Here is a 52,742-nt window from a genome sequence, read left to right as displayed (position 1 = left end):
CGTCGTGTCGATCATGGTGTGGCTGCAGGGCGCCTTCATCGGCATGCAACTGGCGTTCGGCGCGGCCGCCTGAGCGCCGGCCACGCAGCGCATCGATCGGGGCCGGCTGCTGCGGAGCCGGCCTACGAGGCGCCCTCCGCGCAGGTCGGCGAGGACCAGGCGCTGAAGGCGGCCAAGGTGTTGAGCCTCGCCCAGGACACCGCGGACCGGTTGACCAGCACCGCCAAGGCGGAGTCGGACAAACTGCTCGCCGATGCGCGCGCGCAGGCCGATGCGATGGTCAGCGAGGCGCGGCAGACGGCCGAGACCACCGTCGCCGAGGCGCGTCAGCGCGCCGATGCGATGCTGGCCGACGCCCAGACCCGATCCGAGGCCCAGCTGCGCCAGGCGCAAGAGAAGGCCGACGCCCTGCAGGCCGACGCGGAGCGCAAGCACTCCGAGATCATGGGCACCATCAACCAGCAGCGCACGGTGCTGGAGGGCCGCCTCGAACAGTTGCGCACGTTCGAACGCGAATACCGCACCCGGCTCAAGACGTATCTGGAGTCTCAACTCGAGGAGCTGGGACAGCGCGGCTCTGCCGCTCCAGTGGACTCCAGCGCCGGTAACGACGGCGGTGGGTTCAATCAGTTCAACCGGGGAAACAACTGAACGCACTGAAGACCTAGGGTTGATCGATGCTGATCGTTGCGCTCGTCCTCGCTGTCATCGGCCTCGCCGCGCTCGTGACGGCGGTCGTCACAAGCAATGAGCTGATCGCCTGGGTCTGTATCGCCGCCAGCGTCATCGGTGTCCTGCTCCTCATCGTCGACGCGGTCAGGGAACGCTCCCGCGGCCGAGCGGCCGGCGCCGACGGGGAGCAGGCCGACGCGGAGCCCGAGTACTACGAGGACTATCCGGACGACACCCCCGCTGAGGACGAACCCGAACACGCGGACGAACACGAGGCGGAGACCGAGACCACGGTCGTCGAACAGGCCGATTCCGGCGAAGACCGCCGCTAAGCCAGTCGAGTCGCTGAGTCGTCTAAGTCGTTGGCGCCGCGAGTAATTCGCGGACCTCATCATCGGTGACCTGGTGGAAGTCGGCGAACACCTGGCCGACCGCTTCGAATCCCGCCGGCATCGTCGCGCACACCACCTCGTCTGCTTCCTTTCCCAGCTCCCGGCACGCCGACGGCGGTCCGACCGGAACCGCGACGACGATCCGAGCCGGGTCCTGGGCGCGCACGGCACGCACCGCGGCGAGCATGCTGGCGCCGGTGGCGATCCCGTCGTCGACCAGGATCACCGTCTTGCCGGTGAGCTCGAGGGGTGGGCGGTCGCCGCGGTAGGCCCGCTCGCGGCGGTTCAGTTCCTCGGTTTCGCGCGCGATCGCGGCCTGCAGCGCCTCGTCGCCGATCCCGAGGTTGCGCACCAGATTGTCGTTGATGACGACGCCGCCGCCGCTGGCCAGCGCGCCCATGGCGAGCTCCTCCCACTGCGGCACCCCCAGCTTGCGGACGAGGAACACGTCGAGCGGGGCGTGTAGCGCGTGCGCAACCTGCCAACCGACCGGCACGCCGCCGCGCGCCAGCCCCAGCACCACCAGATCCTGATCGCGGTAGGACGTCAACTCGTTCGCCAAGACTTCGCCGGCGTCTCGGCGGTTCTGATACACACGTCTGGCACTTCGGCGGGCGAGCCCGCTCCATCCGCTCATCACAGTTCGTTTCGATGTCGGGACTTTGTCAGCCTATGTCCGTGGGTACCCCACCCGGGCGCAATCCACCGGCGCGACGGGAGCGAATATCAGTCATGGGCATCGAGTACGGCAGCGTCGTCGAACATCCACTGGACGAGGTGTTCGCGTGGCACGCGCGGCCCGGTGCGATGAGGCGGTTGGTTCCGCCGTGGCAGCCGATGAAGGTGGTGGCCGAGGCGGGCTCACTGGCCGACGGGCAGGCGGTGCTGGGGCTGCCCGGCGGTCTGCGCTGGATCGCACAACACGATCCGGCCCGCTACGACCCGCCGCGCCGCTTCGTCGATGTGCTGTCCTCGCAGGGACCGGCCTCGTGGCCGCCGCGCCTGGTCGGCCGGTGGACGCACACTCATGAGTTCGCCCCGGCGCCCGGAGGCACGACGGTCTACGACCACGTCGCCACCCCGGTGCCCGCGGCGGCGCTGCGGCCCATGTTCGTCTACCGCCATCGTCAACTGGCCGACGACCTCGCCGCGCACCGTAGCGGCGCCGCCGCCGGCCTGCGGCCGCTCACCGTCGCGGTCAGCGGGGCGTCCGGACTTGTCGGGTCGGCATTGTCGGCGTTTCTGAGCACCGGCGGCCACCGGGTGATCCGGCTGGTGCGACGGGCGGCGCACGGCGCCGACGAGCGGCAGTGGAATCCCGATCGGCCGCGTCGTGATCTGCTGAGCGGCGTGGACGCGGTCGTGCATCTGGCCGGATCGTCGATCGCCGGGCGTTTCACCGACGCGCACAAGGACGCCGTGCGTGCCAGCCGTATCGAACCGACCCGCCGGCTGGCCGAGGCCGCGGCGGACGCCTCCGACGGACCCGCGGTGTTCGTCAGCGCTTCGGCGGTCGGCATCTACGGCTTCGACCGTGGCGATGCGGTGTTGGCTGAGGAAAGTGTGCGCGGCGACGGCTTCCTCGCCGATGTGGTGGCGGACTGGGAGGCGGCGACCACACCCGCCGCCGATGCGGGACTGCGGGTCGTCACCGTGCGGACGGGAGTCGTGCAATCCGCGCGCGGAGGCACGCTGCGGCTGCTGCGGCCGTTGTTTGCCGCCGGCCTGGGCGGCCGGCTGGGCAGCGGCAGTCAGTGGTTGGCGTGGATCGCGCTCGACGACCTGCTGGACGTCTACCACCGCGCGCTCTACGACGCCCGGCTGACCGGTCCGGTCAACGCGGTTGCGCCCCACCCGGTGCGCAACGCCGACTACACCAGGACGCTGGCGCGGGTGTTGCGGCGACCGGCGATCGTGCCGGTGCCCTCACTGGGCCCGCGGTTGTTGCTGGGGGAGCAGGGGGCCCGTGAGCTCGCCGAGGCCGACCAACGGGTGGTGCCGGCCAAACTGCAGACGTTGGGCCACCGATTCCGTCATCCGTCCCTCGACGCCGCGCTCGCTCATGAGCTCGGGCAGGGCTGACGGATAAATTGACGCGCGAGTGGGCACTCCACGGGGTGTCTGTGCTGGCCGAGTGGTTCCTCACGTCAGGTGAGCGCGGGAACCCGAGTTGGGCGCTGCCGGCATGGAGCGAGGGCAACCAGGCCGAAGCGCTCATTCACGGCGCGACGTACTTCGATCGGCTCGTCACCGAGGTGGAGGCGCTCGGCGCCGGCGATCACCTGTTCTTCGCCGACTGGCGAGGCGACGCCGATGAGCGACTGCGCGAGGACGGGCCGACCGTCGCGGAACTGTTCCGCGCGGCGGCCGAACGCGGCGTGCTGGTGAAAGGGCTGATGTGGCGGTCGTATCCGAACCGCTTGCAGTTCAACGAGGAACAGAACCGCCATCTCGCCGAGACGATCGAGCGTGCCGGCGGCGAAGTGCTGCTCGACCAACGGGTGCTGGTCGGCGGGTCGCATCATCAGCGACTGGTTCTGCTCCGCCATCCCGACGAACCGCACCGCGACGTCGCGTTCATCGGCGGGATCGATCTGTGCCACTCCCGACGGGACGACGCGTCGCACCGAGGTGACCCGCAGGCGGTACAGATGTCGAGCCGGTACGGTGAGCGCCCACCGTGGCATGACGTGCAGCTGCAGGTGCGCGGTCCCGTCATCGGCGCGCTGGACACCACGTTCCGCGAGCGCTGGACGGCCAGGGCGCCGCTCGACCTGTTCAATCCGCTGGCCTGGCTACGCGACAGGTTTCTGGGCTCCGAGGCCGCGCGGCATCCGCTGCCCGAGCAGCCGCCCGACCCGCCGCGGTGCGGATCGCACGCGGTACAGGTGCTGCGAACCTACGGCGATGCGTTGATCCAGTACGAATTCGCCAAAGAGGGGGAGCGCAGCATCGCCCGCGGCTACACCAAGGCGGTCCGGCGCGCCCGGCGCCTGATCTATCTCGAAGACCAGTACCTGTGGTCAGAGGAGGTTGCGCGCCTACTGGTCGACGCGTTGAGTGCGAACGAGAATCTCCATCTGGTGGCGGTCGTGCCGCGCTATTTCGACCTCGAAGGCGGTCTGGGCCGGCCCCCGACGCTGGTCGGGCGCCAGCTGGCGCTCGACGCATGCCGCCGTGCCGCCCCCGAGCGAGTGCACGTGTTCGACGTCGAGAACCACGAGGGCACACCGGTTTACGTGCATTCCAAGGTTTGCGTCATCGACGACACCTGGGCCTGCATCGGTAGCGACAACTTCAACCGGCGGTCCTGGACGCACGACAGTGAGCTGTCGTGCGCGGTGCTCGACGCCGACGGTGCCTTCGCACGTGGCCTACGGCTGCAGCTGATGCGCGAACACCTCGACCGCGCCGACGACGGCAGCGAGGACGAGGGATTGGCCGAACCCGATGAGGCAGTACGCGAAATCGTTGCTGCCGCAGACGCTTTGGAGGCGTGGCACCAGTCGGGCTGCCGAGGGCCGCGGCCGCCGGGGCGATTGCGCCCGCACGAGAGTGAACGAGTCGACCCGTTGACGCGGCTGTGGGCCGAACCGGCGTATCGGATGATCTTCGACCCGGACGGCCGGTCCTATCGCGATCGACTGTTGAGGCGGCGGTGGCCGTGAACGTTCACGAGTGGTTCCTCACCGCGGAGGAACGCGGCAACACCGCCTCCGACCTGCCGGCGTGGTGCTCGGGCAACCGCGTCGAACCGCTCGTGCACGGCGCCACCTATTTCGAGCACCTCGCCACCGAGGTGGAGGCGCTGCAGGCAGGCGACTACGTGTTCTTCACCGACTGGCGTGGGGATCCGGACGAGAAGATGCGTGACGACGGCCCGACGGTGCGCGAATTGTTCTGCCGTGCAGCCGAACGCGGTGTGATCGTCAAGGGTCTGGTGTGGCGGTCGCATCTGGACAAGCTGGCCTACAGCGAGGAGGAGAACCGTCACCTCGGAGAGCACATCGAGGAGGCGGGCGGTGAGGTGCTGCTGGACCAGCGGGTACGAATCGGCGGTTCGCATCACCAGAAGCTGGTCGTGATCCGGCATCCCGGTGCGCCGCAGCGCGACGTGGTGTTTGCGGGCGGCATCGACCTGTGCCATTCGCGTCGAGACGACTCGTCGCACCGCGGGGATCCACAGGCGGTGCAGATGTCGAGTCGGTACGGTGAGCGCCCGCCGTGGCATGACGTCCAGCTGCGGCTGCAGGGACCTGTCGTCGGCGCACTCGACATGACGTTTCGTGAGCGGTGGAATGACCCCGCGTCGCTCGACATGCTGAACCCGCTGGCATGGCTTCGGGACAAGTTCGGCGGGGCCGACATGACCGCCGACACGCTGCCCGAACAGCCGCCGGATCCGCCGCCGTGTGGAACTCACGTTGTCCAGGTGCTGCGCACCTACCCGGACGCTCATTTCGCGTACGAATTCGCCCCACACGGCGAGCGCAGCATCGCCCGCGCCTACAGCAAGGCGGTGCCGCGCGCCCGCCGGCTGATCTACCTGGAGGACCAGTACCTGTGGTCGAAGCGGGTGGCCGAGCTGTTCGCGCGCGCCCTGCGCGAGAACCCCGACCTGCACCTGGTCGCGGTCGTACCGCGCTACCCCGACGTGGACGGTCGGCTGGCGTTGCCGCCCAACCAGGTGGGCCGCTGGCAGGCGATCGAGACCTGCCGTCAGGCAAGCCCCGATCGGCTGCACGTCTTCGATGTCGAGAACCACGAAGGCACACCGGTTTACGTGCATGCGAAGGTGTGCGTGATCGACGACGTGTGGGCCTGTTCGGGCAGCGACAACTTCAACCGGCGGTCCTGGACGCACGACAGCGAACTGTCCTGCGCGGTGCTGGACGAGGACGGTGTCTTCGCCCGTGACTTCAGGTTGCGATTGTTGCGCGAACACTTGGACCGAGCCGAGGACGGCAGCGAGGACGGGGGACTGGTCGATCCCGTCAGCGCGGTAGGCGAGATCGTCGCCGCCGCTGAGGCGTTGGAAGCGTGGCACGCGTCCGGCCGCAGGGGCCCGAGACCGCGGGGCCGGCTGCGTCCGAACAAAGCCGAACGGCTCGGGCTGCTGACGCGGCTGTGGGCAGAGCCTGCGTACCGGTTCATGTACGACCCGGACGGGCGGTCATACCGCGACCGGCTCAGGCGCCGGGTGTGAGCGTTGGGTCGTAGATGTACGCGCGTGCGCCCAAGGCTGACCGGACGTCATGTGATCTACCAGGACAGACCGGATTTGTCACCGGGCCGTGGCATACTCGCACATATGTTCGATACAGCGGAGCTTGTGGCAGTCGACCCGACCGCCGACGAGGCGGCGTTGGTCGAGCGGATCTCGTGGCTTGAGCGGGTGAAGTCGGCTGCGGCGGCCGGCCAAGCCCGGGCGGCGGCGTTGTTGGACGCCAAGCGCCGCGCCGCCGAATCCGCCGCCGGCGTGCCGGCCGCCAAACGGGGGCGCGGCCTGGCCGGCGAGATCGCCCTGGCCCGGCATGATTCGCCGACACGTGGGGGTCGGCATCTGGGGTTGGCCAAGGCGCTGGTGCATGAGATGCCCCATACGTTGGCGGCGTTGCAGTGCGGGGCGCTCTCGGAGTGGCGGGCCACGCTGATCGTGCGTGAGTCGGCCTGCCTCGACATCGAGGACCGCCGCACCCTGGACGCCGAGATGTGCGCCGATGTCGACGCTTTGGCGGGAAAGGGCGACGCGCGGATCGTTGCGCAGGCCAAGGAGATCGCCGCTCGGCTGGACGTTCAGGCGGTCGTCGATCGGGCGGCCAAGGCTGAGGCAGACCGCACTGTCACCATCCGGCCCGCCCCCGACACCATGACTTATGTGACTGTCCTGCTGCCGGTGCGACAGGGCGTTGCGGTTTACGCGGCGCTCAAACGCCAGGCCGACACGACGTTCGATGATCGCTCGCGCGGGCAGGTCATGGCCGACACTGCCTACGAGCGGATCACCGGCCGACCCGCCGAGGTCGCCGAACCCGTCGTGGTCAATCTCGTTATGTCGGATCAAACGCTGCTCGGCGACGATGACAGCCCCGCACTCCTCGACGGCTACGGCCCGATCCCGGCCGACGTGGCCCGCAGAATGGTCACCGCCGCCGGGTTGGACAAGCGGTCAGCAGTCATGCTGCGGCGGTTGTATCGGCGCCCGGCCAGCGGCGCGTTGGTCGCGATGGAGTCGCGTTCGCGGTGCTTCCCGAGGGGCTTGGCGCGCTTCATCGCGCTGCGCGACCAACGCTGTCGCACTCCGTACTGTGACGCCCCGATCCGCCATACCGACCATGCCGTGCCCCGAAGCCGGGGCGGCCCTACCCATCGGGTCAACGGGGTGGGCTTGTGCGAACGCTGCAACTACGAGAAGGAAGCACCCGGCTGGCAGGTCAGCCCCAGCGAGGTCGACGGCGTGCACCACGCCGAGTTCGTGACACCCACCGGTGCACATCACCACTCAATTGCACCGCCACCACCCGGACCACCGGTGGCGGAGATCAGCGAAGTCGAATCTCAAATCGCCATCGCACTGACCGACTTACACGCCGCGTAGGAAGTACCGGCGCTCAGGTCGACCGACGCCGTACTGCAACCGCAGCTCCAGCGCGCGGTACTCGAGTGGGCTCGAGATAGCGCCCGCACTGATCCGTGAGATGCCGACCAGATCCGCACACTCGGCGGCCGACACCTCGCCGGCGGTATGGACCGCGTCCAGCCCGAGCCGCCCGGTCTCAGCACCCGATCAGCGGCTGGTCGACCTCGCCGGCCTTCTTCAACGCATCGGCGCGCCGGCGTAGGAATTCAATTCGCCATCAGTCGGCTGAACTCGAATAGTTTGATCAGGTAGTCGGCTGCACCGCCGCCCACCGCCGCCCAAGGCGCCCTTCACCGTATCCAGTTCCCGTGCCGCCGTGATCATGATGGCCCCGACCCGGTCACCGTCGCTGTGCAGCCGCTGCAACACCTCGAGCCCGGGCATATCCGATAGGTACACGTCAAGCAGGAACAGTTGCGGCCGCGGGCTTTTCGCCGACGTGAGCTCCTCCGTTCCCGGCGGCCATGAAGTCGTCATCGATGATCAGCACATCACGCATGCGTGGCCTTTTTCACCGTCAGTCCCGTGATCAACTCGGCCTCCGGCGAGGCCTACGTCGATCCGCGCTTCGCCCAGCAGGACGAGGTGCATGACGTCGAGAAGCATCTGGAAGGGTGCGGGCGTCGAGTTCGAACTTCGGCAGCCCGAAGGTGTCGACGCCGCCGAGGAGCTGCTGGCCGCGATGATCCGCGACGACGCCGGACTGCTGGGCGTGCGGCACCGAAATCCGTGGTGAAGTTGCTCCTGGGCGGCGTGTCACAGCAGGTGCTGCTGGAATGCCGCAAGCCGGTCCGGGCGGTGAAACAGTCTTCTGAACTGGCGTAACCCACGCCACATTTGTTTCGACCGCGTTTCCGGCGACCGGACGGCCGCGCGAAGCCCATGTGAGCGGGTGTTGACGTTTCCGACACGGATGTGCAACCGATGCGGAATGGGTTCACGCGAATGTAGTTCCCGTGAAGACTCTGCGCCGCAGCCGCACGATCGAGAACTGGGACGCCGAAGACGTCGAGGCATGGGAATCCGGTGGCAAGCAGATCGCCAACCGCAACCTGATCTGGTCGATCTTCGCCGAGCACGTCGGCTTCTCGGTGTGGTCGATCTGGTCGGTGATGGTGCTGTTCATGCCGCAGGACGTCTACGGTATCGACGCGGCGGGCAAGTTCTATCTGGTCGCGCTGCCCACCCTGGTCGGCGCCGTCATGCGCATTCCCTACACCATCGCCCCGGCCAAGTTCGGCGGCCGCAATTGGACCATCGTCAGCGCCCTGCTGCTGCTCATTCCTGCGCTGCTGACGTTGTGGGCGATGAAGCGTCCCGACACCTCGTACACCACGTTCATGATCGTCGCGGCCTTCGCCGGTTTCGGCGGCGGCAACTTCGCCTCGTCGATGACCAACATCAACGCGTTCTACCCTCAGCGCCTCAAGGGCTGGGCGCTCGGCCTCAACGCAGGCGGCGGAAACATCGGCGTCCCGGTCATGCAGCTCGTCGGCCTGCTGGTGATCGCCACCGTCAGCAACACCGCCGCCGAAGTCGTCTGCGCCATCTACCTCGTGCTGATCGGCCTGGCCGCACTCGGCGCCGCGCTGTTCATGGACAACCTCGGGAACCAGCGGTCCAACATCAGCGCAATGGCAGAGGCGTTGCGGTTCAAGCACTCCTGGGTGATGAGCTTCCTCTACATCGGCACATTCGGCTCGTTCATCGGGTTCTCGTTCGCATTCGGTCAGGTACTGCAGATCAACTTCCTCGCCGGCGGCGACACCCCGGCTCAGGCGTCGCTGCATGCCGCGCAGATCGCGTTCATCGGCCCCCTGCTCGGCTCGATCTGCAGGCCGTTCGGCGGCAAGCTGGCCGATCGGATCGGCGGCGGCAAGATCACGCTCTACACGTTCGTGGCAATGATTTTCGCCGCCGGCGTCCTGGTGACAGCGGGGACCCTGGATGACGGCGCCACTGGAGCTCCGTCAAGCGGTCAGATGATCGCCTACGTCGTCGGATTCATCCTGCTGTTCATCCTCTCCGGACTCGGCAACGGCTCGACCTACAAGATGATCCCGTCGATCTTCGAGGCCAAGGCGCAAGGCCGCGACGACTGGAGCCGCGACGAAAAGGCCGCCTGGTCCCGCAGCATGTCCGGCGCGCTGATCGGTTTCGCCGGGGCCATCGGCGCCCTCGGCGGCGTGTTCATCAACGTCGTGCTGCGCGCGTCCTACGTCAGCGACGCCAAGTCCGCGACCAACGCCTTCTGGGTGTTCCTCGCCTTCTACGTGATCTGCGCGATCGTCACGTGGTTCGTGTTCCTACGCATGCAAACCCCGCGGGCCCGCGCCGGCGAGCAGTTCGACAGCGCGGCATCGCCGGTGCCGGCCTGACGCCCATGGTGACCCGCACGGCGTGCTCCTACTGCGGCGTTGGCTGCGGTATCGAGGTGCACACCACGACCGACCGCGAGACCGGCAGACCGGTCATCGCGCGAGTGGCCGGAGACAAGTTGCACCCGGCCAACTTCGGCAGATTGTGCACCAAGGGCGCCACCCACGCCGAGATGATGCGCGCCGACGACGGCAGGCTGACATCGGCGTTCCTACGGCCGGCCCGGGATGAGGAACTGGTTCCCACGCCCGTCGACGACGCGGTCGCAGAGGCGGGTCGGCGGTTGAGAGCCATCGTCGACGAGCACGGGCCGGACGCCGTCGCGCTGTACGTCTCGGGCCAGATGTCCATCGAGGCCCAGTATTTGGCGACCAAACTGGCCAAGGGCTACCTACGCACCGTCCATATCGAGTCGAACTCGCGGCTGTGCATGGCGAGCGCCGGCACCGGGTTCAAGCAGTCGCTGGGGGCTGACGGCCCGCCGGGGTCGTACAGCGACTTCGACTGCACCGACTTGTTTTTCGTCATCGGCTCCAACATGGCCGACTGCCACCCCATCCTTTACCTGCGGATGGCCGACCGGCTCAAGGCCGGAGCCAAGCTGATCGTCGTCGACCCGCGCCGGACCACCACAGCCGAACGCGCCGACCTGTTTCTCCAGATCAAACCCGGCACTGACCTGGCACTGCTCAACGGCCTGCTGCATCTGCTGGTCGACAACGGTGACATCGACCGGGATTTCATCGCCGAGCACACCGACGGCTGGGACGCGATGCCGGCCTTTCTCGCCGATTACACCCCCGAACGGGTCGCTGCCATCACCGGTCTCGCGGAGGCCGACATGCGGACCGCCGCACGCATGATCGCCGATGCGGGGGAGTGGCTGAGTTGCTGGACCATGGGACTCAACCAGAGCACCCACGGCACGTGGAACACCAACGCGATCTGCAACCTGCACCTGGCCACCGGCGCGATCTGCCGGCCTGGCAGTGGACCGATGTCGCTGACCGGGCAGCCCAACGCGATGGGCGGACGCGAAATGGGCTACATGGGACCGGGATTGCCCGGCCAGCGCTCGGTGACCTCGGCAGAGGACCGCGCGTTCGTCGAGGATCAGTGGAACCTGCCGTCCGGCACCATCCGTTCCGACGTCGGCCCCGGCACCATCGACATGTTCCGTCAGCTCGCCGACGGCGAAGTCAAGGCATGCTGGATCATCTGCACCAATCCCGTTGCCACGGTGGCCAACCGGTCGACCGTCATCGCCGGACTGGAGGCGGCCGATCTGGTCGTCACCCAGGACGCCTACCGCACCACGGCGACCAACACCTACGCCGACATTGTGCTGCCCGCGGCGCTGTGGGCGGAGTCCGACGCGGTGATGGTCAACTCCGAACGCAACCTGACGTTGCTGCAACAGTCGATTCCAGCGGTCGGACAGGCCCGCCCGGATTGGCAGTTGATCTGTCAGGTGGCCGCGCACATGGGGTTTGGCGAGCACTTCGCCTACACCTCCAGCGAGCAGATCTTCGACGAGATCCGGCGGTTCTGGAATCCGAAAACCGGCTACGACCTGCGCGGCGTCAGCTATGCCCGGCTACGGCAGACGTCGGTGCAGTGGCCCTGCCCGCCGGACGACACGGCGGACCGGCACCCCGTGCGCTACCTCAACGACGGCGTCAGCCAGGAGTACTTCGTCGACGAGCATGGACACGCTCCGCGCCTCGCGTTCCCGACGCCGTCGCGCCGCGCCGTGTTCCACGCCCGTCCGCACATGGACCCGCGGGAACTGCCCGACGACGACTATCCGTTGGTGCTCAACACCGGTCGGCTGCAACATCAATGGCACACCATGACCAAGACGGGTTTGGTCGATACCCTCAACAAGCTCGACGGCGGGCCGTTCGTCGAGATCCATCCCGACGATGCGCTGACGCTCGGCATCGACGACGGTCAGCGCGTCGAGCTCACGTCGCGGCGCGGCCGCGCAGTGCTGCCCGCAGTCGTCACGGACCGGGTGCGACCGGGGAGTTGTTTCGCGCCGTTCCACTGGAACGACGAGCACGGCGTGGATCTCACCGTCAACGCGTTGACCAACGACGCCGTCGACCCCGACTCGCTGCAGCCGGAGTTCAAGGCCTGCGCGGTCAGCCTGCGGCCGGTTGCGTCGCCGACGCTCACCGAACACGAATCGCTCTATGTCGCCGGCTTTTTCAGTGGTCTGACCGAGGCACAGTCCGATGTGCCTACGCTGCCCGATTCAGCGCCGCTGAGTACCGAGGCGCGGCAGTGGATCAATGGTCTGCTCGCCAAGCAGTCACGCCGGCCGTCCGAGGATCCGGGGCGGCCGCACGCGGGCGACGGGCCGCTCGTGCTGTGGGCTTCTCAGACCGGAACCGCGCAGGACTTCGCTGCGCGCCTGGCCGACCGGCTCGACGGGGCGCAGCTGGTGAACATGGACGACATGGCGCCCGCCGACCTGGCCGCGGCCCGCGACGTGGTGGTCGTCACCAGCACCTTCGGTGACGGTGAGCCGCCCGACAACGGCGCCGGCTTCTGGCACCGCCTGGAGAGGACGGAGGCACCCGCGCTGACGGGTGTGCGGTACGCGGTGCTCGGCATCGGGGACCGGTCGTACGACAACTTCTGCGGGCACGCCAAGGCGCTCGACGCCAAGCTGGCCGACCTCGGCGCCACCCGACTGCTCGATCGCGCGGAGTGTGAAGCCTACGACGACGAGCCCATGCAGCGATGGGCCGACGACCTGACCGCATTGCTCAATCCCGGAATCACACCCTCACCGAGCGCCGGAAGTGTCTCGACCCTCGCGCGGCCCGCCACTGTCGCGCAGCCCTTCACCCGCACGCAGCCCATCGTCGCCCCGCTGTCGAGGAACGCGGTCCTGACCGGATCGGCATCGCGCAAAGAAGTGCGGCAGTTGGGTTTCGACATCTCCCAGCACGAGATCAGCTATGCCGCGGGCGATTCGCTGGGAGTATGCCCCACCAACGACCCCCTGGTGGTCGACGCGTGGCTGGCGGCCACCGGGATGCCGGGCCAGCACACGGTCGAGGTGGACGGCACCGAGCAGTCGTTGCGCGATGCGTTGCTGTCGCACTACGACTTCTGCCGCGTCACACCGGACCTGCTGCGCTTCATCGCCGAACACAGCCGCGACGCCAAATCGTTGCTGGCGCCCAGAGCCAAGCTGGACAAGTGGCTGCGGGGCCGCAACGGGCTCGACCTCGTCCAGGAGTTCGTCGTGCACGCCGACCCGGACGAATGGCGCGAGGTGTTGGTCCGGCTGACCCCGCGCAGCTATTCGATCTCATCTAGCCCGCTGGTCAGCCCGCACGAAGTGCAGTTGACGGTGTCGGTGGTCCGCTACCGCAGTGTCCACGGTGGCCGGCGCGGTGGGGTCTGCTCGACGTTCCTCGCCGACCGCGCCTCGTCGGCACCGGTATTTCTGCAACGCTCACCGCACTTCCGCCCGCCGCAGGACGGCGCGGTCCCGATGATCATGGTCGGCCCGGGCACGGGGGTGGCGCCGTTCCGCGGGTTCCTGCAGGAACGACGCGCCCTCGGCCACCGCGGCCCCAACTGGTTGTTCTTCGGTGAGCAGCATCGCAGCCAGAATTACTACTACCGCGACGATTTCGAGGACATGGCCCGCGACGGCCTCCTGGACCGGCTGGATCTCGCGTTCTCGCGTGACCAGAAGTCGCGGGTGTACGTCCAGCACAGAATGCTCGACCGCGGCGCCGAGATCTGGCGCTGGCTCGACGACGGGGCGCATTTCTACGTCTGCGGCGACGCCACCCGCATGGCCCGCGACGTCGACGCGGCACTGACCAAGATCATCGAGAGACACGGCGGGATGTCGCACGAGCAGGCCCATGACTACAAGCGCGAACTGGTCGCCGAGAAGCGCTACGTCCGCGACGTGTACTGATCGCTCAGCGGCGGGCTGTCGAGGGCATCGACAGCGGCCGGTTCCCCGCCCCCCGACGCGGCGAAAGCCGCCAATGCGCGTACGAGGCCACGCCGCTGCGCCACGGGCATGTCCTGCACGATTCGGGCAATGTGTCCGCGCCTGCGGATGGTGACGCGGCGGACGAGGTTCCGCCCTCGATTCGTCAGGGAGACCACGATCTCCCGTCGTGAGGCGGGGTGAGGTCGGCGGTCGATCAAGCCCGTGGCGACCAGCCGATCCACCATCCGCCCGGTGCTCGATGGTTGAACATCGAGGTGACCTGCAAGTGTCGCGAGGTTCATCGGCCCGCGCGAGGACAGCAGCACCAGCGTCCGGAACTGGGTGATCGTGATCGACTCGTCAACGTCGGCGATGGAGCGCGCTGAGATGCCCAACAGCAACCGCGAAGCCGTGAGCAGGGCATCGGTGATTTCATCCACCGAGTCGTTGAGTTCTTGTTCGTCACGGGCGGTCATCGAGCCGTCCCAAGGCAGCCAGATTCGTGCACTATGCAATTCTTGCATAGTGCTACTATCGGCGACGTCCTGATTCCGGTCTCGGTGAAGGAGGTCTATAGCCGGCATGAGAGTGCTCAGGAAGCCATCGTTGCCACACGGATTGAGTCGCAAACTGTTTCGACTCCCAATTTGCTTTTACCGATTTGGCCTGGGATGGATCTTCGGTGGGCGTCTGCTGTTACTCACCCATACTGGGCGCGTCTCCGGACGGCCGCGACGTGCCGTACTCGAGATCATCGAGCACGACCGGACAGACGACAGCTATGTTGTCGCCTCAGGTTGGGGAAGCGATGCGGCGTGGTACCGCAACGTATTACGTACACCTGAAGTTGTCATTCAGGTCCGCAACCGCAAGATCCGGGCGACCGCAGTTCCGTTGACTATCGAGGACGGCGCCGACATATTCACGAATTACGCTGTCCGCCATCGCATTGCAGCCCAATTCATGCTGCCCCGCGTTCTCGGCTTCTCCGTCGACGGGTCGGAGGCGGATTTCCGGGCGGTGGGAGAGCAGATTCCCTTTATCCGCTTTGTTCCCCGGTCGTGAAGCGACAGCGAGGCTTTCGCTGGCCGACCTAACCGGGACGTCGTGGCTTGAGGTGTGCGACCATCGCCTCTATCTGACTGCGATCGAGCACTACGGTTGACCCGTCGGGCAATCCGAGGATCCGGTCCGTCGCGATGCCGTAGAGCTTAAGGCGTTTCGCGGAGTCATCGATGGACTTACGTCGCGCTTTCGCGTCGGGCGCATTAAGCACCCGAACCAACATCGATTGCATACTGGCCGCGAAACCCTGAATGATGTCACCTACTCCCTCGGGGTCAAAGGTGTCGAAAACACCCTCATCTACGCCCTGAGTGATCACTTCGGTGAGAACGGGCCGGAACATGTCCTCCCAGATGGTGATGATTCTCCCGAACAAGGCTTGGTTCTGCGGGTCCAGCAGTGATTTCATCGCCGCGATCTGTTCCGGGGCCCCCATGGCCATCTTGACCTGATAACTAGCGGCAAGGCCGGCATTGAGACGTTCCAGTGCATTCGTTCCGGTCTTCGTAAATACCGGTCGCAACGTTTCGAAGGCTTGTGCGGCGCTGCGTTGAGCTAGCGCGGTAACCAGTGCCTCCTTGGACGGGAAGTAGTGGTAGAAGGCACCTTTCGACGTACCCGATGCTGCCAGAAGATCGTTGAGACTGACATTCTCATAACCGCGTTCGAGAAAGAGCGCGAGTGCCTGATCGAGCACCTCGGCCCGCCGGACATCCTTCTGCTTCACCACTCGCGGCATGGATTTATTGAATCAGTCGGACTTCTTCAGCCATCCCACGTATGCGAGATAAAGACCACACAGTGCGAGCAGCCCGAAACCGATCCGGACAACGCCGATGGCAGAGTTCGTTTCGGTGGCGGTTTCGGCTCCGTCGACGATTAGCTGTGGGACCGCGAGAAGGATGAGTCCCCGTATCAATAGGAACCAGCCGAACAGCGAGATTATCACTGCGGCGAGCCCGCGCCAATACTGGTGGAACGCAATGATGAAGAGGCCACCGCCAAACAAGAGCGCGCCCAGCGTCCACGGCCACATGGGGTCCGCCGAGAAACTGGACAGCTGATTCCCGATACTTCCTGCCCTGATCGCGACGATCGCGGTTACCACGGCGATGAACGGTCCGAGCACGCGTGCGAATGAGCGGGTCCGCTGGGAGCGATCGATCGTGTTGGCGGGTGTATGCATGGGTACGCCTCCTGATTGACACGGCGGCGGGCGGTTATCCGCCCACCTTTAGACCACTGGTCTACAGTTTAGACCAGTGGTCTAAAAGGAAGTGCAATAACGTCGGCGAGCCGCCGAAATGACTGGGGAAGTCGTCAACAATCTCTAGATTGGACGGTTCATAATCCGCTTGGCATCTGGGGCCGGGCGGGATGGCTCCGGGTCGGCCATAGTAAGACGGCGCCGGCGCGGAGGACGGAAGCCCTCGCGCCGAACTCGAGATCACAGCGGTGTCCGAGGGGGGACTTGAACCCCCACGCCCGTTAATAGGGCACTAGCACCTCAAGCTAGCGCGTCTGCCATTCCGCCACTCGGACCTGTTGTGGGCAGCTAAGGCTATCGGATCACCGAGGCCGGACCCAAACCCAGCAGGCACGTCAATGGTACGAATGGTGGCGGACGAGAGGAGCACTACCCATTAGCACTGTGACTGGTCCTGTCAATGCCGAGGCTGAGGTCGTCGACCTCGTCAGCACGTTGATCCGGTTCGACACGTCCAACACCGGCGACCCCGCCACCACGAAGGGCGAGGCAGAATGCGCGCGCTGGGTCGCCGAGCAACTTGAGGAAGTCGGGTACACGACCGAGTACGTCGAGGCGGGAGCTCCGGGCCGCGGCAACCTGTTCGCCCGGCTGGAGGGCGCCGACCGTTCGCGCGGCGCGTTGTTGCTGCACGGGCACCTCGACGTGGTGCCCGCCGAGGCGTCCGACTGGAGTGTGCACCCGTTCTCCGGCGCGGTCACCGACGGTTACGTATGGGGCCGCGGCGCCGTCGACATGAAGGACATGTGCGGCATGCTGATCGCGATCGCACGGCACTTCAAGCGCTCCGGAATCACCCCGCCACGCGACCTGATCTTCGCCTTTTTGTCCGACGAGGAGGCCGGGGGCAAGTTCGGTTCGCACTGGCTGGTCAACAACCGGCCCGATCTCTTCGAAGGCGTCACCGAGGCGGTCGGCGAGGTCGGCGGCTTCTCGTTGACCGTGCCGCGCAAAGACGGCGGTGAGCGGCGCCTCTACCTGGTCGAGACGGCCGAGAAGTCGATGATGTGGATGAAATTGACCGCGCGCAGCCACGCGGGGCACGGCTCGATGATCCACGACAGCAACTCCGTCACCGCGGTCGCGGAGGCCGTCGCCAAGCTGGGCCGCCACGAGTTCCCCCTGGTGATGACCGACGCCGTCGGCCAGTTCCTGCAGGCCGTCACCGAGGAGACCGGGTACTCGTTCGACATCGACTCCCCGGATCTGCCCGGCGCGATCGCCAAGCTGGGCCCGATCGCCCGCGTCGTAGGCGCCACATTGCGCGACACCGCCAACCCGACGATGCTCAAGGCCGGATACAAAGCCAACGTCATCCCGGCGTCCGCGGAAGCGGTGGTGGACTGCCGCATCCTGCCGGGCCGCCAGGCCGCCTTCGAGCGGGAGGTCGACGAGCTGATCGGGCCCCACGTCACCCGCGAATGGATCACCGAGCTGCCGTCCTATGAGACCACTTTCGACGGCGACCTGGTCGACGCGATGAACGGCGCGATCCTGTCGGTGGATCCCGAGGCCCGCATCGTGCCGTACATGCTCTCCGGTGGCACGGACGCAAAAGCGTTCGCGCAGTTGGGAATCCGTTGCTTTGGGTTCGCGCCGCTGCAACTGCCGCCGGACTTGGACTTCACCGCGTTGTTCCACGGCGTCGACGAACGGGTACCCGTTGACGCGTTGAAGTTCGGTACCCAGGTCCTCGAACACTTCCTGTTGCACTGCTGACCCAGAAAGGACGAGTCATGGCATTTGACTACAACCCGTATGACTTCCTCCCGAAGCTGCCCTCGTTCACGGTGTCGTCGGACACGTTCACCGACGGCCAGGCGTGGGGCAACGACCAGGTCAGCGGCATCATGGGCGCCGGCGGCAGCGACGTCTCGCCGCACCTGACGTGGTCAGGCTTCCCCGAGCAGACCCGCAGCTTCGCCGTCACCGTGTACGACCCCGACGCCCCGACCGCCTCCGGCTTCTGGCACTGGGCGGTGGCGAACCTGCCCGCCACCGTGACCGAACTGCCCGCGGGCGTCGGCGACGGCAGCGGGTTGCCCGGCGACGCGCTCACGCTGCGCAACGACGCCGGGCTCAAGCGCTTCATCGGCGCCGCCCCGCCGCCGGGGCATGGTGCGCACCGCTACTTTGTCGCCGTACATGCCGTCGACGTCGAAAAGCTCGATCTGCCCGAGGATGCGACGCCGGCGTATCTCGGTTTCAACCTTTTCCAACACGCGATCGCGCGGGCGCTGATCCACGGCACTTACGAACAGAAGTAGCGCAGAAGTAGCGAAATCCGCTCTGCGCGCTTCGATTACCTGCATGACTGGCTTTTCCCGGGAACTGACGTATGGTCGCGGTTGAGTGATTGCCACTTCTGCTTAAGGAGCGACAATGGCTGACAAGAAACCGGGCAAGAACCTGAAGAAGGCCGAACGGTCGCTGAAGGAGCGGCGCGCTGAGAAGCGTCAGCGCGAAGCCGAAGCGGGTGAGTTCATCCGCAAGCGCAAGCGCGCCGGTTAGACCGCAGACCCCACCGCATCGGCCAGTGACCCGAAGCCGCCCTCGTGTAGGCGGCGGGCGATGCCGTCGTGAATGCGCTTGGCCCACAGCCCGCCGCCGTATACGAAGCCCGTGTAGCCCTGCAGCAGCGAGGCGCCGGAGGTGATGCGGTCCCAGGCGTCGTCGGCGGTTTCGATGCCGCCGACGCTGATCAGCACCAGGCGGTCACCGACGCGCCCGTAGAGCCTGCGCAGCACCTCCGTCGAGCGTTGCGCGACCGGAGGTCCGGAGATGCCGCCGGGACCGAGTTCGTCGACGCCGGGAGTGGCCAGCCCGTCGCGCGACACCGTGGTGTTGGTGGCGACGATGCCGGCCAGGCCGAGTTCGATTGCCAGATCGGCGATCTCGTCGACATCCTGGTCGGACAGATCCGGCGCGATCTTCACCAGGACCGGTGTCGACGTCTCCGCCAGCACGGCCGTCAGGATCGGCCGCAACGACTCCACGGCCTGCAGATCGCGCAATCCGGGGGTGTTCGGCGAGCTGACGTTGACCACCATGAACGACGCGAGCGGGCCGAGCAGCCGAGCGGACGTGGCGTAGTCCTGCACGGCCTGCTCCGGCGGGGTGACCTTGGTCTTGCCGATGTTCACGCCGATCGGTACGTCGGAAACATGCCGAGCCAACCGCACGGCAAGTTCGCCGGCGCCGTGGTTGTTGAAACCCATCCGGTTCAGCAGCGCGCGGTCCTGCGGCAGCCGGAACATCCGCGGTTTGGCATTGCCGGGCTGCGCCTGCGCAGTCACGGTTCCGATCTCGGCATATCCGAAGCCGAGCGCCCCCCACGTGTCGAGGCCGCTGCCGTTCTTGTCGAACCCGGCGGCCAGGCCGAGCGGCCCGGGAAACCTGACCCCGAACACGGTGGAAGCCAGCACCGGATCCCGCGGTCCCAACCAGCGTTTCAACGCGCGTCGCGGCCACGGCAGGTAGGTGGCGGCGCGCAAGAGGGCGAACACCCAGGTGTGAATCCGTTCGGGCGCAACCAGAAACAACGCCCGCCGCAGCGCGCCGTACATCATCGAGTCACAGCGCGGGCTGCTCGGGAACGCCTACCCGGTCGGCCGCGGTCTTCCTGCGCCGAAGTAACACCCGCCGCGAGCCGTCGGTGTACAGCCGGACGCGGGTGAGTTCCCACCCCCGGTATTCGGCCTCGATGGACAATCGGGTCGACGCGCTGACGCGGGTCACATCGGGCGGCAGCCGCAGCGGAATCCATTCGTAATCGTCGGAGAGGTCCTGATCCCAGCCTGCAGGCAGGCGGCCGCGGTGAATGGCACTCACGGGCGCCCACCCGCGGCGTCGGTGATCACCTGCACACCCGCTCCCACTCCGGACACGACGTACAGCGTGCCAGAGGATTCGTCATAAGCCAGGGAGTTCGGTTGCTGCACGGTTCGATATCGCACCTTCTCGACGGGGATCCCGGTGGCCAGATCGTAGCCAACGACCGTATTCGCCGCCGTCTGCGACACCCAGGCCAGCGTCGAGGACCCGGCCAGGCCGTATGGGGCCTCGGGCACCGGATAGCGCTGCCGAAGGATCAGCGGGTTCGTGCCGAAGGCCAGCAGTCCGTCGCCGCGCGTGTCGGCGACCAGCACGCGCCCGGCGGGGTCGGCGACCATTGTCGTCGCGCCCTCACCGGCCCGCAGTGCCTGCTCCTGCTCGGTGCCGCTTTCGGACAACGCCGTCACCGAAGTCTGCCCGCGATCCAGTACGACGGCCGTATTACCTTGCGTGACAAGGTCATCGACGCGAGCGAAGATCTTCAGCTGTGCTGCCACCGACCCGTCCGAGCCCAGCGTGTACACCGCACCGTCCGAGCTACCGAGAACCAGCCGCCTGTCCGCGCGTCGGGCGATCGCGGTGAACTCGGTGTCGGTCTCTCCTCCGACGTCGAACCTGGTGGCCGTACCCGTCGAGAGATCGATCCGGTGATAGCCGCCGCGGGTCGCGGCGTAGGCGTGCCCCTCGCCGTCGCCGGTCAACGCGGTCGCGCCGGCGGGCAGCGGCACCGTCGCGACGACGTCGCCCGCCCTCGAGAACACGGTGACCTGCGACTGGCCGGCCGGGCCCGAAGCCAGCACCGCCAACGAGCCGCTCGCCGTGTCGACGATCGCCGCCTGCGCGCGGCCCGCCAGCGGCCGCACCACGCCGTCCGGTCGGCCGGTGACCGGTGGCGACTCAGCGGCCGACGCGGGCGCGATGGTCGGCGGTGCCACCTCCGCGGTCTCGGACGAACAGCCACCGACCACGCCGATGACCACGACAATTGCCAGCGACACCACGATCCCGCGAACCAGCTGATTCGAGGCGTTTATGAACGGCGGCAAGGGGTAGCTCTCGGTCGTGGGTACGGGATATCGACTGAATGGCCAGTCTAGGCAGCCGGCTTGCCAGGAGTTTCCAGCCGCTCGCCGTGCCCTCCCAAGCGGCGGGCGGGTCGGAGGTATGGTGCGATCATGACGCTCGCCGCAGACCGTGAAATGGGCGCCCAAGAGTTTGCTATCGAGGACATCACCACTGGTGTACACGCCAGCGGATTTGGCCAGCTCGGCGACGGCCGCAGCTTCTCGTTCCACGTCGAGCGCCAGACTCTCGTCGTGGAGGTCTATCGTCCCCGGCTGGCCGGGCCGGTCCCAGGCGCAGAGGACGTGGTGGCGACGTCGACCCGCAAGCTGACCGACATCGACCTCACCGACCAGCGCAGCGTGGGTGCCGCGGTGCGGGATGCGGTGGCCGAGGCCCAGCCGGTGGCGCGGGCCGGTCGCTAACAGCCGCCCACGGTACGGTCGTCGTCGTGACGGACGTGCCGGCGATGTCGTGGGTGCAGGTGGTCGTTCTCGCGGTACTGCAGGGCCTGACCGAATTCCTGCCCGTCTCGTCCTCGGCGCATCTCGCGATCGCCTCGCGCGTGTTCTTCGCCGACGACGCGGGCGCGTCGTTCACCGCGGTGACCCAGCTCGGCACCGAGTTCGCGGTGCTGCTGTACTTCGCCAGAGACATCGGCCGCATCATCAAGGCCTGGGTCCACGGACTCTTCGTGGCCACCCAGCGCACCGCGGACTACCGGCTCGGTTGGTACGTGATCATCGGCACCATCCCGATCGGGGTGTTCGGGCTGTTGTTCAAAGACGAAATTCGCACGGGCGCACGCAATCTCTGGGCGATCGCGATCGCGTTGATCGTGTTCTCGGCCGTCATCGCCGCCGCCGAGTACTTCGGCAGGCAGACCCGCAACGTCGAGCAGCTGACATGGAAGGACGGCATCATCGTCGGCCTCGCGCAGTGCCTCGCGCTGCTGCCCGGGGTGTCCCGCTCGGGCGCGACGATCAGCGCGGGCCTTTTCCTGGGCCTCAACCGCGAACTCGCCGCCCGTTTCGGCTTCCTGCTCGCGATCCCGGCGGTGTTCGCCTCGGGGCTGTTCTCCTTGCCCGACGCCTTCCATCCCGTCGGTGAGGGGATGAGCGCCAGCGGGCCGCAGTTGCTGGTGGCGACTGTGATCGCGTTCGTCGTCGGATTCGCGGCGGTGGCGTGGTTCCTGCGGTTCCTGGTCCGGCACAGCATGTACTGGTTCGTCGGTTACCGCGTGGCGCTGGGCGCGGTTGTGCTGGCCCTGTTGGGCACCGGAGTGGTGGCCGCGACATGACGGTGATCCTGTTGCGGCACGGCCGCTCGACCTCGAACACCGCGCACACGCTGGCGGGCCGCTCCGAGGGCGTCGACCTCGACGACAAGGGGCGTGAACAGGCGCAGGCGGTGGTGGCCAGGGTCGGATCGCTGCCGATCCGGGCGATCGTGCGCTCGCCGCTGCTGCGGTGCGAACGAACCGTGGAACCGCTGGCCGCCGCGCTGGGCCTGACACCGATCGTCGACGACCGCATCGCCGAGGTCGACTACGGGGCCTGGACCGGCCGCAAGATCGCCGATCTGGTCAAGGAGCCGTTGTGGACGGTGGTTCAACATCAGCCGAGCGCTGCCGTCTTTCCGGACGGCGAGGGCCTTGCGCACGTGCAGGCCCGCGCAGTCGCCGCGGTTCGCGAGCACGACCGTCGGCTGGCGGAGGAACACGAGGGCGACGTGCTGTGGCTGGCCTGCACCCACGGCGATGTGATCAAAGCGGTCGTCGCCGATGCGCTCGGCACCCATCTCGACAGCTTCCAGCGAATCACCGCCGACCCGGGGTCGATGAGCGTGATCCGGTACACGGCGGTGCGACCGTTCGTGATCCACGTCAACCACACCGGTGACCAACTGACGGCCGGGCTGCGTCCCAAACCGGCCGAGTCCGACGGCCGGGCCGACTCCGGAGAGGGGGAGGTGCCGCCGGAGGATGCCGTGGTGGGTGGGTCGACCGGCTAGTCGCGATTACGGCTGACAAGCCCTAACCGGTATTTTGGAAAGTGCCATGGCCCGCGCAATTCACGTCTTCCGCACACCCGACCGCTTCGTGGCCGGGACAGTTGGCCAGCCCGGCAACCGCACCTTCTACCTGCAGGCCGTTCACGACAAGCGAGTGGTGTCGGTGGTGCTGGAGAAGCAGCAGGTTGCCGTGCTCGCCGAGCGGATTGCCGCGCTGCTGCTCGAGATCAACCGCCGGTTCGGCACCCCGATCCCGCCGGACACCGGTGAGATCGAGGACCTGAGCCCGTTGATCACCCCGGTCGACGCGGAGTTCCGGGTGGGGACGATGGGACTGGGCTGGGACTCCGAGGCGCAGACCGTCGTCGTCGAGTTGCTCGCGGTGTCGGAAACCGAGTTCGACGCATCGGTGGTGCTCGACGACGCGGAGGAAGGGCCCGACGCGGTGCGCGTCTTTCTCACGCCCGAATCCGCACGCGAGTTCGCGACGCGCTCCAACCGGGTCATCTCGGCAGGCCGACCGCCCTGCCCGTTGTGTGACGAGCCGCTGGACCCCGACGGTCACATCTGCGTGCGCACCAACGGCTACCGGCGCGGCGCCTTCGCCGAGTCCGACGATGACGTCGACATCTGACCCCGCGGCCGACGCCGCTCGCGAAGACGTCCTGCAGCGCGGCGAGCTCACCGTCATCGGACGCATCCGCTCGGCAAGCAACGCGACGTTTCTGTGCGAAGCGAACCTCGGTGAGCAACAAGTACATTGCGTCTACAAGCCGATCGCCGGCGAGGCGCCGCTGTGGGATTTCCCCGACGGCACGCTGGCCGGCCGGGAACGCGGCGCATTTCTGGTGTCGGCGGCGCTCGGTTGGAACCTTGTGCCCCACACAATCATTCGGCCCGGTCCCGCCGGCGATGGCATGGTGCAGTTGTGGGTGGACCAGCCCGGCGACGAGATCGAAGCCGAAAAGCCGTCGGGGCCCGACCTGATCGATCTGCTGCCCGCCGGCCGGATCCCGCCGGGGTTCCTGCCCATCCTGCAGGCCTACGACTACGCAGGCGACGAGGTCGTGCTGGTCCACGCCGACGACGACCGGTTGCGCCGGATGGCGGTGTTCGACGTGCTGGTCAACAACGCCGACCGCAAGGGCGGCCACATCCTGTGCGGGGTGGACGGGCGCGTGTACGGCGTTGACCACGGGGTCACGCTGCACGTCGAGGACAAACTGCGCACCGTGTTGTGGGGCTGGGCCGGTAAACCCGTTGACGACCAGACGCTGGAGTCGGTGGCCGCGCTGCGCGATCAACTGCGCGACGGGCTCGCCGACCAGCTGTGCGTTCACATCACTGAACGCGAGGTCGCCGCACTGCTCGCGAGAACCATTGCGCTACTTGACGATCCGGTGATGCCGACACCCGACCGGCACCGCCCCATCCCGTGGCCGGCGTTCTGATCGATGACCCAGACCGATGCGGCGCTGGCCGCCGAGGTGGCCTTTGAGGCAGGCGAACTGCTGCTGCAGGTGCGCGAAGAACTGGGTTTCTACGACCCGTACGACCTCGGCGACGCCGGCGACATGCGGGCCAACAAGCTGATCCTGCAGCGGCTGCGCGAGCGGCGGCCCGACGATGCGGTGCTCTCCGAGGAGGCCGTCGACGACGTGTCGCGGGTGCACGCCGACCGGGTCTGGATCGTCGACCCCGTCGACGGCACCTGGGAATTCTCCCTGCCGGGCCGCACGGACTGGGCGGTGCACATCGCGCTCTGGCAACGCGACGGCAGCCCCAACGGCCGCATCACCGACGCGGCCGTCGCGCTGCCTGCGCGCAACGAGGTCTACCGGACCGACACCGTGAAACCGCCGCCACCACGCGACGAGGGCCCGATCCTGATCACGGCGAGCGCCAACCGGCCGCCACCGGTGCTGTGGTGGTTGCGTGAACGGATGGACATCCAGCTGGTGCGGATCGGCTCCGCGGGAGCCAAGGCGATGGCCGTGGTGCGCGGCGACGTCGATGCCTACCTGCACGCCGGCGGCCAGTGGGAGTGGGATTCGGCGGCCCCGGCCGGGGTGGTGCAGGCGGCCGGCCTGCATGCGTCGCGGCTGGACGGCTCCGAGCTGATCTACAACCGCCGCGACCCCTACCTGCCCGACCTGCTGATGTGTCGGCCGGAACTGAGCGAACCGCTGCTCGAGGGCATCCTCTCGGCGTATCGGAGCCGCTGGAGGGATTGAACCGGGAATGAAACAGGCGCCGCCCTTGTCGATCACGGCGATGCTTAGAGTCGAGGCTATGAACTCGTGGCCGGCACCCGTCGTCCCGGCGTTGCCGGGTCGCGGTCCGCAGCTACGCCTTTATGACAGCGCCGACCGGCAGGTGCGCCCCGTCAGCGCCGGCGACACGGCCACCATGTACGTGTGCGGTATCACGCCGTACGACGCCACCCACCTCGGCCACGCCGCCACCTATCTTGCGTTCGACCTCGTGCACCGCATGTGGCTCGACGCCGGCCACCGGGTGCACTACGTGCAGAACATCACCGACGTCGACGATCCGCTGTTCGAGCGCGCGCAGCGCGACGGGGTCGATTGGCGTGAGCTCGCCGACCGGGAGACCGACCTGTTCCGCGAGGACATGGCCGCGCTGCGGGTGCTGCCCCCGCACGACTACGTCGCGGCCACCGATGCCATCGCCGAGGTCATCGAGGTCGTCGAGAAGCTGCTGGCCTCGGGTGCGGCCTACGTCGTCGAGGATGCCGAGTACCCCGACGTCTACTTCCGCGCCGACGCCACCGCCCAGTTCGGTTACGAGTCCGGCTACGACCGCGACACCATGCGGCGGCTGTTCGCCGAACGCGGGGGCGACCCCGACCGTCCCGGAAAGGGCGACGAACTCGACGCGCTGCTGTGGCGGGCGCAACGGCCGGGGGAGCCGAGTTGGCCATCGCCCTTCGGGCCTGGCCGCCCCGGTTGGCACGTGGAGTGCGCAGCGATCGCGCTGAGCCGGATCGGCACCGGCCTCGACATCCAGGGCGGCGGCAGCGACCTGGTCTTCCCGCACCACGAGTTCTCGGCCGCTCACGCCGAATCCCTCACCGGCGAGCGGAGATTCGCGCGTCACTACGTGCATGCCGGAATGATCGGCTGGAACGGCCACAAGATGAGCAAGAGCCGGGGGAACCTGGTGCTGGTGTCGCGGCTGCGCGCCGACGGCGTCGACCCTTCGGCGATCCGGTTGGGGCTGTTCGCCGGTCACTACCGCTCCGACAGATACTGGAGCGACGCGGTGCTCGCCGAGGCCGTCGAGCGGCTGGACCGCTGGCGCACCGCGGTGGCGCTGCCCGCCGCGCCGGACGCGACCGACGTCGTGAGCCGGGTGCGCCGTTATCTCGCCGACGACCTCGACACCCCGAAAGCGCTTGCGGCTCTGGATGGTTGGAGCACCGACGCGCTGACTTACGGCGGCCACGATCCCCATGCGGGCCGCACGGTGGCCACCGCCGTCGACGCGCTGCTGGGTATCCGGCTGTAGAACCGCGAGACCCCGCCCGCCGCGGCGCCGACCCGGGTACGTTGACGGCCATGGGTTCTGTGAACGGGAAAGTCGCGCTGATCACCGGTGGCGCCAACGGGATCGGCGAAGAGGTGGCGCGCCGCCTGCACGACAAGGGCGCCAAGCTCGTGCTGACCGACCTCGACGGTGACAGGCTGGCGCAGGTCGCCGCCAAGCTCGGCAACAAGGGCGTGCTGACCGTCGTCGCCGACGTGCGCGATCTGGCCGCGATGGAATCCGCCGTCGCCGAGGGCGTGGAGCGGTTCGGCGGCATCGACATCGTGATGGCGAATGCGGGCATCGCCGTCTACGGCTCAGTGCTCAACATGGATCCGGCGGCGTTCAAGACGTGCCTCGATGTTAATGCGCTCGGGGTGTTTTACACCGTGAAGGCCGCGCTGCCGTCGATCGTCGAGCGGCGCGGCTACGTGCTGGTCGTGTCGTCGGCCGCGGCGTATGCGCCGCTGCCCGGTGCCACGTCGTACAACCTGTCGAAGGCAGGCGTCGAGCACTTCGCCAACGCGTTGCGGCTGGAGGTCGCGCACCTCGGCGTGGAAGTCGGCTCGGCGCACATGATGTGGATCGACACCCCGCTGGTACGTGAGAGCAAGGCCGACCTGGCGTCGCTGCGGGAGATGATCAAGAAAATGCCGGGTCCGCTCAAGACCACCAGCTCGGTGGAGAAGTGCGGCGAGGCTTTCCTCAAGGGGATCGAAGGCCGCAAGCGCCAGATCAACTGTCCCGGGTGGGTCGGACTGCTCCGGTGGCTCAAGCCGGTGCTGTCGACTCGGGTCGGCGAGTCGACGACGCTGAGATCGGTTCCGGAACTGATCCCGCGAATGGATGCCGAAGTGGCCGCGCTCGGCCGCTCGATGAGCGCACGCACCGAAGCGCTGGAAAAGCGGGGTTAACCTCGGAAGCCGGGACCTCGACGACGCAGGTAGCGCTCGAACTCCGCGGCCAGCGCGTCGCCGTCGATCTTGCCGAGCGCCTCGTGCATGTCGACCTCGGCGTCGCCACGTTCCTCCAGTGAATGCACGTACTCGGCGATCTCGTCGTCCTCGGCGGTCATCTCCGACACCGCCTGCTCCCACTCCTCGGCCGCCGACGGCAGATCGGCCAGCGGCACCTCGATGTCGAGCACATCCTCGACACGGCGCAGCAGCGCCACCGTCGCCTTGGGATTCGGTGGCTGGGAGACGTAATGCGGCACCGCGGCCCAGAACGTCACGGCGGGGATACCCGCCTGCACGCAGGCATCCTGGAACACCCCGGCGATACCGGTCGGACCTTCGTACCGCGTCTCCTCCAGGCCGAACACCTTGGCGGTGTCCGACGAGTAGGCCGCCCCAGACACGGGCACCGGGCGGGTGTGCGGCGTGTCGGCCAGCAGGGCGCCGAGGATCACCACGGTCGCGACGTTGAGCTTGTCGGCGATCGCCAACAGCTCGGCGCAGAAGGTGCGCCAGCGCATGTTGGGCTCGACGCCGTGCATCAACACGATGTCGCGGTCGGAACCGGGCGGGCGGCAGTGCGAAATCCGCATCGACGGCCACACCAGTTCGCGGGTCACCCCGTCGACCAGCCGGATCACCGGCCGGTTCACCTGGTAGTCGTAGTACGCCTCGTCGTCGATCTCGACGATCGTGTCGGCCTCCCAGATGGCGTCCAGGTGCTCCAGAGCGTCGCTGGCCGCATCACCGGCGTCGTTCCAGCCTTCGAAGGCTGCGACGACGATCGCGTCGTTCAGTTCGGGCAGGCCCGGGCGGTTTTCAGATGAGCCGCTTGCGCGAAGACCATCTGGCATGCCGCTCGCATCCGACAAGGTCACAACGCCAGCGTAAGCCCTGTGCGGCGGGTTCGAGCGCCATCGCCACACGGGGTGATTTGATCCGGCGACTACCCTGAATACGTGGCTGATGCTGATGATCGCGCGGGCGACACCGATTTGCTCGGGGCCCTGTCGACCAGGGGGATGGTCGGCGACCGCGCGCTGAAGGCACAGGTACAGGCCGCCGATCTCATCGAGACGAAATACGTACGGCTGCAATCTGGTTAGCCTTGGTGACGACGACATTGCCGACAGGGTCCGTGAGCTGCCGCTCAACGGAGCCGCGATTGCCGGGCGGGTCGGTTTCGATCGCCGCGACGAGGCGGGCGTCCAGACGTCGATCGGGTGACGACGTAGACTTTTCTGGTCGAGAGGCGTTGCAACGGTTCCGGGTTTCCGCCGGTATCCGCCACGCTCGGCAGATTCAAGGACGCCTTCCATTACGGAAGGAGCGCGCGTGAACGCCTTTGAGCCCAACATCCGCCCTGACTGCACAGATGAACTGACGGCTGCGCTGCGTCAGCGGATCGTGGTGATCGACGGCGCGATGGGCACGGCGATCCAGCGCGATCGGCCCGACGAGGCCGGCTACCGCGGCGAGCGGTTCAAGGACTGGCCGAGCGATGTTCAGGGCAACAACGACCTGCTCAACCTGACGCAGCCGCAGATCATCGAGGCGATCCACCGCGAGTACCTCGACGCCGGCGCCGACATCATCGAGACCAACACGTTCAACGCGAACGCGGTCTCGCTCTCCGACTACGGCATGGAAGAACTCGGCTACGAGCTGAACTACGCCGGCGCGGCCTTGGCGCGTACAGCCTGCGACGAGGTCAGCACACCCGACAGGCCCCGCTACGTCGCCGGGGCGCTGGGGCCGACGACGCGGACCGCGTCGATCTCACCGGACGTCAACGACCCGGGAGCCCGCAACGTCACCTATGACCAGCTGGTCGCCGCCTACCTCGAAGCCGCCAACGGCCTGGTCGACGGCGGCGCCGACATCATTCTCGTCGAAACGATCTTCGACACGCTGAACGCCAAGGCCGCTGTGTTCGCACTCGAGACGCTGTTCGAGGACCGCGGGCGCCGCTGGCCCGTGATCATCTCGGGCACCATCACCGATGCCTCCGGGCGCACGCTGTCCGGACAGGTCACCGAGGCGTTCTGGAACTCGATCAGGCACGCCAAGCCGCTCGCGGTCGGCCTCAACTGCGCCCTGGGCGCACCGGAGATGAGGCCCTACATCGCCGAGATGTCACGCATCGCCGACACGTTCGTCTCCTGCTACCCGAACGCCGGCCTGCCCAACGCCTTTGCCGAATACGACGAAACCCCCGAGCGTCAGGCCGGATACGTCGCCGACTTCGCCGAGGCGGGCTTCGTCAACCTGGTCGGTGGGTGCTGCGGGACGACGCCGGCGCACATCGCCGAGATCGCCAAGGCCGTCGAGGGCAAGCCGCCGCGCCAGGTGCCGGAGATCCCCGTGGCCACCCGGCTGTCGGGCCTGGAACCGCTCAACATCGACGACAACTCCCTGTTCGTGAACATCGGTGAGCGCACCAACATCACCGGCTCCGCCCGGTTCCGCAACCTGATCAAGGCCGAGGACTACGACACCGCGCTGTCGGTGGCCCTGCAGCAGGTCGAGGTCGGTGCGCAGGTCATCGACATCAACATGGACGAGGGCATGATCGACGGCGTCGCCGCGATGGACCGGTTCACCAAGCTGATCGCCTCCGAACCCGACATCAGCCGCGTCCCGGTGATGATCGACTCCTCCAAGTGGGAGGTCATCGAGGCGGGCCTGAAGAACGTGCAAGGCAAGCCGATCGTCAACTCGATCTCCATGAAGGAGGGCGAGGAGAAGTTCATTCGCGAGGCACGGCTGTGCCGCAAGTTCGGCGCCGCCGTCGTCGTGATGGCCTTCGACGAGCAGGGGCAGGCCGACAACCTGGAGCGCCGCAAGGAGATCTGCGGGCGCGCCTACCGGATCCTGACCGAAGAGGTCGGCTTCCCGGCCGAGGACATCATCTTCGACCCGAACTGCTTCGCGCTGGCCACCGGTATCGAGGAGCACGCGACGTACGGCATCGACTTCATCGAGGCCTGCGCCTGGATCAAAGAGAACCTGCCCGGGGTGCACATCTCCGGCGGCATCTCGAACGTGTCGTTCTCGTTCCGGGGCAACAACCCCGTCCGCGAGGCGATCCACGCGGTGTTCCTGTTCCACGCCATCAAGGCCGGGTTGGACATGGGCATCGTCAACGCCGGTGCGTTGGTGCCCTACGACTCGATCGACCCCGAGCTGCGCGACCGCATCGAGGACGTCGTGCTGAACCGTCGCGAGGATGCCGCCGAACGGCTGCTGGAGATCGCCGAACGGTTCAACAACACGGACAAGTCAGAGGATCCGAAGGCAGCCGAATGGCGCAGCCTGCCCGTCCGCGAGCGGATCACCCACGCGTTGGTCAAGGGCATCGACGCCCACGTCGACGCCGACACCGAGGAGCTGCGGGCCGAAATCGCCGCGGCGGGTGGTCGCCCGATCGAGGTGATCGAGGGGCCGCTGATGGACGGCATGAACGTCGTCGGAGACCTGTTCGGCTCGGGCAAGATGTTCCTGCCTCAGGTCGTGAAGTCGGCGCGGGTGATGAAAAAGGCTGTGGCGTACCTGCTTCCGTACATCGAGGCGGAGAAAGGCAGCCGGGATGATTTGGACGATGGAGAGAGGTCGAACGGCACCATCGTGATGGCGACGGTGAAGGGCGACGTTCACGACATCGGCAAGAACATCGTCGGGGTCGTGCTGCAGTGCAACAACTACTCCGTGATCGACCTCGGCGTGATGGTGCCCGCGCAGAAGATTCTGGACGCGGCGAAGGAGCACAACGCCGACATCATCGGGCTGTCCGGCCTGATCACCCCGTCCCTGGACGAGATGTCCAACTTCGCGGTCGAGATGGAACGCGAAGGGCTTCAGATCCCGCTGCTGATCGGCGGCGCGACCACATCGCGCGCGCACACGGCGGTGAAAATATCGCCGCGTCGTAGCGGTCCGGTGGTCTGGGTCAAGGACGCGTCCCGTTCGGTGCCGGTCGCTGCTGCGCTGCTGGACGACAAGCAGCGCCCGGCGTTGTTGGAGGCCACCGAGAAGGACTACGCAGCCCTTCGCGAACGGCACGCCCAGAAGAACGAGCGGCCGATGCTGACGTTGGAGAAAGCCCGCGCGAACCGGACGCCGATCGAGTGGGACGGCTACACGCCGCCGGTACCGGCCCAGGGTCTCGGGATACGGGAGTTCCTCGACTACGACCTCGCCGAACTGCGCGAGTACATCGACTGGCAGCCGTTCTTCAACGCCTGGGAGATGAAGGGCCGCTTCCCCGACATCCTCAACAACCCGGCCACCGGCGAGACCGCCCGGAAGTTGTACGACGACGCCCAGGAGATGCTCGACACCCTGATCAAGGAGAAGTGGCTGACCGCCAACGGCGTGATCGGGTTCTTCCCGGCGAACGCCGTCGGCGATGACGTCGAGGTGTACACCGACGACACCCGTACCGAGGTGCTCACCACGCTGCACAACCTGCGCCAGCAGGGCGAGCATCGCGACGGCATCCCGAACCGGTCGCTGGGCGACTACATTGCGCCTAAGGACACCGGGCTGGCCGACTACGTCGGCGCCTTCGCCGTCACGGCCGGGCTCGGCAGCCAGGACAAGATCATGGAGTTCAAGGCGGCCCTCGACGACTACAGCGCGATTCTGCTGGAGTCGATCGCCGACCGGTTGGCGGAGGCGTTCGCCGAACGGATGCACCAAAGGGTCCGCACGGAGTTCTGGGGATACCAGCCGGAAGAGCAGCTCGACAACGACGCACTCATCGCCGAGAAGTACGTGGGAATCCGCCCGGCCCCCGGCTATCCGGCCTGCCCGGAACACACCGAGAAGGCGACGCTCTGGGAGTTGATGGACGTCCATCAGCGGACCGGCATCGAACTGACCGAGTCGATGGCGATGTGGCCCGGCGCTGCGGTCAGCGGCTGGTATTACTCCCACCCGCAGTCGCAATACTTCGTGGTCGGCCGGGTGGCCCAGGATCAGGTCGCCGACTACGCGAAGCGCAAGGGCTGGACACTCAAGGAAGCCGAGCGTTGGCTGAGCTCGAACCTCAGCTACAACCCGGAGGACTGAGCCTCACGTCGGTTCAGGAGCGGAACAACTCGGCGTTGCGGGCTGCCCACCGGGCGACCGACTCCGCGGGCGTCCCGGTGAGTTCGCCTACCAGCTGGTTGGCCCGCTGCGGCTCGGCGTCCTTCATCAGTTCGAGATACCAGTCGACCTCATCGCCCATTAACGGCCGCAGTTGCTCACGCGCCTCGTCCAAGCTGCACTTCTCGTACCTCACCTCGGCGCCGATGCCCACCCCTATCTGTTCGGCGATCTGTGCGCGGGTCAGCGCTTCTGGACCGGTTAGCTCGTACGTCTGACCGAAGTGCACCTGCTCCGGTTTGACCAGCAGCGTGGCCGCCACTCTTGCGATGTCGTACATCGAAATCGGCGCCTCGAGCACTTCCGGGTACGGCTCTCGCACGGTGCGGGTGGCTTTGATCGGCTCGGACCACATGGCGAAGTTCTCCAGGAACTCGCCCGGCCCCAGCTGCGTGCTCACCAGACCGGATGCGGCGATGGTGTCCGTGTGCTCCTGCCAGTGCGCGCCGCCGGACAGCGCGACGACGTACTGCACACCGGCCTTCTTGGCCAGGTCGAGGGTGACGTCCAACGTCGACGGCAACGGTGCCAGATACATCCGCTCCACCCCCTCCAGCGCGGCGGGCAGCGTGTCCGGGTCGCCGAGATAACCCGTGATCGCATCCACCTCGTCCGGCAGGTTCCCCTTTGCGGGGTTCTTGGTCAGCGCGCGGATGTCCGGAATGTCACTGCCGCCCAAACGAATTAGTTCGTCCACAACGAGGCGGCCGATGTTTCCAGTCGCTCCGGTCACAAGAATCGTCATGATTTTCACCGTACGTGCCCCCTCTGACAGAATCGGGGTCATGCGTGCGGTCCTGTTCGACATGGACGGCACGCTCGTCGACTCCGAAAAGCTCTGGGACATCTCGCTGGCGGCGTTGTATGACCACCACGGCGGTCGGCTCACCTCCGAGGTGCGCGCATCGCTGGTGGGCAGCTCGGCCGAGAACACCATCGCGACCGTGTATGCCGACCTCGGTCTCGATCCGGATCCCGCGGCCATGGCAGAGGCGAACCGCTGGCTGCACGACTACACCGCGGGGTTGTTCGACGGCGGGCTGCCGTGGTGCGACGGTGCCCCCGAGTTGTTGGAAGCCCTTGCCGCCGAAGGAACTCCGATGGCGCTGGTTACCAACACCCAGCGCGCGTTGACCGACCGCGCTTTGAACAGCATTGGGCGACACTTCTTTTCGGTGACCGTATGCGGTGACGAGGTGACCCGTGGCAAACCCGCTCCCGACGTGTATCTGAGAGCAGCGGAGTTGCTGGGCCTGCGGCCGGCTGCGTGCCTGGCGATCGAGGATTCGGTCACCGGCACGGCGGCCGCCGAGAGCGCCGGATGCCCGGTACTGGTGGTGCCCAACGACGTAGCGGTCCCCGGCGGCCCGCGGCGACGCCACGTTTCCTCGCTTGCGGGACTGCGGGCGGCCGATCTGCACACCGTTCATTGCGAGCTGACCACGCGCAGGGAAGACCGCAGCGCGTGAACCCGGTCTGTGATTGAATGTGACGTCCATCACCCAAACCTGTGGAAGGGTGTCGCATGGCCCACGGTCCCGTCGGTGAGCCCTCGTCAGGTTTGGATTACGAGGAATCCGAACACAGCGGCCGCGTCGTCCGGATCGCCTCCGTAGCGGCCCTGGGCGGTCTGCTTTTCGGCTATGACAGCGCCGTCATCAACGGGGCGGTATCGGCGGTCGAGGACCACTTCCAGATCAGCAAGACGGTGACGGGCGTCGCCGTCGCGGCCGCGCTGATCGGTGCGGCCCTCGGCGCGGTGGTCGCCGGTCGGCTGGCGGACAAGATCGGCCGGCTGTCGGTGATGAAGATCGCCGCGCTGCTGTTCCTCATCAGCGCCTTCGGCACCGGCCTGGCGGTCAACGTCTGGATGTTCGGGATGTTCCGCATCGTCGGTGGCCTCGGCGTCGGCGTGGCATCCGTCATCGCTCCGGCGTATATCGCGGAGACCTCGCCGCCGCGGATCCGCGGCCGGCTGGGCTCGCTGCAACAACTGGCCATCGTCTCCGGCATCTTCGTATCGCTGGCAATCGACGCGCTGCTGGCACATCTCGCGGGCGGGTCGCGGGAAGAACTGTGGCTGAGCATGGAGGCTTGGCGTTGGATGTTCCTCGTGATGGCGGTGCCCGCGGTGCTCTACGGCGGCCTGGCGTTCACGATCCCGGAGTCTCCTCGCTATCTCGTTGCGACATACCGGATTCCGGAGGCGCGGCGGGTGCTGAACAAGTTGCTGGGGGAGAAGAACCTCGAGCTGACGATCACCCGCATCAAGGAATCGCTGAAGTCGGAGAAGCCGCCGTCGTGGCGCGATCTGCGCAAGCCCACCGGCGGGCTCTACGGCATCGTGTGGGTCGGTGTGCTGCTGTCGGTGTTCCAGCAGTTCGTCGGCATCAACGTGATCTTCTACTACTCGAACGTGTTGTGGGAGGCCGTCGGTTTCGGTGAAGGCCAGGCGTTCATCATCACCGTGATCACGTCGGTGACGAACATCGTCACCACGCTGATCGCGATCGCGCTGATCGACAAGGTCGGCCGCAAGCCGTTGCTGCTGTTCGGCTCGACCGGCATGGCCGTGACGCTGGGCACCATGGCGATCGTTTTCGGCACCGCACCGGTGATCGACGGCCAGCCGCACCTCACTGGGGCGGCCGGGCCCATCGCGCTGGTCGCCGCCAACCTGTTCGTGGTGTCCTTCGGCATGTCGTGGGGCCCGGTGGTCTGGGTGTTGCTCGGCGAGATGTTCCCCAACCGCATCCGCGGAGCCGCGCTCGGCCTCGCCGCCGCCGCGCAGTGGGTGGCCAACTGCGCGATCACCGCGTCATTCCCCGCACTTGGTGATTTTTCGCTCGGCATCGCCTACGGCTTCTACGCCGTCTGCGCGGCGCTGTCGCTGCTGTTCGTGTGGCGGTTCGTCTCCGAGACCAAGGGCAAGCACCTCGAGGACATGGGCAGCGAGGTTCCGCATCAGCAGGAGCCGGTCTGAGCGCTGCGCCGACGCTAGCGCGTTGTGCGAACCGAACTCGGCAAACCGGCGTGACCCCGCGGGTGCAAGCGTGACACAATCGCGTGCCGTGAAGACCTTCGACGCCCTGTTCGCCGAGCTCGGCGAACGCGCCCGGACCCGCCCCGCCGGCAGCGGCACCGTCGCCGCGCTGGACGGCGGTGTGCACGGGCTCGGCAAGAAGATCCTCGAGGAGGCCGGCGAGGTGTGGCTGGCCGCCGAACACGAGAGCGACGAGGCCCTGGCCGAAGAGATCAGCCAGCTCCTGTACTGGACTCAGGTGCTGATGATCGCGCGCGGCCTCACGCTCGACGACGTTTACGAGAAGCTGTGAATCGCGTGCTTCGCGTCGCCGTCCCGAACAAGGGCACGCTGTCTGAACCGGCGAGCGAGATCCTGTCCGAAGCGGGTTACCGACGCCGCACCGATCCGAAGGACCTGACGGTTGTCGACCCCGCCAACAACGTCGAATTTTTCTTCCTGCGCCCGAAGGACATTGCGATCTATGTCGGCTCGGGGCAGCTCGATTTCGGCATCACCGGGCGCGACCTGGCCGCTGAATCGGATGCGCCCGTGCGGGAGCGGCTCGCGCTGGGCTTCGGATCGTCGACGTTCCGGTACGCGGCGCCGGCCGGGCGTCAGTGGCGCGTCGAGGACCTCGCGGGCAAACGAATCGCGACCGCGTTTCCGAATCTCGTCCGGAAAGACCTTGCGGCGCATGGCATCGACGCGACGGTGATCCGGCTCGACGGCGCGGTGGAAATATCTGTGCAACTCGGTGTCGCCGATGCGATCGCCGACGTGGTCGGCTCCGGCCGCACGCTCGGTCTGCACGATCTGGTGGCGTTCGGTGATTCCCTGTGCGACTCGGAGGCGGTGCTCATCGAGCGTGAAGGCGCCCCGGACAGCCCTACCGGTGGCCAGTTGGTAGCCCGCGTACAAGGTGTGGTGTTCGGCCAGCAGTATCTGATGCTCGACTACGACTGCCCGCGCAGCGTGCTCGACGACGCGACCGCGGTCACCCCCGGACTGGAGTCGCCCACGATCGCTCCGCTCGCCGACCCCGCGTGGGTCGCGGTGCGCGCGTTGGTGCCCCGGCGCGATGTCAACGCGATCATGGACGAACTCGCCGCCATCGGTGCGAAGGCGATCCTGGCATCCGACATCCGGTTCTGCCGCTTCTGATTCAACCGGAAGTGGCCGCGCAGGCGTGTTAGCGTCCCGGCATGACGCTAGCGTTCGTTCTGTTGCTCGCCCTGTTGATCGGTGTGATCGCCGGTCTGCGCGCGCTGACGGCTCCCGCGGTGGTCGCCTGGGGGGCCGCTCTCGGCTGGATCGACGTCGACGGCAAATGGTCGGAGTGGATGGCTCACCCGATCACCGTCACGGTGCTGACGATCTTCCTCCTCATCGAACTCGTCACCGACCAGCTACCCACATTGCCGAGCCGCAGGACCGCGCCGCAGTTCATCACCCGGCTCATCATGGGCGCATTCGCCGGTGCAGTCATCGGCAGCGCGCACTTCCACACGTTCAGCGCGATGGGCGCGGGCATGATCGGTGCGGTGCTCGGCACGCTGGCCGGGGCGGCGGCACGCCAACGCTTCGCCGACGCCCGCCAGGGGCAGGACCGTCCGGGCGCGATCATCGAGGACATCGTCGCGGTCGGCGGGGGATTCCTGATCGCGTTCCTGGCCGGCCTGGTGTGAACGGCACTGTGACACAGCGATTCGACGCGATCATCGTCGGCGCCGGTCAGGCCGGGCCACCACTGGCCGGCCGGCTCACCGAGGCGGGGCAGAAGGTCGCCGTGATCGAGCGCAAACTCGTCGGCGGCACCTGCGTGAATTACGGCTGCATACCGACCAAGACGCTCGTCGCCAGCGCACACGCCGCCCATCTGGCGCGCCGCGGTGCCGAATACGGTGTCGGTACAGGCGAAGTCAGCATCGACATGGCAAAAGTCAAGGCGCGCAAAGACAAAATCGTGCTCGGCGACCGAGACGGTGTCGAATCCTGGCTCAACGGCATGGACGGCTGCACGTTCATCCGCGGCCACGCACGTTTCGAGGACCCGCACACGATTCGCGTCGACGACCACGTACTGCGCGCCGACCGGATCTTTCTCAACGTCGGCGGCCGCGCCGTGGTACCCGACCTGCCCGGCCTCTCCGACATCGACTACCTGACCAACGTCGGCATGCTCGAACTCGACACGGTCCCCGAACATCTCGTCATCGTCGGTGGCAGCTACATCGCGCTCGAGTTCGCGCAGATGTACCGCCGCTTCGGGGCCCGTGTCACCGTGCTCGAGAAGGGTCCCAGGTTGACGTCGCGTGAGGACGAGGACGTCTCCGCCGCGATCAAGGACATCCTGGAAAGCGAAGGCATCGATGTCGTAGTCGACGCCGACGGAATCCGATTCAACAAGACCGCCAACGGCTTCGAGGTGGTCCCCGCCGATGGTGCGGCACCGATTGCGGGGAGCCATGCGCTCATCGCGGTCGGGCGCACGCCCAACACCGACGACCTCGGACTCGACAAGGCCGGCGTCGAAACCGACGCCCGCGGCCATATCGTCGTCGACGACCAGTTATGCACCAACGTCGAGCACATCTGGGCGATGGGCGACTGCAACGGCAAGGGCGCGTTCACGCACACGTCGTACAACGATTTCGAGATCGTCGCGGCCAACCTCCTCGACGACGATCCACGCCGCGTCAGCGACCGGATCACCACCTATGCGCTCTACATCGACCCGCCGTTGGGTCGGGCCGGGATGTCGGTGGCCGAAGTGCGCAAGTCGGGCCGAAAGGCATTGATCGGCAAGCGCCCCATGACAAGGGTGGGGCGCGCGGTGGAGAAGGGGGAGACGCACGGCTTCATGAAGGTGGTCGTGGACGCGGAGACCGAGCAGATCCTGGGCGCGGCGATCCTCGGAGTGGGCGGCGACGAGGTGGTTCACGCCATCCTCGACATCATGACCGCCAAGAAGCCCTACACCGCGATCTCGCGCACGATGCACATCCACCCGACGGTCAGCGAACTGGTCCCTACGATGCTGCAGGAGATGGCGCCGCTCGATTAGAGCCGCGCCAAGTCAAGCGCGAGTGTCGCCACCGCCAACGCGAGAAAGGCCGCCGGGTAGGCGATGTTGCCGAGCACCCGATAGTGGACGTGGAAAGCGACTGCGCCGATGAAGAACAGTACGAGGCCGACCGCCGCCGCGAGCCCGATCACCGGGACACCGAGCAACCCGACGATCAGGCCGGCCGCTCCGGCGGCTTTGAGCACACCCAGCGGTGCGATGGAGCGGTCCGAGAGGTGCACTGCGGCAGCGTTGTCGAGCACGAATTGGGCACGGGCGAAGTCCGCGACGGCCGCCGCGAGGTTGACGCTGGCGGTGACCACCGTGACGACGACGTACGCGGCGGTCAGCATCAGTGAGCCGCCGACGAACCTGCAGGAGACGAAGCCGCTGGAGTGACGGACCGGCCGACCTTGAGTTGGCGGGTCACGATCGCCACCCGCCAGCCGAGGTACCGGCAGGTCTGCACATCGGACGGATGCACCTGGTCGGGGTTGGCGTCGACGTCGGTCTGCGCACCGGCGCCGAGCCAGAAGCCCAGGCGGTTGAGATCGCTGTCACTACTGCCGGAACTGTTCCATCCTGGCCCCAAACCCAAACTGACCCAATGCATATGGTGCTGGGCCGCGAAGACCGCCATCGACACCAGCGTGTTGAGCTTGTCGCCGCTTTTGGCGCCGGAGTTGGTGAACCCCGCCGCGACCTTGTCGCGCCAGTCGCCATTGGCGCACCGCCGCCCGGTCTTCTCGGCGAACGCCTGGAAGCCGGCCGACAGATTACCCATGTATGTGGCGCTGCCGAAGATGATGCCGTCCGCCCCGTCGAGAACGTCCCAATCCGCGTCGGTCATCTGGTCCACGGGCAGCATCGTGACCGCGGCGCCGGCTTCGCGCGCACCAGCGGCCACCGCGTCGGCGAGCGTGGCGGTGTGACCGAAGCCGGAGTGATAGGCGATCGCAATAGCAGGCGCGGCAACATCGGATCCGTTGTGGGACATCTCAGTTCGCTCCCTGCTGCGCGAGTTTGTTCACTTCAAGCCGACGGGTTTCCCAGTCCGGTAACTCGGTGCCCGCCAGATAGGCGGCCAGGCGGTCGAGGTAGGCATGGCTGCCACCGTAGAAGCCCGACGCGTTGCGGACGCTGAGGCCGCGGTGGCTGAATCGCAGCAGCGTGCCCTCTCCGTCGGGCGTCAACTCGTAACGCACCACGCCGTCCTCGACGATGGGCTGCTTCCACTCGTGTTCGAACACGCACGGTGGATCCCAGACCAGAATGCGCCCGGTCATCCGCTTACGTTCGGGGGGCAGCGGCGGATCGGTCGCGACCATCTCGATCGAACCGCCGTCCCGGGCATCGAGCGTCGTCTCGCCGAACCACTGCGCCCGTTGTGCTGGATCGGTGATGGCCGACCACACCGCTTCGATCGGAAAGGGCAGGTGGCGTTCGAAATTCAACACGGCGCGGTCGCCGTCGACCGTCAGCCGGCCGTCGAGTTCGGTCACTGTGACTCCTTGTGCGTGCGTTCCAGGTGTCGCTCGAGAGCGTTGAGGTGATCGGTCCAGTAGCGGCGGTACCGGTTGATCCAAGCGTCGATGGCGACGAGCCCGTCGGCGCGCAACGCATAGATGCGACGTTGCGCGTCCGGCCGGACCTCGACGAGTCCGACCTCGCGCAGCACCCGCAGGTGCCGTGACACCGTCGGCTGGGTCAACTCGGGCAAAGTCGCGACGAGTTCACCCGCCGTGCGTTCGCCGTCGATCAGTTCGTCGAGCAGCGCCCTGCGGCTGGGTTCGGCGACCGCTTCGAAGACGTCCATGCCGATAGTATTGCACTACATCTATATAGATGCAAGTACATATATGCGTTCAGGTGGCCGTTGTGAACGGATTGTGCTCCGCGATCAGCTTCTCGATGCGGGCCTCGTCGAGTCGGACCCTGATGGTGGCGGCTTCCTGCTGGTCGCGGATCACCTTGGCCAGCGTGAACGAACTGGTGACCAGGAAGAGGGCGGTCATCCCGAGAAACAGCCGCTGCCACGAGTCGAGCGGCAGGAAGAGGATTCCGCCGAGCATCCCGAGCAGGCTCACGCCGAAGGCGATGGCGGCCTGGAGAAAGTAAGCGGCGGTGTTGCGCGGGTTGTTGAGTGTGTCCATGTCGCCAGCCTGCAACCGCCGGCGTCAAGTCGGGTAGGTAGAACTACCCGACTTACTCCAAACATTCTCGGCCAAAGTGGCATTCACGAGCGGCGCTGCACCAGCAAGGTCTGCGCCGAGGTGCCGATGAACCCCTGCCGGTCGAACAGGTCCGCGGTCGTCACGCCGATGCCGTCGGGTCCGATGGAGCCACGCGCTCGCACCGCGAAGTCGTTGCCGTGCGGCAGGCGGTGCAGATGGACGGCGGTGTCGGTGTTCATGAAGACGAACCGCCGCGGATCCAGCGCCGCGCCCGCACCGTTGGCGCTGTCGACCACCATCGCCAGGCGCTGGAGGTCCGTCGTCGGCTCCGAATCGACCAGTGGGACAAGGGGACTCATCCAGACCACATTTCCGGTTTCGCCGGTGTCGGGTTGACGCCGCCAGCTCACCGTCTCGAGATATCCCCTCGCGCCCACCCAGTCGTGCGGCACCGGCACAGAATCACCCTCGATCAGCGGGGGATAGCGGTCGGTCACCGCGTCGGCGGTGTCGGTCGTTTTCAACAGCCAGGCGGTGACGCGGCCGACCGCCCGTTGTCCGCCGCCCGCCCTGTCCGCTGACATCTCCGCCACCATCAGCGAGATCCGTGCGCCAGGGCGGTCGACCCAGGCCCGCACCCGCACCCGGGCGACCGGAATTGCGCCCAGGATGTCGAGAGTCAACCGGCCGATGCGCAGACCGGAATCGCCGGCCAACTCCTCGATCCGCTTCGTCATCAATGCAAGCGGCGGTGAGCCGTGCTGAATCTCTGGATCCCAGTTACTGCGGGTGCCGTCGGTGGACTCGAAGACGTCGTACTCGCCCTCGGCGCCGACGCGCCGGTAGTGGCAGTCGATCACGCCGCGGGCTTCGTCGTAGCGCTCAACACCGGCTCCTCGGCGCAATCCGATCCTTCGTCGGGCGCCTCGGGCCAACCGGGATACGGCGGCGGTGTGCCGCCGAACACCGGGCAGTGGGCATGGTGTGCACACCAGTCGCACAGCGCCGACGGATGCGGTCGGAAATCACCTGTGGCGCCGGCATTCTGGATGGCTTGCCAGATCGCGGTCAGGGTCTTCTCGAATCTCATCAGTTCCTCGAGGTCCGGGGTGTAGTCGAGGATCTGGCCGTCGGCCAGGTACAGCAGCCTCAGCCGCGCCGGCAGCACGCCGCGCGAGCGAAACAGCGCCACGGCGTAGAACTTCATCTGAAACATGGCCTTGAACTCGGCCAGCGCCCGAGCCTCCGGCGGCGCCTTGCCGGTCTTGTAGTCGACCACCCTCAGTTCACCGGTCGGCGCAACGTCGATGCGGTCGACGAACCCGCGCAGCAGCGTCCCGTCCTCGAGCTCGACCTCGACACGCTGTTCGCAGCCCTGCGGGTCGAAGCGGGTGGGGTCCTCCAACCGGTAGTAGCCGGCCAACAGGGCCCGCGCCTCGGCCAGCAGCGCCGCCCGCACCTCGGGCGCGAACTCGTCGGCGACGGCTGGTTGCTCGGCGACCACCGTGTCCCAGGCCGGGTCGACAAGCGTCAGCGCAGTTGCAGGACCGCGTTCCGCGGCGGGCAACGCATAAAGCTTCTCCAGCGCGGCGTGCACGACCGAACCGCGAACCTGGGCGATCGACACCGGCTCCGGCAGCCGGTCGATGGCGCGAAAGCGGTAGAGCAGCGGACACTGCTTGAAGTCGGCGGCCCGCGAGGGTGACAGCGCCGGACGCCGCCGCGTCGGCTCACCACGCTCGGTCATGCGCGATCCGCCTTCGGCTTCTCGCTCGTCGGTCATAGGGGCAGCCTAGGACCGAACCCCGACAACCCCGCGCACCAGCGGCGGCGGGTCAACTGGCAGGCTGATGGGCTGTGCCTAGAACCGGTCCGTTCGCCGTCGGCGATCGGGTGCAACTGACCGACGCCAAGGGCCGCCACTACACCATGGTGCTGACCCCGGGCGGGGAGTTCCACACCCATCGCGGCATCATCGCGCTCGACACCGTGATCGGGCTGCCCGAGGGCAGCGTGGTCAAGTCCACCAGCGGTGACCAGTTCCTGGTGTTGCGGCCGCTGCTCGTCGACTACGTGATGTCGATGCCCCGCGGTGCGCAGGTCGTCTACCCGAAGGACGCGGCGCAGATCGTGCATGAGGGCGACATCTTTCCGGGCGCTCGCGTGCTGGAGGCGGGTGCCGGATCCGGTGCGCTGACGTGCTCGCTGCTGCGCGCCGTCGGCCCCGACGGACGGGTGGTGTCGTATGAGGTCCGCGCGGACCACGCCGAACACGCCGAACGCAATGTCGTGACGTTCTTCGGTGCGCGCCCGGCCAATTGGGAGCTGGTCGTGGCCGATCTCACCGAATACTCGGGTCCGGAAGTCGACCGCGTGGTGCTCGACATGCTGGCGCCATGGGAGGTGCTCGGCACCGTGGCCGACGTGCTCGTCGCCGGAGGCGTGCTGATGATCTACGTCGCCACCGTCACCCAGCTGTCGCGAGCGGTGGAGGCGCTGCGTGAACAGCAGTGCTGGACCGAGCCGCGGGCCTGGGAGAGCATGCAGCGCGCCTGGCATGTCGTCGGCCTGGCGGTGCGCCCACAGCACACGATGCGAGGGCACACCGCGTTTCTCATCAGCGCGCGCAAGTTGGCGCCGGGCGCAGTGGCGCCGATGCCGGCGCGACGCAAGCGTCAGATCGGAATCTAGTAGCGATCGCCCAGACCGACGCAATGGTCGAAATCCGCGCGCGGAAACGACCAAAGCGTCGGTTTCGGCGCTCGGTCCGTTCAGTCGGTGCTGCGGCGCAGACCGCGCCGTGCAGAAAGCAGTTCCATCTCCGGCCGCGCCGCCACCAACCGCTCGGCGGCGTCGAGGACCTCGACGACATGTCCGCGGTCGGCGGCCACCAGGGCGACGCCGACATTCGCGCGGCGATGCAGATCCTGAGCGCCGGTCTCGGCTGCCGAGACGGCGAACCGGCGGTGCAGTTCGGCGATCACCGGACGGATCGCAGAGCGCTTCTGTTTCAGCGACCGCACGTCGCCCAGCAGGAGGTCGAATTCGATCCAGCCGATCCACATCGACGGGTCAGGGGGTCGGCGTGGGCGCGGGATTCTCGCCGAGGTGCAGCAGCGCGTCGGCAGTTGCGCGCGTCAGCTGCCAGTGGTTGTCGGCGAAGCGGAACTCCATCGGGAACGTGAAGTCGCCCGCCTGCGGATCGGTGGCCTTGACGGTGATGGTCGCCAGCACGACGTCCGCGCCGTCGGCCCATGAGAGGTCCTTCGCCTCGAAGGTGGCCGGAGCGTAGCCACCATCGCGCAGGGCGGTGGCGAACTTGTCCATCGCCGCGGCGTCGGCGGGTGTGGCGTTCTCGACGAGGTCGAGCTTGTCGGGACCGGGGATGTTGGCGTCGGCGAGCCGCGCGAGGACGTCGGTGAGCGCGTTCGGAGGCGGCAGCGGCGCGATCGTCGACGGCGGTTGCGCGGTCGCCGCCGGCGACGCCTCGGTGGTCGGCGGCCCGACCGGTGCCGGCTCGGTAGGTGGCTCGTCGGCACCACACGCGCATAGCCCGAGCGCCGTCGCGATCGCGACGGCGCTCAGGACTGCGGCACGGGTGGTGCGGTGCACCGGGCTCCTAGCCGACGGACGACAGCAGCGCCATGAGCGACTGCTTGGACATCTGCCAGCCGGTGGGGCTCGGTCCGGGAACGAACTGGATGTTCTGGCTGGCCGTGCCGCCGGTGGCAGCGGTCGCGGTCACGTCGGCCGACACCACGGCCCCGTTCTGGTCGATGTTCGCCACCGAGAAGGTCAACGGGAATTTGCCCTCGGCGGCCGCTTCGCGAAGCTTGCTGTCGGCGAGTCGGCCCTCGATCCGCCCGATCCCACCCTGAACGTACGGCGCCTTACCGGCGGAGGTGCCGCCCGAGCCGAGCGCCTGCAGGGTCTGCAGCAGCGGCCCTTCGAGTTCGGGGGCCGGCGTCTGCGGCATCGGAATGTCCCACACGACCGGGGTGACGGCCGGTGCGGAGGCGACATTGGAGGATGCAATGGATGTCACACCTGCCGCGGCACCGCCGACGACAGCGACCGCTGCGACGCCGGTAACGAGGGATTTCAGGGTCACGATTTTCCTTTCGATGGGCCCAACTCAGCAGAGAGGTTAACAAGTGGTGCTGGAGTGTCGAATTGCTACACCGCACACAATGGCTGAATCGCCGGTAGCGTTGATGTTGTTACTGCACCAACTCTCGGTGCGGGGAGGGGCGCAACATGAGTGAATCAGAGCGTTCTGAAGCCTATCCAGAAGGCTTCGACACCCACGAATCAGGCATGTCCAGCGAGGACGCGGCCGAGCTCGAGGAGCTCCGCCGCGAGGCCGCAATTCTGCGCGAGCAGTTGGAGAACGCGGTCGGCCCGCAGAGCGGTTTGCGCAGCGCCCGAGATGTCCACCAGCTCGAGGCACGGATCGACTCACTCGCCGCCCGCAACGCCAAACTCATGGAGACCCTCAAGGAGGCCCGTCAGCAGCTGCTCGCGTTGCGCGAAGAGGTCGATCGACTGGGACAGCCGCCGAGCGGTTACGGGGTGCTGCTGGGCGTTCAGGACGACGACACCGTCGACGTGTTCACCTCCGGGCGCAAGATGCGGCTGACGTGCTCACCGAACATCGACGCCAAGGCGCTCAAACAGGGCCAGACCGTCCGCCTCAACGAGGCGCTCACGGTCGTCGAGGCCGGCAACTTCGAAGCGGTGGGCGAAATCAGCACGCTGCGCGAGATCCTGTCCGACGGGCACCGCGCACTGGTGGTCGGCCATGCCGACGAGGAGCGCATCGTCTGGCTGGCCGAGCCGCTGGTCGCGGCCGAGCACCTGCCCGAGGGCTACGACGACGACCTCGACGACAGCCGGCCCCGCAAGCTGCGGCCGGGCGACTCGCTGCTGGTCGACACCAAGGCCGGTTATGCGTTCGAGCGCATTCCCAAGGCCGAGGTCGAGGATCTGGTGCTCGAAGAGGTGCCCGACGTCAGCTACAACGACATCGGCGGGCTGGGCCGGCAGATCGAGCAGATCCGCGACGCGGTCGAACTGCCGTTCCTGCACAAGGAGTTGTACCGGGAGTACTCGCTGCGTCCACCCAAGGGTGTGCTGCTCTACGGTCCGCCCGGCTGCGGCAAGACGCTGATCGCCAAGGCGGTGGCCAACTCGCTGGCCAAGAAGATGGCCGAGGTCCGGGGCGACGACGCCCGCGAGGCGAAGTCCTACTTCCTCAACATCAAGGGTCCGGAACTGCTGAACAAGTTCGTCGGCGAAACCGAGCGTCATATTCGGTTGATCTTCCAGCGCGCCCGGGAAAAGGCGTCCGAAGGCACGCCGGTGATCGTGTTCTTCGACGAGATGGACTCGATCTTCCGTACCCGCGGCACCGGCGTCTCGTCGGATGTGGAGACGACGGTTGTGCCGCAGCTGCTTTCGGAGATCGACGGTGTGGAGGGCCTGGAGAACGTCATCGTGATCGGCGCGTCCAACCGCGAGGACATGATCGATCCGGCGATCCTGCGGCCCGGCCGACTCGACGTGAAGATCAAGATCGAACGGCCGGATGCCGAAGCGGCGCAGGACATCTTCAGCAAGTACCTCACCGAGGAGCTGCCGGTCAACGAAGACGATCTGGCGGAATTCGGCGGCGACCGGTCGCTGACCATCAAGGCGATGATCGAGAAGGTCGTCGACCGGATGTACGCCGAGATCGACGACAACCGCTTCCTCGAGGTGACCTACGCCAACGGCGACAAAGAGGTCATGTACTTCAAGGACTTCAACTCCGGCGCGATGATTCAGAACGTCGTCGACCGCGCCAAGAAGTACGCGATCAAGTCGGTGCTGGAGACCGGCAAGCGAGGGCTGCGGATCCAGCATCTGCTGGACTCGATCGTCGACGAGTTCGCCGAGAACGAGGACTTGCCCAACACCACCAATCCCGATGACTGGGCACGGATCTCGGGCAAGAAGGGCGAGCGGATCGTCTACATCCGCACGCTGGTCACCGGCAAGAGTTCGTCGGCCAGTCGCGCCATCGACACCGAGAGCAACCTGGGCCAGTACCTGTAGGTCTCCACATGTCGGGGGACTTGTCGGTGACCGACGGCGTATTCGGCAAGCGCTACGGCGAGGTGCTGCTCGTCGCTTCCACGCCGTCCGGACCCGAGGCCACGGTGTACAACACGTTCCCGCTCAACGACTGCCCGGCGGACCTGTGGAATGCACTCGACGCGCAAGCCATCGCCGCGGAAAACGGTGCGGTCGCCGCACTGCTGAACGGCCCGCGGTACTGGTTGATGAGCAGTATCGGCAAGCGTGGTCGAGACACGTTGGAGCGCAAGGCCTTCGGCGGAATCGAGATGCTGCGGCAAGCCACCGTCAAGCTCGCCGCGATGAACCCGGCGCCGTACCAACTGAACCGGGTGGATCGCAAGGCGGTCTTCACCTTCGACGCCGGACGTGAGATCTACGAACTCGTCGACGCCGACGGCAGGCGGTGGGTCATGCAGACCTACAGCCAAACCGTGGACCCGTCGCTGTCCTTGACCGACCTCGCAGGCCTGGCCGAGCGGCTTTCGTTGCCCACGGGATGGTCCTACCAACCGCGCACGCTCACATCGCCGCTGGTTGTGGACACCACCACCGAGGACGCCTGTGTGACGCAGGACGATCTGGCCAACAGTTACTCACTGCAGGCGTAGGGCTCCGTTTAGAAGTCGACGCACACACGGTCAGTGCGGTCATCGCGCCGGCACGGCCGCCCGGTACCGGTTGCGGGCTGTCAGCGTGAGCCGTAACCCGTCGATCAGCGGGGTGACGAAGCGGTCGCGGTAAGCGTCGTCGCCGACCGCCCGCGCGCTGACGTACATGAACGTCAACGCGCCGAGAAACAGCGTGACCTGGATCAGCGCCTCGGGCACCGGGATCGTCATGCCGAGGAACCGGCCATCGCTGGACCCGTTGCGTGTCCACGCCGCAAGCAGTTCGGGGGAAAGCAGAATCAAGCCCAGTACGAAGAACAACAGCGCCGTGACCACCGCCACCACGAGGATCTGCGCCAGTTGTGACACCGCCAGCACGAAGTACACGTTCAGCCGCTCGGCGCGGCCCAGCGGCTTGACCTCCGCGGGATCCGGCATCGCCGCGAACGGGGTGCCGTCCAGCTTCGCGACGTGTCGCGTGTCCGGTTCGGCCGCGTTGATCATCGGCCGCATCCGGTCGACTGTCACCGACACGACGAATGCCACCGCGACAGCGCCCAGGAACCACAGTGCCAACCACAGCCGGGTGCGCGAGACCGTCGCCGCCATCAGCCACACCGGCGAGTTGAAGAAGACCAGGATGGTCAGCAGCAACACGGGCAGCGCACGCAGCAGCAGCGAGCCCGCCGCAGCGAGATGGCTCAGCGTCACATGAGCGGCCCAACCCAGAATCGAGCCGACACCGGATGCGGTGAGCGCCAACATGACTGCGACGGAAACCGCCACCAGGACCAGATTGTTCGACAGGTACGAACTCGGGCCGCCGAAGACGGCGCCGACGACCGAAACGGCGACGGCGCCCGCCGCGGCGAGCAAGCGACCGCTCTGCGCCACGATCCGTGACACCCACCAGCCGACGGCCGCCGCGACCGGGAGCACCAGCACCAGCAGCGCCAGCACGAACCACTCGGTACGCGTCGGCCGACCGTCGATGTCCACGGCATGTTTGCCGGTCACCGCCACGACCACCACGGAGGTCGCCATCAGAACGGCGAATCCTGCCAGGGCCGGCGCCGACCGGGACCACAGCCGGCGCACCAGGCGGCCCGGCCGCAGCACCGCCGGCAGCCCGTGCGCGAGGAACCAGCGGTCGGCCGCGCGCCGTTGCGCCGCGTCGATCATCGAAGGATCCGCCCCATCGGAAGGCACGGTCGCAGGCTACTTCGCGCCGTCACCTACGCTTGGCGACATGCAACGGATTATCGGAACGGAAGTCGAGTACGGCATCTCGTCGCCGTCCGACCCGACCGCGAATCCGATTCTCACGTCCACCCAGGCGGTGCTGGCGTACGCCGCCGCCGCCGGGATTCAACGCGCCAAGCGCACGCGCTGGGACTATGAGGTGGAATCACCGCTGCGCGACGCCCGCGGATTCGATCTCAGCCGGTCGGCCGGCCCGCCGCCGGTGGTCGATGCCGACGAGGTCGGCGCGGCGAACATGATCCTCACCAACGGCGCGCGGCTGTACGTCGACCACGCCCATCCGGAGTATTCGGCACCGGAGTGCACCGATCCGCTCGACGCCGTGATCTGGGACAAGGCCGGTGAACGGGTGATGGAGGCCGCCGCCCGGCACGTCGCAAGCGTGCCCGGCGCCGTGAAGCTGCAGCTCTACAAGAACAACGTGGACGGCAAGGGCGCTTCGTACGGGTCGCACGAAAACTATCTGATGAGCCGGCAGACCCCGTTCTCCGCGGTGATCGCGGGCCTGACCCCGTTCCTGGTGTCGCGTCAGGTGATCACCGGCTCGGGCCGGGTGGGCATCGGTCCCTCGGGCGATGAGCCGGGGTTCCAGCTGTCGCAGCGCGCGGACTACATCGAGGTCGAGGTCGGCCTGGAGACGACGCTCAAGCGCGGCATCATCAACACCCGCGACGAGCCGCACGCCGACGCCGACAAGTACCGCAGGCTGCACGTGATCATCGGCGATGCAAACTTGTCCGAGACCTCGACGTACCTCAAGCTCGGCGCGACGGCGCTGGTGCTGGATCTGATCGAGGAGGGCATGGAGCTCAGCGATCTCGCGCTGGCCCGGCCCGTGCACGCCGTCCATGTGATCAGCCGCGATCCGTCGCTGCGCGCCACCGTCGCACTGGCCGACGGCCGCGAAGTGACCGCCCTTGCGCTGCAACGCATGTACCTCGACCGGGTGGCCAAGCTCGTGGACAGCCGCGACCCGGACCCCCGCGCCAACGACATCGTCGAGACCTGGGCGAATGTGCTCGACCTGCTGGAGCGCGACCCGATGGAATGTGCGGAGCTGCTGGACTGGCCCGCCAAACTGCGGCTGCTCGAAGGCTTCCGACACCGGGAGAACCTGGGTTGGTCCGCGCCGCGGCTGCATCTGGTCGATCTGCAGTACTCCGACGTTCGGCTGGACAAGGGCCTGTACAACCGGCTGGTGGCGCGCGGATCGATGAAGCGGCTGATCACCGAGCAGCAGGTGCTCGACGCGGTCGACAACCCGCCGACCGACACCCGCGCCTATTTCCGCGGCGAGTGCCTGCGCCGGTTCGGGGCCGATATCGCCGCCGCCAGCTGGGACTCGGTGATCTTCGATCTGGGTGGCGATTCGCTCGTCCGGATTCCGACGCTGGAGCCGCTGCGCGGCAGCAAGGCCCACGTCGGGGCGCTGCTGGACTCGGTGGACAGCGCCGTCGAGCTGGTGGAACAGCTCACCACGTAGATTGCTCTCACCCACGGCCCGAATCGTTCCCACCCACCGCTCGAATCGTTCCCACCCACCGCCCCGGGAGGGCGCTATCGCAGGAATTCCGCGCGGCGACCGGTAATGTGGAGTGACGGCGGGCAGCAGTGAGCCGCCGATGACATACGCAGGAGGCAGCGATGGCTCAGGAGCAGACCAAGCGTGGCGGTGGCGGCGGCGATGACGACGACCCCACCGGCAGCACGGCCGCCGGGCAGGAGCGTCGCGAGAAGCTGGCTGAGGAAACCGACGACCTGCTGGACGAGATCGACGACGTTCTCGAGGAGAACGCCGAGGACTTCGTCCGCGCGTACGTCCAGAAAGGTGGACAGTGACCTGGCCGCACCGCGATCAGCTGGCCTTTCCCACACCTCTACCAGGAGCTTTCTCCGTACCCGTGGACTTGTCGTCCTTTTCTGAACTGCTGCGCCGACAGGCGCCCGAACTCCTGCCCGTCAACGAGCACGCCGTCGCCACGGATGCGCTGCCGCACGGCACCACGATCGTCGCGCTGAAGTACCCCGGCGGCGTGGTGATGGCCGGTGACCGTCGCGCCACCCAGGGCAACATGATCGCCAGCCGAGATGTGCAGAAGGTCTACATCACCGACGACTACACCGCGACCGGCATCGCCGGGACCGCGGCGATCGCGGTCGAGTTCGCCCGGCTCTACGCCGTCGAACTCGAGCACTACGAAAAGCTCGAAGGCGTCGCGCTGACCTTCTCCGGCAAGGTCAATCGGCTCGCCACCATGGTGCGCGGCAACCTCGGCGCGGCCCTGCAGGGGTTCGTCGCGCTGCCGTTGCTCGCGGGCTACGACCTCGACGACGCCAACCCCGAGGCGGCCGGGCGGATCGTGTCCTTCGACGCGGCCGGCGGCTGGAACATCGAGGAAGAAGGTTACCAGTCGGTGGGGTCGGGCTCGATCTTCGCGAAGTCGTCGATGAAGAAGTTGTATTCGCAGGTGACCGATGGGGATTCGGCGCTGCGGGTGGCCATCGAGGCGCTGTACGACGCCGCCGACGACGATTCGGCGACCGGCGGGCCCGACCTGGTGCGCGGCATCTATCCCACCGCGGTGATCATCGGTGCCGACGGCGCCGAGGAGGTGTCCGAAGAGCGCATCGCGGAGTTCGCCCGGCAGGTGATCGAAAACCGTTCGCGCTCTGACACCTTCGGCCCCGACGCCGTCCACCGTTCGACCGACGCGCGGGGAGATTCGTGAGCTTTCCCTACTTCATCTCGCCCGAGCAGGCGATGCGCGAGCGTTCCGAGCTCGCGCGCAAAGGCATCGCCAGGGGACGCAGCGTGGTGGCGCTGGCGTACGCCGACGGCGTGCTGTTCGTCGCCGAGAACCCGTCTCGCTCATTGCAGAAGGTCAGTGAGCTCTACGACAGGGTCGGTTTCGCGGCCGTCGGGCGGTTCAACGAGTTCGACAGCTTGCGGCGCGGCGGCATTCAGCTCGCCGACACCCAGGGCTATGCCTATTCTCGTCGGGACGTCACCGGCCGCCAGCTCGCGAACAGGTATGCGCAGGCGCTCGGCAGCATCTTCACCGAGCAGGCCAAGCCCTACGAGGTCGAGTTGTGCGTCGCGGAGGTCGCCCATTACGGCGAAACGAAACCGCCCGAGATGTACCGCATCACCTACGACGGGTCGATCGCTGACGAACCGCATTTCGTGGTGATGGGCGGTACGACTGATCCGATCACCGCGGCGCTCAAGGAGTCCTACACCGAGAACGCCGGGCTGCAGGACGCCGTGAAGATCGCGGTCGACGCACTGAAGGCCGACGGCAACGGCGGCTCGGAACAGCGCACGCTGGGGCCGTCGACGCTGGAGGTGGCCATTCTGGACGCCAACCGGCCGCGCCGGGCGTTCCGCCGGATCACCGGCCCCGCACTGGAATCGCTGCTCCCGGCCGACGCGACTTCGGAGCCGTCCGAGAGCTCGGGCGACTAGCTGTACTCGGCAGGGACGTTGTTGACGGTTTGGCTGTGAGAAGGGAGGACCTCCGGGCTTAGTGGAGAT

At 67.1% G+C, this 52,742-nt stretch carries 56 protein-coding genes, 1 tRNA gene and 1 pseudogene; 36 read left to right on the top strand and 22 right to left on the bottom strand.

The features are described from left to right. The coding region (locus AU188_RS13710) for a DivIVA domain-containing protein (protein ID WP_286137459.1) at positions 1 to 651 on the top strand (651 nt) is incomplete at its 5' end. 26 nt (positions 652 to 677) lie between these two features. Then, a complete protein-coding gene (locus AU188_RS13705) occupies positions 678 to 1,004 on the top strand; it encodes a hypothetical protein (RefSeq protein WP_059164248.1) in 327 nt (108 codons plus the stop codon). A 22-nt stretch (positions 1,005 to 1,026) separates the two neighbouring features. On the opposite strand, the gene AU188_RS13700 is transcribed toward AU188_RS13705, so the two are convergent. After that, positions 1,027 to 1,701: a phosphoribosyltransferase gene (locus AU188_RS13700; protein WP_059164247.1), complete on the bottom strand. Its 675-nt coding sequence runs from the start codon at positions 1,699 to 1,701 to the stop codon at positions 1,027 to 1,029. 95 nt (positions 1,702 to 1,796) lie between these two features. Between AU188_RS13700 and AU188_RS13695 the strand changes: the two genes are divergently transcribed. From AU188_RS13695 to AU188_RS13680, 4 genes are all read left to right on the top strand, one after another. Further along, complete coding sequence (locus AU188_RS13695; protein WP_059164246.1) at positions 1,797 to 3,146, top strand: TIGR01777 family oxidoreductase; 1,350 nt, start codon at positions 1,797 to 1,799, stop codon at positions 3,144 to 3,146. A gap of 35 nt (positions 3,147 to 3,181) precedes the next feature. Next, positions 3,182 to 4,732, top strand: a complete 1,551-nt coding sequence (locus AU188_RS13690; RefSeq protein ID WP_059164245.1) for a phospholipase D family protein — start codon at positions 3,182 to 3,184, stop codon at positions 4,730 to 4,732. Further along, positions 4,729 to 6,270 (top strand): phospholipase D family protein, encoded by a 1,542-nt coding sequence (locus AU188_RS13685; RefSeq protein ID WP_059164256.1) that lies wholly within the window; start codon positions 4,729 to 4,731, stop codon positions 6,268 to 6,270. Before AU188_RS13690 ends, AU188_RS13685 begins: the two co-directional genes overlap by 4 nt. Before the next feature lie 105 nt (positions 6,271 to 6,375). Continuing rightward, entirely contained in the window at positions 6,376 to 7,662 is a 1,287-nt protein-coding gene (locus tag AU188_RS13680) for an HNH endonuclease (RefSeq protein WP_059164244.1), read from the top strand. On the opposite strand, the pseudogene AU188_RS24980 reads toward AU188_RS13680, so the two are convergent. Further along, positions 7,648 to 8,203 (bottom strand): annotated as a pseudogene (locus AU188_RS24980) (response regulator). The gene AU188_RS13680 and the pseudogene AU188_RS24980 sit on opposite strands and share 15 nt — an antisense overlap. A gap of 90 nt (positions 8,204 to 8,293) precedes the next feature. Here AU188_RS24980 and AU188_RS26050 point away from each other — a divergent pair. From AU188_RS26050 to AU188_RS13660, 3 genes are all read left to right on the top strand, one after another. Then, positions 8,294 to 8,440, top strand: coding sequence for a hypothetical protein (locus AU188_RS26050; protein ID WP_502687612.1), 147 nt, complete (start codon positions 8,294 to 8,296; stop codon positions 8,438 to 8,440). A gap of 220 nt (positions 8,441 to 8,660) precedes the next feature. Further along, entirely contained in the window at positions 8,661 to 10,082 is a 1,422-nt protein-coding gene (locus tag AU188_RS13665; RefSeq protein ID WP_059164242.1) for a nitrate/nitrite transporter, read from the top strand. A 5-nt stretch (positions 10,083 to 10,087) separates the two neighbouring features. Beyond that, a complete protein-coding gene (locus AU188_RS13660) occupies positions 10,088 to 14,035 on the top strand; it encodes a bifunctional nitrate reductase/sulfite reductase flavoprotein subunit alpha (RefSeq protein WP_172799496.1) in 3,948 nt (1,315 codons plus the stop codon). Here AU188_RS13660 and AU188_RS13655 read toward each other — a convergent pair. Further along, a complete protein-coding gene (locus AU188_RS13655; RefSeq protein WP_059164241.1) occupies positions 14,014 to 14,532 on the bottom strand; it encodes a MarR family winged helix-turn-helix transcriptional regulator in 519 nt (172 codons plus the stop codon). The genes AU188_RS13660 and AU188_RS13655 overlap by 22 nt on opposite strands. 106 nt (positions 14,533 to 14,638) lie before the next feature. Here AU188_RS13655 and AU188_RS13650 point away from each other — a divergent pair, with 106 nt between their 5' ends. Further along, a complete protein-coding gene (locus AU188_RS13650) occupies positions 14,639 to 15,121 on the top strand; it encodes a nitroreductase family deazaflavin-dependent oxidoreductase (protein ID WP_059164240.1) in 483 nt (160 codons plus the stop codon). A 28-nt stretch (positions 15,122 to 15,149) separates the two neighbouring features. On the opposite strand, the gene AU188_RS13645 is transcribed toward AU188_RS13650, so the two are convergent. From AU188_RS13645 to AU188_RS13635, 3 genes are all read right to left on the bottom strand, one after another. Beyond that, complete coding sequence (locus AU188_RS13645; protein WP_059164239.1) at positions 15,150 to 15,860, bottom strand: TetR/AcrR family transcriptional regulator; 711 nt, start codon at positions 15,858 to 15,860, stop codon at positions 15,150 to 15,152. A gap of 12 nt (positions 15,861 to 15,872) precedes the next feature. Next, complete coding sequence (locus tag AU188_RS13640) at positions 15,873 to 16,307, bottom strand: hypothetical protein (protein WP_059164238.1); 435 nt, start codon at positions 16,305 to 16,307, stop codon at positions 15,873 to 15,875. A 270-nt stretch (positions 16,308 to 16,577) separates the two neighbouring features. Continuing rightward, positions 16,578 to 16,663, bottom strand: a tRNA-Leu gene (locus AU188_RS13635). Between the two features lie 100 nt (positions 16,664 to 16,763). Between AU188_RS13635 and AU188_RS13630 the strand changes: the two genes are divergently transcribed. From AU188_RS13630 to AU188_RS25775, 3 genes are all read left to right on the top strand, one after another. Then, positions 16,764 to 18,107, top strand: a complete 1,344-nt coding sequence (locus tag AU188_RS13630) for a M20/M25/M40 family metallo-hydrolase (RefSeq protein WP_082686625.1) — start codon at positions 16,764 to 16,766, stop codon at positions 18,105 to 18,107. A gap of 17 nt (positions 18,108 to 18,124) precedes the next feature. After that, on the top strand, positions 18,125 to 18,655 hold the full coding sequence (locus AU188_RS13625; protein ID WP_059164236.1) for a YbhB/YbcL family Raf kinase inhibitor-like protein: 531 nt from the start codon (positions 18,125 to 18,127) through the stop codon (positions 18,653 to 18,655). 115 nt (positions 18,656 to 18,770) lie between these two features. After that, positions 18,771 to 18,899 carry a hypothetical protein gene (locus AU188_RS25775; protein ID WP_286137458.1) on the top strand — a complete coding sequence of 43 codons (129 nt, stop codon included), beginning with the start codon at positions 18,771 to 18,773 and terminating at the stop codon, positions 18,897 to 18,899. Here the strand turns inward: AU188_RS25775 and AU188_RS13620 are convergent. From AU188_RS13620 to AU188_RS13610, 3 genes are read right to left on the bottom strand one after another with little or no spacing between them, the layout of a single operon-like run. After that, positions 18,896 to 19,954 carry a quinone-dependent dihydroorotate dehydrogenase gene (locus AU188_RS13620; protein ID WP_172799497.1) on the bottom strand — a complete coding sequence of 353 codons (1,059 nt, stop codon included), beginning with the start codon at positions 19,952 to 19,954 and terminating at the stop codon, positions 18,896 to 18,898. The genes AU188_RS25775 and AU188_RS13620 overlap by 4 nt on opposite strands. A gap of 7 nt (positions 19,955 to 19,961) precedes the next feature. Then, positions 19,962 to 20,219 carry a DUF5703 family protein gene (locus AU188_RS13615; RefSeq protein ID WP_059102130.1) on the bottom strand — a complete coding sequence of 86 codons (258 nt, stop codon included), beginning with the start codon at positions 20,217 to 20,219 and terminating at the stop codon, positions 19,962 to 19,964. Next, complete coding sequence (locus AU188_RS13610; protein ID WP_059164234.1) at positions 20,216 to 21,268, bottom strand: YncE family protein; 1,053 nt, start codon at positions 21,266 to 21,268, stop codon at positions 20,216 to 20,218. The genes AU188_RS13615 and AU188_RS13610 overlap by 4 nt, the downstream gene beginning before the upstream one ends. A 129-nt stretch (positions 21,269 to 21,397) precedes the next feature. Here AU188_RS13610 and AU188_RS13605 point away from each other — a divergent pair, with 129 nt between their 5' ends. Genes AU188_RS13605 through AU188_RS13570 form a run of 8 tightly spaced genes read left to right on the top strand, consistent with a single transcriptional unit; the run spans position 21,398 to position 27,760 of the window. Further along, positions 21,398 to 21,709, top strand: coding sequence for a hypothetical protein (locus AU188_RS13605; RefSeq protein WP_059164233.1), 312 nt, complete (start codon positions 21,398 to 21,400; stop codon positions 21,707 to 21,709). 44 nt (positions 21,710 to 21,753) lie between these two features. Beyond that, complete coding sequence (locus tag AU188_RS13600) at positions 21,754 to 22,584, top strand: undecaprenyl-diphosphate phosphatase (protein WP_059164254.1); 831 nt, start codon at positions 21,754 to 21,756, stop codon at positions 22,582 to 22,584. Next, positions 22,581 to 23,297, top strand: a complete 717-nt coding sequence (locus AU188_RS13595) for a histidine phosphatase family protein (protein WP_059164232.1) — start codon at positions 22,581 to 22,583, stop codon at positions 23,295 to 23,297. The genes AU188_RS13600 and AU188_RS13595 overlap by 4 nt, the downstream gene beginning before the upstream one ends. Before the next feature lie 46 nt (positions 23,298 to 23,343). Then, on the top strand, positions 23,344 to 23,931 hold the full coding sequence (locus AU188_RS13590) for a DUF3090 domain-containing protein (protein WP_059164231.1): 588 nt from the start codon (positions 23,344 to 23,346) through the stop codon (positions 23,929 to 23,931). Further along, the gene (locus AU188_RS13585) at positions 23,915 to 24,748 is read left to right on the top strand and encodes an SCO1664 family protein (RefSeq protein WP_059164230.1); all 834 of its coding nucleotides are present in this window, start codon (positions 23,915 to 23,917) and stop codon (positions 24,746 to 24,748) included. The genes AU188_RS13590 and AU188_RS13585 overlap by 17 nt, the downstream gene beginning before the upstream one ends. Positions 24,749 to 24,751: 3 nt before the next feature. Beyond that, a complete protein-coding gene (locus AU188_RS13580) occupies positions 24,752 to 25,531 on the top strand; it encodes a 3'(2'),5'-bisphosphate nucleotidase CysQ (protein ID WP_059164229.1) in 780 nt (259 codons plus the stop codon). A gap of 58 nt (positions 25,532 to 25,589) precedes the next feature. Continuing rightward, the gene (gene mshC, locus AU188_RS13575) at positions 25,590 to 26,828 is read left to right on the top strand and encodes a cysteine--1-D-myo-inosityl 2-amino-2-deoxy-alpha-D-glucopyranoside ligase (RefSeq protein ID WP_059164228.1); all 1,239 of its coding nucleotides are present in this window, start codon (positions 25,590 to 25,592) and stop codon (positions 26,826 to 26,828) included. Positions 26,829 to 26,878: 50 nt separating this feature from the next. Next, on the top strand, positions 26,879 to 27,760 hold the full coding sequence (locus AU188_RS13570; protein WP_059164227.1) for an SDR family oxidoreductase: 882 nt from the start codon (positions 26,879 to 26,881) through the stop codon (positions 27,758 to 27,760). On the opposite strand, the gene AU188_RS13565 is transcribed toward AU188_RS13570, so the two are convergent. After that, entirely contained in the window at positions 27,757 to 28,656 is a 900-nt protein-coding gene (locus AU188_RS13565) for a PAC2 family protein (protein WP_059102314.1), read from the bottom strand. The two genes, AU188_RS13570 and AU188_RS13565, sit on opposite strands and share 4 nt — an antisense overlap. 105 nt (positions 28,657 to 28,761) lie before the next feature. On the opposite strand from AU188_RS13565, the gene AU188_RS25300 reads away from it, so the two are divergent. Then, positions 28,762 to 28,908 (top strand): hypothetical protein, encoded by a 147-nt coding sequence (locus AU188_RS25300; RefSeq protein ID WP_156426676.1) that lies wholly within the window; start codon positions 28,762 to 28,764, stop codon positions 28,906 to 28,908. Positions 28,909 to 29,137: 229 nt separating this feature from the next. Beyond that, entirely contained in the window at positions 29,138 to 32,875 is a 3,738-nt protein-coding gene (gene metH / locus AU188_RS13560) for a methionine synthase (protein WP_156426675.1), read from the top strand. Positions 32,876 to 32,888: 13 nt separating this feature from the next. On the opposite strand, the gene AU188_RS13555 is transcribed toward metH, so the two are convergent. After that, positions 32,889 to 33,698, bottom strand: a complete 810-nt coding sequence (locus AU188_RS13555; protein ID WP_059164253.1) for an SDR family oxidoreductase — start codon at positions 33,696 to 33,698, stop codon at positions 32,889 to 32,891. 40 nt (positions 33,699 to 33,738) lie between these two features. Here AU188_RS13555 and AU188_RS13550 point away from each other — a divergent pair, with 40 nt between their 5' ends. From AU188_RS13550 to AU188_RS13525, 6 genes are all read left to right on the top strand, one after another. Then, the gene (locus AU188_RS13550) at positions 33,739 to 34,422 is read left to right on the top strand and encodes an HAD family hydrolase (RefSeq protein ID WP_059164225.1); all 684 of its coding nucleotides are present in this window, start codon (positions 33,739 to 33,741) and stop codon (positions 34,420 to 34,422) included. A gap of 56 nt (positions 34,423 to 34,478) precedes the next feature. Continuing rightward, positions 34,479 to 35,936, top strand: coding sequence for a sugar porter family MFS transporter (locus tag AU188_RS13545; RefSeq protein ID WP_059164224.1), 1,458 nt, complete (start codon positions 34,479 to 34,481; stop codon positions 35,934 to 35,936). 70 nt (positions 35,937 to 36,006) lie between these two features. Next, complete coding sequence (locus tag AU188_RS13540; RefSeq protein WP_059102142.1) at positions 36,007 to 36,288, top strand: phosphoribosyl-ATP diphosphatase; 282 nt, start codon at positions 36,007 to 36,009, stop codon at positions 36,286 to 36,288. 5 nt (positions 36,289 to 36,293) lie between these two features. Beyond that, the gene (gene hisG / locus AU188_RS13535; RefSeq protein WP_059164252.1) at positions 36,294 to 37,139 is read left to right on the top strand and encodes an ATP phosphoribosyltransferase; all 846 of its coding nucleotides are present in this window, start codon (positions 36,294 to 36,296) and stop codon (positions 37,137 to 37,139) included. Positions 37,140 to 37,180: 41 nt separating this feature from the next. Further along, positions 37,181 to 37,663: a DUF4126 family protein gene (locus AU188_RS13530; RefSeq protein ID WP_059164223.1), complete on the top strand. Its 483-nt coding sequence runs from the start codon at positions 37,181 to 37,183 to the stop codon at positions 37,661 to 37,663. Positions 37,664 to 37,671: 8 nt separating this feature from the next. Next, positions 37,672 to 39,042: an FAD-containing oxidoreductase gene (locus tag AU188_RS13525; RefSeq protein ID WP_059164251.1), complete on the top strand. Its 1,371-nt coding sequence runs from the start codon at positions 37,672 to 37,674 to the stop codon at positions 39,040 to 39,042. On the opposite strand, the gene AU188_RS13520 is transcribed toward AU188_RS13525, so the two are convergent. From AU188_RS13520 to AU188_RS13490, 7 genes are all read right to left on the bottom strand, one after another. Beyond that, a complete protein-coding gene (locus AU188_RS13520) occupies positions 39,039 to 39,392 on the bottom strand; it encodes a DoxX family protein (protein WP_156426678.1) in 354 nt (117 codons plus the stop codon). The two genes, AU188_RS13525 and AU188_RS13520, sit on opposite strands and share 4 nt — an antisense overlap. A 2-nt stretch (positions 39,393 to 39,394) precedes the next feature. After that, entirely contained in the window at positions 39,395 to 40,039 is a 645-nt protein-coding gene (locus tag AU188_RS13515; protein ID WP_172799495.1) for a flavodoxin family protein, read from the bottom strand. Between the two features lies 1 nt (position 40,040). Further along, positions 40,041 to 40,544 carry an SRPBCC family protein gene (locus tag AU188_RS13510; RefSeq protein ID WP_059164221.1) on the bottom strand — a complete coding sequence of 168 codons (504 nt, stop codon included), beginning with the start codon at positions 40,542 to 40,544 and terminating at the stop codon, positions 40,041 to 40,043. Further along, complete coding sequence (locus AU188_RS13505) at positions 40,541 to 40,858, bottom strand: ArsR/SmtB family transcription factor (RefSeq protein WP_059102146.1); 318 nt, start codon at positions 40,856 to 40,858, stop codon at positions 40,541 to 40,543. Before AU188_RS13505 ends, AU188_RS13510 begins: the two co-directional genes overlap by 4 nt. Positions 40,859 to 40,907: 49 nt before the next feature. After that, the gene (locus AU188_RS13500; RefSeq protein WP_059164220.1) at positions 40,908 to 41,195 is read right to left on the bottom strand and encodes a YiaA/YiaB family inner membrane protein; all 288 of its coding nucleotides are present in this window, start codon (positions 41,193 to 41,195) and stop codon (positions 40,908 to 40,910) included. 83 nt (positions 41,196 to 41,278) lie between these two features. Further along, on the bottom strand, positions 41,279 to 42,076 hold the full coding sequence (locus AU188_RS13495; protein ID WP_059164219.1) for a thioesterase family protein: 798 nt from the start codon (positions 42,074 to 42,076) through the stop codon (positions 41,279 to 41,281). Beyond that, a complete protein-coding gene (locus AU188_RS13490; protein ID WP_059164249.1) occupies positions 42,073 to 42,963 on the bottom strand; it encodes a RecB family exonuclease in 891 nt (296 codons plus the stop codon). Before AU188_RS13490 ends, AU188_RS13495 begins: the two co-directional genes overlap by 4 nt. A gap of 110 nt (positions 42,964 to 43,073) precedes the next feature. On the opposite strand from AU188_RS13490, the gene AU188_RS13485 reads away from it, so the two are divergent. Beyond that, complete coding sequence (locus tag AU188_RS13485; protein ID WP_059102149.1) at positions 43,074 to 43,907, top strand: tRNA (adenine-N1)-methyltransferase; 834 nt, start codon at positions 43,074 to 43,076, stop codon at positions 43,905 to 43,907. An 80-nt stretch (positions 43,908 to 43,987) separates the two neighbouring features. On the opposite strand, the gene AU188_RS13480 is transcribed toward AU188_RS13485, so the two are convergent. The 3 genes from AU188_RS13480 to AU188_RS13470 are packed head-to-tail and all read right to left on the bottom strand — an operon-like array spanning position 43,988 to position 45,327. Next, positions 43,988 to 44,281, bottom strand: coding sequence for a DUF503 domain-containing protein (locus tag AU188_RS13480; RefSeq protein WP_059164218.1), 294 nt, complete (start codon positions 44,279 to 44,281; stop codon positions 43,988 to 43,990). 7 nt (positions 44,282 to 44,288) lie between these two features. After that, complete coding sequence (lppK, locus tag AU188_RS13475; protein ID WP_059164217.1) at positions 44,289 to 44,828, bottom strand: lipoprotein LppK; 540 nt, start codon at positions 44,826 to 44,828, stop codon at positions 44,289 to 44,291. 7 nt (positions 44,829 to 44,835) lie between these two features. Continuing rightward, a complete protein-coding gene (locus tag AU188_RS13470) occupies positions 44,836 to 45,327 on the bottom strand; it encodes an MTB12 family secreted protein (RefSeq protein ID WP_059164216.1) in 492 nt (163 codons plus the stop codon). A 146-nt stretch (positions 45,328 to 45,473) separates the two neighbouring features. Between AU188_RS13470 and arc the strand changes: the two genes are divergently transcribed. Both arc and AU188_RS13460 read left to right on the top strand, forming a co-directional pair. Then, a complete protein-coding gene (arc, locus tag AU188_RS13465; protein ID WP_059164215.1) occupies positions 45,474 to 47,312 on the top strand; it encodes a proteasome ATPase in 1,839 nt (612 codons plus the stop codon). Positions 47,313 to 47,320: 8 nt separating this feature from the next. Then, positions 47,321 to 47,944 (top strand): hypothetical protein, encoded by a 624-nt coding sequence (locus AU188_RS13460; protein ID WP_059164214.1) that lies wholly within the window; start codon positions 47,321 to 47,323, stop codon positions 47,942 to 47,944. A gap of 39 nt (positions 47,945 to 47,983) precedes the next feature. Here AU188_RS13460 and AU188_RS13455 read toward each other — a convergent pair whose 3' ends face one another. Then, positions 47,984 to 49,126: a hypothetical protein gene (locus tag AU188_RS13455; RefSeq protein WP_059164213.1), complete on the bottom strand. Its 1,143-nt coding sequence runs from the start codon at positions 49,124 to 49,126 to the stop codon at positions 47,984 to 47,986. Between the two features lie 67 nt (positions 49,127 to 49,193). On the opposite strand from AU188_RS13455, the gene dop reads away from it, so the two are divergent. The 4 genes from dop to prcA all read left to right on the top strand — a co-directional run bounded on the left by dop (position 49,194) and on the right by prcA (position 52,673). Further along, a complete protein-coding gene (gene dop, locus AU188_RS13450) occupies positions 49,194 to 50,690 on the top strand; it encodes a pup deamidase/depupylase (protein WP_059164212.1) in 1,497 nt (498 codons plus the stop codon). 161 nt (positions 50,691 to 50,851) lie between these two features. After that, positions 50,852 to 51,046, top strand: a complete 195-nt coding sequence (locus tag AU188_RS13445) for a ubiquitin-like protein Pup (protein ID WP_059102157.1) — start codon at positions 50,852 to 50,854, stop codon at positions 51,044 to 51,046. After that, positions 51,043 to 51,936, top strand: coding sequence for a proteasome subunit beta (gene prcB, locus AU188_RS13440; protein ID WP_059102158.1), 894 nt, complete (start codon positions 51,043 to 51,045; stop codon positions 51,934 to 51,936). The genes AU188_RS13445 and prcB overlap by 4 nt, the downstream gene beginning before the upstream one ends. Then, on the top strand, positions 51,933 to 52,673 hold the full coding sequence (prcA, locus tag AU188_RS13435) for a proteasome subunit alpha (protein WP_059164211.1): 741 nt from the start codon (positions 51,933 to 51,935) through the stop codon (positions 52,671 to 52,673). Before prcB ends, prcA begins: the two co-directional genes overlap by 4 nt. The last annotated feature ends 69 nt before the right edge of the window (positions 52,674 to 52,742 follow it).

It is taken from the genome of Mycobacterium sp. IS-3022 (assembly GCF_001500065.1).
GTDB lineage: Bacteria > Actinomycetota > Actinomycetes > Mycobacteriales > Mycobacteriaceae > Mycobacterium.
This window is presented reverse-complemented; position numbering and strand designations above follow the sequence as displayed.

Coding starts and splice junctions, on each gene's coding strand:
- AU188_RS13505 (WP_059102146.1), bottom strand. CDS start 40,858: ATGGACGTCTTCGAAGCGGTCGCCGAACCCAGCCGCAGGGCGCTGCTC.
- dop (WP_059164212.1), top strand. CDS start 49,194: ATGCAACGGATTATCGGAACGGAAGTCGAGTACGGCATCTCGTCGCCG.
- AU188_RS26050 (WP_502687612.1), top strand. CDS start 8,294: ATGACGTCGAGAAGCATCTGGAAGGGTGCGGGCGTCGAGTTCGAACTT.
- AU188_RS13650 (WP_059164240.1), top strand. CDS start 14,639: ATGAGAGTGCTCAGGAAGCCATCGTTGCCACACGGATTGAGTCGCAAA.
- AU188_RS13625 (WP_059164236.1), top strand. CDS start 18,125: ATGGCATTTGACTACAACCCGTATGACTTCCTCCCGAAGCTGCCCTCG.
- AU188_RS13680 (WP_059164244.1), top strand. CDS start 6,376: ATGTTCGATACAGCGGAGCTTGTGGCAGTCGACCCGACCGCCGACGAG.
- AU188_RS13550 (WP_059164225.1), top strand. CDS start 33,739: ATGCGTGCGGTCCTGTTCGACATGGACGGCACGCTCGTCGACTCCGAA.
- AU188_RS13555 (WP_059164253.1), bottom strand. CDS start 33,698: ATGACGATTCTTGTGACCGGAGCGACTGGAAACATCGGCCGCCTCGTT.
- AU188_RS13445 (WP_059102157.1), top strand. CDS start 50,852: ATGGCTCAGGAGCAGACCAAGCGTGGCGGTGGCGGCGGCGATGACGAC.
- AU188_RS13500 (WP_059164220.1), bottom strand. CDS start 41,195: ATGGACACACTCAACAACCCGCGCAACACCGCCGCTTACTTTCTCCAG.
- AU188_RS13640 (WP_059164238.1), bottom strand. CDS start 16,307: ATGCATACACCCGCCAACACGATCGATCGCTCCCAGCGGACCCGCTCA.
- AU188_RS13480 (WP_059164218.1), bottom strand. CDS start 44,281: ATGTGGATCGGCTGGATCGAATTCGACCTCCTGCTGGGCGACGTGCGG.
- AU188_RS13700 (WP_059164247.1), bottom strand. CDS start 1,701: ATGAGCGGATGGAGCGGGCTCGCCCGCCGAAGTGCCAGACGTGTGTAT.
- AU188_RS13515 (WP_172799495.1), bottom strand. CDS start 40,039: ATGTCCCACAACGGATCCGATGTTGCCGCGCCTGCTATTGCGATCGCC.
- AU188_RS25775 (WP_286137458.1), top strand. CDS start 18,771: ATGGCTGACAAGAAACCGGGCAAGAACCTGAAGAAGGCCGAACGGTCG.
- AU188_RS13655 (WP_059164241.1), bottom strand. CDS start 14,532: ATGACCGCCCGTGACGAACAAGAACTCAACGACTCGGTGGATGAAATC.
- AU188_RS13455 (WP_059164213.1), bottom strand. CDS start 49,126: ATGATCGACGCGGCGCAACGGCGCGCGGCCGACCGCTGGTTCCTCGCG.
- AU188_RS13460 (WP_059164214.1), top strand. CDS start 47,321: ATGTCGGGGGACTTGTCGGTGACCGACGGCGTATTCGGCAAGCGCTAC.
- AU188_RS13585 (WP_059164230.1), top strand. CDS start 23,915: ATGACGTCGACATCTGACCCCGCGGCCGACGCCGCTCGCGAAGACGTC.
- AU188_RS13570 (WP_059164227.1), top strand. CDS start 26,879: ATGGGTTCTGTGAACGGGAAAGTCGCGCTGATCACCGGTGGCGCCAAC.
- AU188_RS13620 (WP_172799497.1), bottom strand. CDS start 19,954: ATGTACGGCGCGCTGCGGCGGGCGTTGTTTCTGGTTGCGCCCGAACGG.
- AU188_RS13595 (WP_059164232.1), top strand. CDS start 22,581: ATGACGGTGATCCTGTTGCGGCACGGCCGCTCGACCTCGAACACCGCG.
- AU188_RS13530 (WP_059164223.1), top strand. CDS start 37,181: ATGACGCTAGCGTTCGTTCTGTTGCTCGCCCTGTTGATCGGTGTGATC.
- AU188_RS13645 (WP_059164239.1), bottom strand. CDS start 15,860: ATGCCGCGAGTGGTGAAGCAGAAGGATGTCCGGCGGGCCGAGGTGCTC.
- arc (WP_059164215.1), top strand. CDS start 45,474: ATGAGTGAATCAGAGCGTTCTGAAGCCTATCCAGAAGGCTTCGACACC.
- mshC (WP_059164228.1), top strand. CDS start 25,590: ATGAACTCGTGGCCGGCACCCGTCGTCCCGGCGTTGCCGGGTCGCGGT.
- AU188_RS13695 (WP_059164246.1), top strand. CDS start 1,797: ATGGGCATCGAGTACGGCAGCGTCGTCGAACATCCACTGGACGAGGTG.
- AU188_RS13605 (WP_059164233.1), top strand. CDS start 21,398: ATGACGCTCGCCGCAGACCGTGAAATGGGCGCCCAAGAGTTTGCTATC.
- AU188_RS13545 (WP_059164224.1), top strand. CDS start 34,479: ATGGCCCACGGTCCCGTCGGTGAGCCCTCGTCAGGTTTGGATTACGAG.
- AU188_RS13565 (WP_059102314.1), bottom strand. CDS start 28,656: ATGCCAGATGGTCTTCGCGCAAGCGGCTCATCTGAAAACCGCCCGGGC.
- AU188_RS13660 (WP_172799496.1), top strand. CDS start 10,088: ATGGTGACCCGCACGGCGTGCTCCTACTGCGGCGTTGGCTGCGGTATC.
- AU188_RS13705 (WP_059164248.1), top strand. CDS start 678: ATGCTGATCGTTGCGCTCGTCCTCGCTGTCATCGGCCTCGCCGCGCTC.
- AU188_RS13490 (WP_059164249.1), bottom strand. CDS start 42,963: ATGACCGAGCGTGGTGAGCCGACGCGGCGGCGTCCGGCGCTGTCACCC.
- AU188_RS13590 (WP_059164231.1), top strand. CDS start 23,344: ATGGCCCGCGCAATTCACGTCTTCCGCACACCCGACCGCTTCGTGGCC.
- AU188_RS13600 (WP_059164254.1), top strand. CDS start 21,754: ATGTCGTGGGTGCAGGTGGTCGTTCTCGCGGTACTGCAGGGCCTGACC.
- AU188_RS13580 (WP_059164229.1), top strand. CDS start 24,752: ATGACCCAGACCGATGCGGCGCTGGCCGCCGAGGTGGCCTTTGAGGCA.